This is a genomic window from Campylobacter concisus, from assembly GCF_015229955.1.
GTDB classification, from domain to species: domain Bacteria; phylum Campylobacterota; class Campylobacteria; order Campylobacterales; family Campylobacteraceae; genus Campylobacter_A; species Campylobacter_A concisus_AT.
Window position 1 is genome coordinate 115,343 of the sequence record NZ_JAAKYZ010000003.1, and the last position, 57,671, is coordinate 173,013.

Consider the following 57,671-nt stretch of genomic DNA (forward strand, 5'->3'; position numbering starts at 1 on the left):
CTCCATGCCAACGCTTGCGATGATACCAAAAAGTAGCAGCATGATACCGCCGATGACTGGGGCTGGGATAGTTGAGAGTACAGCTCCTAGCTTGCCAACAAAGGCTAGTACAATGGCAGTGATTGCTGCAAAGGTCATGATTGCTGGATTATAAGCTTTTGTAAGGCTAACTGCGCCTGTGACCTCTGAGTATGTAGTGTTTGGCGGACCACCAAAAAAAGCAGCAAGCGAAGTAGCAAGTCCATCTCCAAGGAGTGTGTTTTTAAGGCCTGGATTTTTTAGAAAATCTTCTTTTGTAACATTTGATATAGCAAGCATATCGCCTATATGCTCGATCGCTGGAGCGATAGCGATAGGTATCATATAAATTATCGCTTCAAACTCAAATTTTGGTGTGGTGAAATTTGGCATTCTAAACCAAGGTGCATTAAAGATAGGTGTAAAATCAACCATGCCAAAGCAGTAAGCTACGATGTATCCGGTGATAATACCAAGCAAAATAGGTATAAGCCTAAACATGCCACGCCCAAGCATCATCACTAAAATAGTAGCCACTAACGAAATGCCAGCGACGATCATCGCCTCATTTTGTGTATAAATTTCAGTAGCTGATGTTGCCATTTTGACGGCATTTGGAGCAAGGATAAGGCCTATTGTCATGATGACAGGTCCAACGACAACTGGAGGCAAAAATTTATGCAAAATTTTCTCTCCGCCAAATCGGACCACGAGGCTTAAAACAACGTAGAAAAATCCAGCAAATATAACGCCCCCCATCGTCACGGCTATGCCCCATTTTTCGATACCGTACTGAAGTGGCGCGATAAAAGCAAAGGAGCTTGCTAAAAAAATAGGGGGAACATTTTTTCTAGTGATTAGCTGAAAAAGTAGCGTGCCAAGACCGGCCGTAAAGAGAGCTACGTTTGCATCTAATCCCGTAAGTATCGGCACTAATACCAGTGCACCAAAAGCAACAAATAAAAACTGAACACCAATTAAGCTTTGTTTGGGATCAAATTTATAACCCTCATACCTTTGCATTTAGCATCCTTTTTGCGTAATTTCTAACTTCTTTATCAACTTCAAAAATTTCATCAATATTTGAAATTTTAATATTTCTAAAATTTTTAACAGAGCTTAAAACGAGCCTTGAGATATCCAAAAATGAGCATTTTCTCTCTAAAAAGCTAAATACTCCAACCTCATTTGCTGCATTTATCACCACACCTAGATCAGGGTTTGCTAGTACTTCATCTTTTAGCGAAAAAATGGGATATTTTTTAAGGCTGATTTTATGAAATTTTATATTTTTTAGATCAAGTAAATTTGCATGCGAAACGATATTTTCATTGATATTTTCAAACATAGCATGAGCGATAGCTAGTTTCATGTCAGGTTGCGAGAGGTGCATCGTGCTTGAGCCGTCTATAAATTCAACTACGGCATGTATCGCAGAAGTTGGCTCTATCACAGCCTCGATCTCCTTGATGCCATAAAGCCAGTAAGCTTCCATCACCTCAAAAAGCTTATTTGCCATCGTCGCACTATCAATCGTAATCTTTGCGCCCATATCCCAGTTTGGATGCTTCAAAGCATCACTTGGTGTGGCGTCTTTTAGAAATTTCATCGGCTTTTTATAAAATGCGCCTCCACTTGCTGTGATAATGAGTCTTTTTGGTGCAGCTTTATTTTCAAGTAGAAATTTAAGCCCAAAATGCTCGCTGTCTATTGGTAAAATTTCTCTAGTTTTTAGAAATTTGCCACCAACAACAAGGCTCTCTTTGTTTGCAAGCGCAAGTCTTTTGCCAAGAGCTTGTGTCTTTAGACTAGGGGCAAGGCCGGCAAATCCAACAAGGGCGTTTATTACCTTTTTTGAGCTTGAAATTTCTAGCATTTGTAGTAGCCCAGCCTCACCAAAAAAGATATTTTTAGTTTCTATATTTTTTACGTTTTTAACTAGCTTTTCATCGCCTAAGCAGATAAATTTTGGCTTAAATTTTAAGATTTGCTCATTTAGCAAATCTACATTTTTAGCGCAGCTTAACGCCTCAACCTCTACGCCAAATTTTTCGCAAAGATTAAGGGCGTTTTTGCCGATTGAACCAGTTGAGCCAAGTATTACCACGAGAGCGACCAAAGTAGGGCTACTACGCCAAATAAATAGCCATCTATCCTATCAAGCATGCCGCCGTGTCCTGGGAATAGCGAACCACTGTCTTTGACGCCGCAAAGTCTTTTTAAGTAGCTCTCAAAGAGATCTCCCCAGACCGCAAACACGCAGACTAAAAAGCTTGAGAATAAAATTTGAAAAAATCCTTCGGTTACAAAATTTCCAACAATGCAGCCAATTACAGTGCCTATCGCCACACCGCCTGCTGCACCTTCGATTGTTTTGTTTGGTGAGCTTGGGCTAAATGGATGTTTGCCAAACATTTTACCAACAAAAAATGCACCACTATCGCTTGCAACGACGCTTAATATAAGCCATGCAAGATAGCCTACGCCATACTCTGAGTAAAGCATCCACATCATAAAGATCGGCGTGGTCGGATATACAAAGGGTGCGACTAGCTTTAAATTTTCACTTTTTATGTGAGCTAGGATCGAAGCAACCAGCATGATAGCAAGGATCGCTATGAAAATTGGATTTGTAAAATATGTAAGCACATAAAAAGCAAGTGCGGCAAAAACTAGCTGTTTGTGATCGATATTATAAAGCTTGAGCGACTCATTAAATGCAAAATAAAGCACAGCGCCGAGCAAGATAAAATTTAAAATATAATTATCAATAAAAAAAACTACTAAAATAGCAACAAACATCAAAACGCCAGTGATTATGCGAGATTGCATATCCTCTCCTTAAAATCGTTATTTCACTGTAATTATAACACTTAAATTTTAGACGGCGTTTAGGTGATAAAATTTTAATAATTAACTTCTGCAGATGTGTGAAATTTGCTTTTTGGTTTATTGGTCTAAGATTTGTTTAAGAAACTTAATAAGTATTTATTGAAATTAAATTATATGTTAATGGCACCTTTTTATAATCTCCGCACGAAAATAAAAAATAAGGAGAAAACATGAGAAATGTTAGCAAGGTTTACAATCCAAAAAGCTCGCACTGGGTGGGTGATGGATTTTTAGTATATCCGCTTTTTACACATATGGATGAAGTTGATAAAGGAACGAATCCTTTTTTGATGCTTGATTATGCAGCACCGCAGTATTTTGAGCTAAATAATGGACAACCTCGTGGCGTTGGCGAGCATCCGCACAAAGGTTTTGAGACGGTAACTATCGCTTATGCTGGTGAGGTCGAGCATAGAGACTCAACAGGTGGTGGTGGCGTCATAAAGCAAGGTGACGTGCAGTGGATGACAGCTGGTGTAGGAGTAACTCATCAAGAATTTCACTCAAAAGAATTTGGTCAAAAAGGTGGGCTTTTTGAGATAGTGCAGCTTTGGGTAAATTTACCAAAAGCACATAAAAATACGCAGCCTAAGTATCAGCACCTACCAAAAGAGCGTATCCCAGTGGTTAGTATAGGAGACGGTGAAGCTAGGATAATAGCTGGTGAGTATGAGAACACAAGGGGTGCTGCAAGTACATTTACGCCGCTAAATGTCTGGGATATAAGCGTAAAAGAAGATGGTAAGATAACGCTAGACTTACCAGTAAGCCACAATCTAAGCTTGGTCGTCTTGCGTGGCAATGTGATAATAAATAACTCACAAAAAGCAAGTGAAACACAACTAGTAAGGTTTGAAAACGCTAGCGGTGCAGTAATCATAAAAGCTATGGGTGGTGAGGCAAAGATACTACTTCTCTCAGGTGAGCCGATAGATGAGCCAGTAGTAGGATATGGACCGTTTGTGATGAATACAAAAGAGGAGATTAATCAAGCAATTGATGATTATCGCAGAGGAGAATTTGGGCAGATACCGGTGGAAAACTAAATAAAACGCACGTGGTTAAGGCCGCGTGCGTATTTTAGAAATTTTGTTATTTTTAGTCTTGATTTATTTATAAAGCTTTGTAAGATAGAGTCTTGCTAAGCTTTACAAAAGTAAAATCTTAAAAATTAAAGTGTTTTTGTATAAATTTAATAATGCCACAAAGCTTGCTTTTACTGTTTTGTTTTAAAATTTAAATAGCAAAAGATAATTTCAAATCAACGCCTTAAAAATTATTTTCCTCAAAAAAGTCGGTGTCGATTTTGCAAATTTCATATATTTGGCTTGTTTGAACGCCGACTTTGTATTTTATCATTAGCTCTGCAAGCTTGTCGCCATCTACCAAAACCACACTAAAATTTTGATTATCTTTGGCGAAATTTTCAGCTTCTTTAGTAAATTTTGCCGTAGTGATAAAGACGCCTTTTTTAATATTTTTATTTGAGATGGCGCCGATAAACTGCTGAATTTCTGGCCTACGGATATTACTGCCGTCTTTGTATCTTTTTGCTTGGATATAAATTTTAGAAAGCCCAAGTTCATCTTCATCTATGATGCCATCTATTCCGCCGTCTGGGCCTTTGTTCGTAAGATTTCCAGCTCCATAATTCATCTTTTCAAGTAGCTTTGTTACAAGGTATTCAAAAAATCTTGGCTCTTTTTCTAAAATGCTAGATAAAATTTCACTTTTTAGCTCTTCTTTTATCTTGCAAAGCGCTTCATCTATATTGTCATCTGGGGTATTTTCCGTGGCTTCTTTTTTCTCTTGCCTTATCTCTTGCTTGTAAATTTCATCGTACCAAGTGAGAAATTTGCTCTTTTTGTCCTTGCTACTTACTAGCTCTTTGCCAAAATTTGTTATAGCAAATAGACTTCTACCAACTTTTTGAAGCGGTACTTTTTCTGGCTTTGATTTTACTTGAGCTGTTGTGGCCAGATAGGATAAGGCCCAATCGGTACGATTTATATAAGTTGGAGTTCCTCTTTTTATTTTTTGCAAAAGATCTTCGTCTTTTAACTTAAAATGCTTAATTATAAATTTAGAAATTTCAGTTCTATTTGCCTCTTTCTTTTGTGCGACAAATTCTAAAATAGGTAGCATCATATCTTTATAGCTTGGTAACATTTTATATCCTTAAATGAAGCAAATTTTTGAAATTATATAAATTTTTTGGCTTAAAAGCTATAATCAAGACATGAGAAGTCTTGGCCTAACAAATTTTCTTTTAGAAAATATTAGCTTATTTGTAAATACCTTTGCTACGATATTTGCGCTAATTTTTTGTTTTGTTTCTGGTGTTGGAATCGTCTTTATACTTATCGTATTTCCACTTGGTTATATAATGGGCGCACTCTTATCAATCCCATTTTTGATATTTTTATTTTTCTTATTTTTATCTATTGATATCTTTTTATGCCTTTTGGCATCTATTTGCAATCTTTTTTAACAAATTTAGAAGTAAATTTGGGGCTTTTACAGCCCCTTTGCTACTTTATAGCAGCCATTTTTCTACGCATATAAGCTATGCGGCTTTGAAGTGGTAAGTGTTTAGGGCAGTTGTCTTCACAGCCTAGTAAAGTCATACAGCCAAACACGCCGTCATCGTCGCCGATAAGCTCGTAAAAGTCCTCGTCGGTTCGTTTATCAAGTGCGTCGATCTTAAATCTTGCTACGCGGTTAAGTCCGACCGCACCGATGAAATCAGGCCTCATGATAGCCGTACCACACGCAGCCACGCAGATACCGCACTCGATGCAGCGATCAAGCTCAAATACTTCCTGCGCTACTTCAGGCTCAACCTTTTCTTCAAGCTTAGAGATATCTGTCTCGTGGTCGGTGTGTATCCAGCTCTCCACACGCCTACTCATCGCATTCATCCAGTTACCCGTATCTACACTTAAGTCTTTTAGTAACTTAAATACTGGCAAAGGCATAAGCTCGATTACTCCGCTTTCAAAATCTTTAGTAAGAGTTCTACACGCTAATCTTGGCTTGCCATTTACAAGCATGCCACAACTTCCACAAATTCCAGCACGACAAACAAAGTCAAAGCTAAGATCTGGATCAAATTTCTCGCGAATCATATTTAACGCGATAAATAATGTCATACCATCAGTCTCTTCTAGCTCGTAGGTCGCAAAATGCGGCTTTGAAATTTTGCTTAACGGATTATATTTAAATGCTTTTATGGTTATTTTTCTACTCATATCCTATTCCTGTTCTTTCGTTTGGTGCTTTGTATTTTGGTTGAAGATCATAGTGCATTAAAGCCTCTTGAATTTCTTGTCTGCTCTTACCTTCAGCTTGCATTTTCTCACGAATTTCATCGACCTCTTTTTGGCGGATGGCACTATCTGGATGCTCAATAATATTACCTTTCGCACCATAGCCTCTAAATGCCGGTGGCATCTCCATTTTCATAATATCAAGTGGCTCATATACGATAGTCGGTAGCGTATCGCCCTCTTTCCAGCTAGTTAGAGTTCTGTTTAGCCAGTTTAGGTCGTCGCGTTTCGGATAGTCCTCGCGGCAGTGAGCGCCACGGCTCTCTGTTCTATCAAGCGCGCCTTTTGCGATACAAAGGGCTAGTTTTAGCATCTTTGGTACGCGGTAGGCCTCCTCAAGCTCAGGGTTGCCAAATAGCGCCTTGTTTGTGACTTTGACGTCTAAAGATTGTTTATAAAGCTCTTCTAGCTCTTTTACCGCTACGGCTAGACCTTCGCCTGTTCTAAAGATCGCTACGTGCTCCCACATGATGTCTTTCATCTTGTTTTTGATCTCAAATACGTTAAATTTGCCCTCTTTTTCGACAAGGCTCTTTAAATAGTCTTCCTCTTTTTTAACGAATTTTTCGATATCCGCGGTATTTATATCTATCTCGTGGCTACCGCAGTAGTCGGCAAAATAGTCCCCAACGATCATGCCCGCGACGACCGTTTCTGAAACGGAGTTGCCGCCTAGACGGTTAAATCCATGCATATCCCAGCACGCAGCCTCACCGGCGCTAAATAGACCCGCTAGCGTCGGACTCTCGCCAGTTGGCTTAGTCTTGATGCCGCCCATAGAGTAGTGCTGCATAGGTAGGATCGGCGCCCAGCCCTTGCCGCGCTGGCGACCGTTTTCGTCGGTATATACTTCGGTGTCAGCAGGATCGATGCCGTTAAAGATTTCGCAAATTTCTTGAACGTCGCGTAAGTTTTTCTCGATATGCTCGCGTCCTAGGATCGAGATATCTAGCCAAACGTGATATCCGTATGGGCTAGGTACGCCTTTACCTGCGCGGATATGCTCCATGATGCGACGACTTACGACGTCGCGGCTAGCTAGTTCTTTTTTCTCAGGCTCGTAGTCGGGCATAAAGCGATATCCGTCTACGTCGCGTAAAATTCCACCGTCGCCGCGGCAACCTTCTGTTAAAAGAATGCCTGATGGAACGATCGGAGTCGGGTGAAACTGAACAGCTTCCATATTTCCTAGCTGAGCTACGCCGGTCTCAAGTGCGATGGCCGCGCCGATACCTTCGCAAACTACGGCGTTTGTAGTATGTTTATAAACCCTTCCGTAGCCGCCCGTAGCTATTAGCGTACCTTTTGCGACGTATGCCGTGATCTCGCCGTTAACTAGATCGCGAACTATCGCGCCGTAACAGCGGTTGTTTGCGTGGATTAGCGCGATAGCTTCTTTTCTATCGTGGATTTCGACGTTATGTTTTAGAGCTTCGTTTGCTACGGCAAAAAGCATAGTGTGACCGGTGGCGTCCGCCGTAAAGCATGTTCTCCATTTTTTAGTTCCGCCAAAGTCGCGAGAGTGTATGAGCCCGTGGACTTCTTCTTTTTCTACGATAGTCGTTTTTTGAGCGTTGATAATAGCGCTTCTTTCGCCTTTTGTTATACGAGTCCAAGGCACGCCCCAAGCCGCTAGCTCGCGGATCGCCTTAGGCGCGGTTTGACAAAACATACGCGCAACTTGCTGATCGCAGCCCCAGTCGCTACCTTTTACCGTGTCGGCAAAGTGTACGTCCTCGTTGTCGCCTTCGCTCATTTTTGAATTTCCCAAAGAGGCTTGCATACCGCCTTGCGCAGCCGCAGAGTGCGAGCGTTTTACAGGTATTAGGCTTAAAACGACGGTGCTTAAGCCCTTTTCTCCAGCAGCCACAGCAGCTCTAAGACCAGCTAGACCACCACCAATTACCAATGCATCATAATATTTTACATTCATCTTCTAGCTCCTTTTTAATGGCTGATCCACACGAAATCGGCGATTAGCGCAATTATAGCAAGTATGCCATAAACGGCAAATACAATTGTTTTTGCCTTATTCCTTTTGGCAAACATTTCGTGCTTATTTGCACCATCAATGCTTATCCATTTGACATACAAGCGGTACATACCGATACTAGCGTGAACGACCATAAAAACAAGTAGTGCGAAGTAGAAAATTTCTAATTGATGAAATGCAGCCGCTGATTTGTCGGCAGTGATATGTCCACCGAAGATTATATCGACTAGGTGCGCGCTGGCTGCAAAAAATAGAGCAAAACCGGTTAAAAACTGAAACCACCAAAGCGTAGTATCAAGGTGCTTCATGCGGTCTTTGTGGCCTCTAAACATTAGATATTGTCTGTAGTTTGCTGGAAATTTTCTCATAGCTAAAAATGCATGAGCGATAAAAATGGCAAATATTACCGCAGCTATGACGTTAGTAATCCACCAAGTAGCTTCTCCAAATAAAAATTTAGCCTCCGCAAATCCTACGACAGCGTTAAATGCGTCTTTACCAAGTAGTATAGTAGAAGTAAAAACCATATGGCACAATATAAAACAGGCTAGAATAAACCCTGTAATACTTTGCCATCTATCCCAAGCGGCTGGAGTGCGACTTTTTTTGTCGTCCGACCGTTTTCCCAAAAAACCTTCTATAAGCCCGGTCATGAGCCCTCCTAAGAAATTTGAAATAAATTATCATTTCTTAATACTAATTTAAATATTAGTATTAATTGATAAAGCTAATGCTATCAGATTTTTACTTTAATATTTTTTAAACACTTATATTAGAGCTTTGAAAATTTTTTATAAAGCATGGCATAAATAAAAATTCCAAAACCACACATGATAAGTGATAATATTTGACCCATTGAAAGATTAAAAATAATAAATCCAAGCCCTGAATCAGGCTCTCTAAAAAATTCACAAATAAATCTTGCAAAAGTGTATAAAATAGCATAAAGCGCGATCAGCTCGCCATTAAATTTCTTAAATTTTCTATATAAAAATAAAATAACAAAAATAACTAAACCTTCTAAGAATGCCTCATAAAGCTGACTAGGATGCCTTGGTTGTCCAAAAACATTTATTGCCCAAGGCACATCTGTAACTCGTCCAAAAAGCTCTTGATTTAAGAAATTTCCAATCCTGCCAAATGTATAGCCAAAAGGTATGCAAACGGCACAAAGATCAAGTAGCTGCCATAAATTTTGTTTATACCTTTTGCAAAATAGATATGTCGCAAGCAAAAAGCCAACTACTGCTCCGTGGTAACTCATGCCACGAATTCCTATAAATTCGCCGTTATGAAATGGATTAAAAATTTGCCAAGGTTGCGCCAAGTAGTAGCTTACTTCGCCTGAATAGACTAAAACCCAGCCAAGCCTAGCGCCTAAAATAACGCCTATTTCAACCCAAAAAAAGTAGTTATCTAAAAGCTGATTTGAGATTGGGATTTTATCTTTTTTAACGAGATATTTTGCCATGGCAAGTGCTAAAACAAGGGCTAAAATATACATAAGCCCATACCAGTGCACGCTAAAGCCAAAGATACTAAAGGCTACTGGGTTAAAGTGGTTATAAATGTCGTTCCAAATTTCCATTTTTACTTTCTTTTTAAAATTTTTGCGATTTTACAATGATTTAGCTTTGATGAGCGAATAAGCTCTTGCCACTAAGCGCAAGGGCTAAAAATTTAAACTCGCTTGCTTCAAATTCTTTGCAAAATTTAAACAGCTCGGCAAACTCAGCTTCATTTAAATTTATGCTCCAGATCGCTCCAAGATCATTAAATTCTCTTTCAAACTCGCTTAAATTTTTAGTGGCAAAATAGTGCTCAAAGCGGCTCATTAATGAAAATGGCGTAAAAAATTTAATCTCATCTTTTATCTCAAATTTCATCACGCCACCATCTTTTATGGCTTCGTTTATAGCTTCATTTACAGCCCCTGAGTAGGCTCTGACTAACCCTCCAGTGCCAAGCTTTATCCCGCCAAAGTAACGAACTATCAAGACCCCAACGTTTATAAGATCAGCGCCCCTTAGCGCATTTAGGCTTGGCTGACCGCTAGTGCCCTTTGGCTCGCCATCATCACTTTGATTTTCAACGATTTGGCCGTATTTGTTTAGCTCTCTTGTCGCCCAAACTACATGAACGGCCTTAAAATGCTCCTCTTTTAGGCTCTCATGCAATCTCTTAAACTCACTTATCGGGCACAAAAATACTAAAAAATTTGACTTTTTTATATCAAGCTGGGCTTTAAAAATCCTATCAATCGTCTGCAAATTTGCTCTTTTTTAAAAATTTTAAAAATCTTATCAATTTGCTAATTAAAGCCTTGTAAATTCAGACAAATTTATATTATTAAGGAAAAGATAGTAGAATTTTGCAATTTTTCACGAAGGACTAAAATGATACAAACTTGCCTATTTCCAGCGGCTGGATATGGAACGAGGTTTTTACCAGCTACAAAATCACTCCCAAAAGAGATGCTACCGATCCTTACAAAACCGCTCATTCACTACGGCGTTGATGAGGCGCTTGAGGCCGGCATGGATAATATGGCCTTTGTCACAGGACGCGGGAAAAGGGCGCTTGAGGACTATTTTGACATCAGCTACGAGCTAGAAAAAGAGATCGCAGGTAGCTCAAAAGAGTCGCTGCTAAGCGAAGTTAGAAATTTAATGAGCTCATGCACATTTTCATTTACTAGGCAAAATGCTATGAAAGGCCTTGGACATGCCATTTATACGGGCAAAACGCTAGTTCGAGATGAAGCATTTGGGGTCATTTTGGCAGATGATCTATGCATAAATGAAAATGGCGAGGGTGTGCTTTCACAGATGGTTAAAATTTATGAAAAGTATCGCTGCAGTGTAGTTGCAGTGATGGAAGTGCCAAAAGAGCAGACCAAGTCTTATGGCGTCGTAAGCGGCAGGTTTATAGAAGATGACCTTATAATGGTCGATGATATGGTTGAAAAGCCTGATCCTGCCGAGGCTCCGACAAATTTAGCGATAATCGGCCGCTACATCCTAACGCCAGATATTTTTAATATCTTAGAGCGAACAAAACCAGGCAAAAACGGCGAAATTCAGATCACAGACGCGCTAAAAATGCAGGCAAAAGATGGCATGGTGCTAGCTTATAAATTTAAGGGCAAGAGATTTGACTGCGGCAGCATCGACGGCTTTGTTGAGGCTACAAATTTCTTTTACGAGCGAAGTAAATGATAGAAACTTCATTTAAATTTAACTTTGCAAGCAGCGAGGTCATCGACTCCTACACCAAACGCATAAATGACGAGTACGAAAGCGGCGAGATAGGCTACTACCACCTGCCGGTCCTTGGGCAAAATTTACTTGGCGAGATCGAGGAGTATGAAAAGGGGCTAGCTCATATCAAAAACGTCGTGCTAGTTGGCATCGGCGGTAGCAGTCTTGGCGTAAAGGCGCTAAAATCAATGCTTGAAGGCTCAAAAGGGATAAAAAGAGAGCTTTTGTTTTTAGATAATGTCGATCCTTGCAGCTACAAAAGCACGCTTAGTGGGCTAAATTTTGACGAGACTCTTTTTATAATAAGCTCAAAATCAGGCAACACGATTGAGACAATAACTATTTTTAAGTGTTTGCTTGATGACTTTAAGGCTCAAAATTTAGGCAAAAATTTCCTCATCATAACTGATCCTGGGACAAATTTAGAAAATTTCGCCAAAGAAAATGGTATCAAATTTTTTAACATTCCAAAAAATGTTGGCGGGAGATTTAGCGTGCTAAGTGCGATCGGTCTTGTGCCACTTGGTATCTGCGGCTACGATATAAAGGCACTTCTGGAGGGCGCACTTGCTTGCAAGAAGCAATACATCGAGCAAAAAGATAGCTCAATAGTCGCCAAAGCCTACCACTACGCCACTAGCAGAAATGCCAGTATAAATGTCATTTTTAGCTATTGCGATAGATTTTTTGAATTTAACGACTGGTACGTGCAGCTTTGGGCGGAGAGCCTTGGCAAAAAAAGAGGCTATAAAAGGGTCGGTCTTACGCCAGTTGGACTTGTCGGTAGCCGCGATCAGCACAGCTTTTTGCAGCTTATAATGGATGGCGTAAAAGATAAGAGTGTGACATTTATAAAGATAAAAGATCACGCAAGCGACAAGACCATCCCAAATTTGAGCCTAAAAGGGCTTGAAGAGTGCGATTTTGTGGCGGGTCTAAGCCTAAATGAGCTCATAAATTTGCAGTGCGATGCGACGGCTATGGCGCTGGTGCAAGAGGGCATAAGTGTCGATACTATCACGCTTGAGAGGCTTGATGAGTTTCATGTTGGCTGGCTCATTTTTTATTACGAGCTACTAACCTCGGCCACTGGTATCATGCTAGGCATCAACACCTACGATCAGCCAGGCGTTGAGATAGGAAAACGTATCCTAAAAACTATGCTTTTAAAGTAGAAAATGAAGAAATCTCTGCTTTTGGCTCTTTTTGCCACGCAAGTTTTTGCCTTTTCGGCGAGCAAATTTGTAAATGACGCTAGGTCGCAGATCGGCGTGACGCTAAGTTACGATCCAAGCTACGAAAGACTTGCCTACCCAATGGGCGACGTGGATATCAAAAAGGGCGTTTGCACCGACGTTGTGGTAAGGGCGCTACGTCATCAAGAGATGGATCTGCAAAGACTCATTTTTGAAGATATGAGTATAAATTTCGTAAGCTATCCTAAAAAATGGGGACTTAAAAAGGCTGATAAAAATATCGATCACAGGCGTGTTTTAAACATCGCTACCTATCTAAAAAGAAAAGGTTTCGAGGTGAGCGATGATAAATTTTTGCCGGGCGATATCGTCACATGGATGCTGCCAAGAAATCTACCTCACATCGGTGTGATCTCAGATAAATTTGAAGGCCAAACACCGCTTGTCATCCATAATATCGGCTCTGGCGTGCAAGAAGAAAATATACTTTATAACTACAAGATCACGGGGCATTTTAGGCTAAAGTAGCAAAATGGCTTTTTAATCAAATTTTAGGCAAAATCGCAAAAAAATAAAGTCAAGGAAAAATAATGTTAGAAGTTAGGGGACTTACCCAGAGATTTGCAAGCAGTTTGCTGTTTGAAGATGTAAATTTAAAGCTAAATCGCCACAACAGATACGGACTAATCGGTGCAAATGGCGCTGGCAAATCGACATTTTTAAAAATTTTAAGCGGAGCTATCGAGCCAACTAGCGGCGAGATCATCATAGAAAATGGACTAAAGGTTGGTGTGCTTGGTCAAGATCAGTTTGCGTTTGAAAATTTCACGCTAAAAGATGCGGTGCTTTATGGTAACAAGCGCCTATATGACGCTGTCAAAGAGAAAGAGAAGCTCTATATGAGCGAGGAATTTACTGATGAGATAAACGAGCGCTTAAGCGAGCTTGAGATGATAAGCGCTGAAGAAGACCCAAGCTATGAGTATGAAACTAGGATAGAGAAAATTTTAAGCTCGCTTGGGCTAAATGAATTTGATAAGCTGATGAGCGAGGTTGAAAACTCCGATAAAGTTAAAGTTTTGCTAGCTCAAGTACTATTTCCAAAGCCAGACATCTTGTTTTTAGACGAGCCGACAAACAACCTTGATATAGACGCGATCGCGTGGCTAGAAAACGAGCTAAACCGCCACGAGGGCACACTTGTGGTTATCAGCCACGACAGACACTTTTTAAATAGAGTTTGCACAAATATTTTGGATGTGGATTTTAAGAAAATTCGCGAGTTTTCAGGCAACTATGACGACTGGTATATGGCTGCAAATTTGATCGCAAAGCAGCATGAAATGGAGCGTGATAAGAAGCTAAAAGAGAAAGAGGAGCTGGAGAAATTTATCGCGAGGTTCTCAGCAAATGCGAGCAAAGCAAGGCAAGCGACCTCTCGTGCAAAACAGCTTGAAAAGCTTGATATTGCCGAGATTGCTGTATCAAGTAGGCGCGATCCTAGCATTCTGTTTCGTGCAAACCGCGAGATAGGCAATGAGCTAATTGAGCTAAAAAATATAAGTAAGAAATTTGATGATAAAGTGATATTTGAAAACTTTAACTTTAAGCTCGAAAAGGGCGACAAGCTAGCTATCATCGGTCATAACGGCGTTGGTAAAAGCACACTTTGTAAGATCATAATGGGCGAGATAAAGCCTGATACGGGCGAGGTGCATATAGGCGCGACCATCGAGCTAGGATATTTTGCGCAAGATACGGTAAATAAGATAGATGGCGAGCTAAAGCTTTATGAATATTTGCAAGATGCCAAAAACAAGGACATAGACGAGATCAGAAAGTGCCTTGGCAGGATGCTCTTTAGCGGTGCTGAGCAAGAAAAAGCAGTAGGCGCGCTAAGCGGTGGCGAAAAACACCGAGTAAGACTAGCTCAGCTCATGCTTCACAGGCCAAATTTACTTGTCATGGATGAGCCAAACAACCACCTCGATCTTGAGGCTATCATCGCACTTGGCGAGGCATTTTATAACTTTAATGGCTCAGTCATCTGCGTAAGCCACGACAGGGAGCTGATAGATGCCTTTGCAAATAGAATTTTACACCTAAAAGGCAATGGCGAAGTCGTTGATTTTAAAGGCACATACGAAGAGTATAGAGCAAATTTGGGGCTTGAGAGCTAAAATTTGTTATTTCTTGCTCCTGATTGTAGGGGCAAGATTAAAATTTATATTTACTACAAAATCTTGCAAGCATTAATCTAGCTATATAAATTAAAAATAGCTTATAAAAATTATTAAAATCCAATAAAAAGACTTTATAAGTAAATAAGAAAATTAATAAGAATTTTCTAAAGTATTAGTAAGATTTGTAAAATAAAATTTATTAAATAATATTTTTATGATGCTTAGTTTAAGGGATTTATTTAAAAATTTAATAAATTTACTTTGCAATATGGTGATATTTACTTAGTTTTTACTTTCTAAGGTAATATTAGAAATAAAATTTAACTTTATTTTTTATATTTTTGGATATAAAAAGTGTGATTTAATATTTATTTTATGTTATTTATCTATATATTTACCTTTTAAGCTTAAAAATTTAAATAAATTTGAGCTAATTATGAGCTTTTTATATAATAAAAAAATGATATTATTATTAAAACAACAATTTATCTAAGCTATATTATTAAATATAGCTTAAAAGCTACTATAAATTTTTCTCCAAAAGTCGTTTTATCTAGGTTAAAAGTCAAAGCTTAAAAAAATAAAGTAGTAATTAATATTTAAAATATTAAATATCTATATAATTTCATTAATACATTTTTTATAAGGAGAATGGTTATGGCAACCAGAAAAGAACACGATTTTATAGGTGAGTTGGAAATCTCTGACGATTTTTATTATGGTATCCAAACATTTAGAGCTACCGAAAATTTTCACATGAGCGGTAGAACTTTAAAAGAGTATCCATACTTTGTAAAAGCATTTGCACAAATCAAAAAAGCAGCTGCACTTGCAAATAAAGAGGTTGGCGTTTTAGACCCTAAGATCGCTGATACTCTAGCAAAAGCCGCTGATAGAGTAATAGCTGGTGAGTTTTTAGATCAATTTGTAGTTGATATGGTCCAAGGTGGTGCTGGAACAAGTACAAACATGAATGCAAATGAGGTTATTACAAACATCGCGCTTGAGAGCATGGGTCATAAAAAAGGTGAGTATCAATACATCCATCCAAACGATCATACAAACCTTGGACAAAGTACAAACGACACTTACCCAAGCTCAATAAAAGTAGCAACTTACGCAAAACTTACTGATTTGCTTGCTGCGATGAATCTGCTAAAAGACGAACTTGATAAAAAAGCAAAAGATTTTAAAGATATCATTAAAATGGGTAGAACTGAGCTTGAAGATGCAGTTCCTACAACACTTGGAAATACATTTAATGCATTTGCAAGCTACATTAAAAGCGATATCGAAAAGATCACAGCTGCACGCGAGTCAATGACATATCTAAATATGGGTGCAACTGCGATTGGTACAGGTATTAACTGCCACCCTGATTATAAAAATGTAGTTGTTAAAAAGTTAAAAGATATCACTGGTGTTGATTTCAAAAAAGCTGATGATTTCATCGCAGCTACACAAGACACTGCAGACTTTGTACACGTAAGTGGTGCGTTAAAAACTGCAGCTGTTAGACTTTCAAAAATCGCAAATGACCTTCGTTTGATGAATTCAGGTCCAAGATGCGGTCTTGGTGAGATAAATTTACCGCAAATGCAACCAGGCAGTTCAATCATGCCAGGCAAAGTAAACCCAGTTATCGCTGAGGTTGTAGGCGAAGCGTGCTATGAAGTAATCGGTAACGACGTAACTATCATGCTTTGCTCAGAAAGAGGCGAATTTGAGCTAAATGCGTTTGAACCAGGCATCGCTTATGCGCTATTTAACTCTATTTTTATCCTTGAAAACGCGATGAAAACACTAGCTGAAAAAGCTGTAAGAAAACTAACAGCAAATCCTGAAGCTTGCTTAAAATCAGTTCTAGGCTCAGTTGGTATCGTAACTGCGTTTAACCCGTACATTGGCTATGAAAAATCTGCAAGTATCGCTAAAGAAGCCCTTCAAACTGGTAAAGCAGTTGGCGATATCTGCCTAGAGAGAGGCTATCTAAGCAAAGAAGAGATCGATAAAATTTTAGAGCCAAAAAATATGCTAAATCCAAGCATGGTTAGGTAGAAATTTAAGCAAAGTATTATTAAAAGCGTGTCAAAATTCTGACACGCTTAAGTAAAAATTTTAGTTATAAAATTTAATAGAGGAGTTTTCAATGGATATTTCATTGATATTACAGTTGATCGTGCTCTTTGGCGCGATATTCTTGGGTGTTAGACTAGGCGGTATGGCTATTGGTTATGCTGGTGGTATTGGCGTCGTAGTTTTAACTTTAGGACTTGGATTAAAAGCAGGTAGTATACCTTGGGATGTTATTTTAATCATTATGTCCGTTATAGCTGCTATTACAGCGATGCAAGTAGCTGGTGGCCTTGATTATTTGGTGCAAATAGCTGAAGGGATACTAAGAAAACATCCAAAATACATAAATTTCTTAGCTCCAGTTGTCACTTACTTGCTAACTGTATTTGCTGGTACTGGACACACAGCATTTTCTATGATTCCAGTTATTACTGAAGTTGCAAAGACGCAAAATATTAAGCCTAGCGCGCCTCTTAGTATAGCTGTTGTTGCTAGTCAGATAGCTATTACAGCAAGCCCAGTTTCAGCAGCGGTTGTATTTATGGCTGGTGAGCATGCCTTGGGCGGACTTGGCATTAGCTATCCATTACTATTAGCTATCTGGATACCTACAACTTTTATCGGTTGTATGCTAACGGCTCTTGTTATAAATATATTTTATAATCTTGATCTAAGTAGCGATAAAGAGTATCAAAGAAGACTCAAAGAAGGACTAATCAAAGATGTTAAAATCGAAGAGAAAAAAGAGCTTCCAAAAGGAGCTAAACTTTCTGTTTTAATATTCCTAGTTGGCGTTATCTCTGTCGTTTTATATGCTACTGCTATTAGTAAAAACGTAGGCTGGATAAAACCAAGCTATGTAACAGGCTATGAAAAAATTTATGAGACCAAAAGTCCAGATAAATTTAATGAACTTGTCGCAAAAGATATAAAAGTCAAAACTGACTCAACTACTAATGTAAAATATGTAGAAGATCCAGATAAGCCTACAAAGGTGTTGGTATTAACTAGAGATAACGCTATTATGAGCTTTATGCTAGTTATCGCTACTTTAATCACACTAACTTGTGGTGTCAAGGTCGATAAGCTATTTAATACAGCTACATTTAAAAGCGGTATGACCGCGTGCGTCTGCGTGTTGGGCGTGGCATGGCTTGGAGATACTTTCGTGGTAAATCACACCGATGCGATCAAAAATTTTGCCGGCGATTTTGTTAAAGACTATCCGTTTATGCTAGCTGTTGCGCTATTTTTTGCTAGTATGCTTCTTTATTCTCAAGCTGCTACCGCAAAGGCTCTTATTCCTACAGTTATAGCCGCACTTGGTTTAACTGCTGCAAATAACGGTGACGCATATATTTTAGTTGCATCATTTGCTGCAGTTTCAGCATTGTTTGTGTTGCCAACATATCCGACACTTCTTGGAGCCGTTCAAATGGATGATACTGGAACAACTAGGATAGGTAAATATATATTTAACCACTCCTTTTTTATTCCAGGCGTTTTAGCTATTGCTTTTTCTGTCGCACTTGGATTTTTGATAGCTCCGATACTTTTATAAGTATTTTAAATCAAACTTAAGCCGAGATCTCTCTCGGCTTTTTAAATCCCTTTAAAATTTTTAATTTCTATTCAAAATCCTTAATCAAAATTTTATATTTAAAATTTTTATAAGATCGCGTTAAAAATTATATTAATTAAAATTATAATTTTTATAATTTTATTCATTTTGATATTAGCATACCAATTTTTTAAAACTAAAAATCTAAATATAAATATTAAGTAAAATTTAATTTTATTTTCAACTTTAAATACTAGAATAACTAAAGGCAAATATCTTTTAAAGGGAGAAAGATGAGCTTAAATAGACGAGAATTTTTAAAATTCGGTGCTGGAGTTAGTATGGTTGCATCATCCTTACCGGGTGGTGCTTTGGAAAATGCTGCAAAGCAAGATGAGAAGTACGTCCGTAGCTTTTGCGAGATGTGCTCTTCAAGATGCCCTATCGAAGCAAAGGTCGTTGATAATAAAATTTGCTTCTTAAGCGGTAATCCAAAAGCTGGCGGTACGGCAACTTCGCTTTGTGCAAGAGGTGGCTCTGGTTTTAGTCAGCTTTATGACGAAAATAGAGTCAAAAAGCCTTTGATCAGGGTTGGTGAGAGAGGCGAAAATAAGTGGCGTGAGGCTAGCTGGGACGAGGCACTTGATCTAGTTGCTTCAAAGATGCTTGAGATCAAGCAAAAGTATGGCCCTGAAAGCTTTGTTTTTACCTGTAAAAGCTCGCAAACGCATAAGCTAATGGTAAATTTTGCCTCATCTTATGGCTCGCCAAACTGCTTTTCACACTTTTCGTGCTGTCCGATCACCTATCAAATGGTCTGCGAGCAGATGTATGGTATAGCTAAACTAAAAAGAGACTTTGCAAATGCAAAATATGTTGTAAATTTTGGTCACAACCTCTTTGAAGGCATAGTTATAGCCGATGCTAAAAAGCTTGCTAAATTTGCAGCCAAAAAAGATACAAAGCTACTTGTGCTTGAGCCAAGATTTAGCGTTGTAGCTTCAAAAGCTGATGAGTGGCTACCAGTTAGACCTGGTACCGATCTAGCTTTTGTGCTAGCTATCATAAATACATGGATACAAAATGGCACTTACGATAAAGAATTTATAGAAAAATTTACAACTGGCTTTGATGAGATCGTTAAAAGCGTAGAGGGCAAAACGCCTGAATGGCAAGAGGCAATCACTGGCATAAAAGCAAGTGATGTTAGACGCATCGCTGATGAAATTTATAAAGCTGCTCCAAGAGTTATTTTTGATTTTGGTCATAAGACAACTACCACAAAAGCTGAATACATGAGGACAAAGGCCATCATGGTGGCAAATGCGATGATGGGTAACTGGGAGGTTAAAGGCGGTCTTTTTGGTGGCAAAAATGCAAAAACCTTTAACAAGCTAGTTGGCGAGGATAAATTTCCAGTTCTTAAAAATCCAGATGAGAAATTTAAAGTGCCAAAAGTCACTAGACTAGACTTCGCTGGTGAGACTGGTAGGCATAAATTTGTAAGTAGAAAACATGGCGTTTTGATGGATATAAATGACGCTATCTTAAACGAAAAGCCTTACGCCATAAAGGGCTGGTTTAACATCCGATTTAATCACCTAATAAACGTCGCTGAGACGATGAAGAGCATAGAGGCGATGAAGAAGCTTGATTTTATCGTGGTAAGTGATGTCTATCTAAACGATATGGCGACCTTTGCTGATGTTATCTTACCTGAGAGTAGCTACCTTGAGCGCGACGAGGGCATAGAGGATAAGTCAGGTCTAAAGCCAGCTTATATGATAAGAAATAAAGTTATTGATCCAGTTGGCGACACGAAGGACGGGGCATTTATCTTTAGGGAGCTAGCACGCCGCATGAAGATAGATGAGCTTTACACTTGGAACGACATACGTGAGTTTAGGATGCAGCAAGCTGGTGGAGATGTAAATTTACTTGCCACACTAGAAAAAGATGGCTTTATCACGTGGGATGAGCCGGGAATTTTGTTTAGAGAAAAAGGTATGATCGATAAATTTGTCGCTAAATATCCAGTCGCATCTAAATTTGTAGGTGAAAATGGTTTGATGGACGATATGGCTAAGCTTAAAACAAAAAGCGGCAAGATAGAGCTATTTTTGCCTGATGTCGAGGCGCAGTTTGAAGGATACGGCGCGCTAAACGATAAAGATATGGATACATTTGACGGACATGATCTTTGTCTAACTTGTGGCAAAACGCCTATTCATACCAATGGCCACACTCAGGCAGTGCCGTCGCTTCATGATCTTATGAGTGATAGCCCTATCTGGATAAATCCAAAAACAGCTCAACGTAAAAATTTACGTGATGGCGATATGGTCGTGGTGAAAAATAAATTTGGCGAGCAAAAGGGCAAGCTCATGGTAACCGAGGGCATTAGAGAAGATACGCTCTTTATCTATCACGGCTTTGGACACATCACCCCAGCTCTTAAAAGCATAGATCACGTGGGGCTTAACACAAGCGTTCTTCTTAATCCAGCCGAAGGCCCAGTGGCTGCAACCATGGTTACAAATGTTGGCGTTAGCATAAGTAAAGCGTAAGGATAGAAAATGAAAAAATATATGATGATACATGATGAAAATTTATGCATCGGCTGTCAAGGCTGCTCGGTAGCTTGCAGAAGTGCAAACAACGTGCCAAGGGGACTTTACCGCTTGCAGGTGCATGCAAAGATGAGTGGGACATTTCCAAATTTAAAGACTGACTTTTTACGTCAAAGCTGTGTTATGTGCGAAGATGCACCTTGTGTTGAGGTTTGCCCAACTGGCGCTAGCTTTAAAACAGCTGATGGCGTGACGCTGCTTGATCACAGAATTTGCGTTAGTTGCAAATACTGCATCCTAGCCTGTCCATACGACGCTCGCTACGTCTTGCCAAATGGTGAGATAGGCAAATGCACATTTTGCTATGAGAGTAGGCTAGAAGAGGGCAAAGAGCCAGCTTGCGTTAGCGTCTGCCCTACAAATGCCCTAACTTTTGGCGACGTAAATGATGAAAACTCTAAAATTTCAAAGAAATTAAAAGAGAGTAAATACTACTTGCCAAAAGCGGAGCTAAACACAAAACCTTCACTTGCGATGATCGCAAATACAAAAGGAGCACACCATGAATAACATGTCAGGAAGCCTAGCTCAATACTCTGAAATTTACTGGGGCTGGCCGATAGCCGTTTATCTATTTTTAGCAGGACTTAGTGCGGGTGCTAGCATCGTTGCTGTGCTCATTTCAAAAAAATATGGCAAAGAGAATTACTACTTTAAAGCAGCCGCTCTTATCGCTCCATTAGCGATCGTTCTTGGACTTGCTCTTTTGGTGCTTGATCTTGGCAAGCCGCTTAGCTTTTACTGGATACTTCTGCTTTACAACTTTGACTCAGTCATGTCAATAGGCGTTGCACTGCTTCTAGTTTATACGCCTCTTAGCGTTATATACGCAGTTGGCGCATTTAAAAACGAGATTGCATTGCTTAAAATTTCTCTTTTTGACGTGGTTGCAAATTTAGCTAGCAAGCTTTCAAGCCTACTTGAAATTTTGCTTTTTATCCTAGGCATTGGCGTTGGTGCATATACAGGCTTTTTGCTAAGTGCAGCTCACAAGATCGCACTTTGGAATACATCAGTCTTGCCGGTATTATTTTTAGTATCAGGCTTGAGCTGTGCTGGTGCATTTACGTTACTTGTTGGCGTGCTAAAAGATAAGGCAAAAAGGCAAAATGATATTGCACACTATTTATTAAAATTTGATTTTTTTGCGATTATTACCGAGTTTTTGCTCATAGTTGCACTTTTTATGGTTGTAAAAGGTGCAAGCACAAGTGGTGCGGAGAGTGTAGCAAACGCACTTAGCGCAAATTCTCTTGGGCTGATGTTTTATATTGGCGTCATTGGTTTTGGTATGGCTTTGCCTATCATTTTAGACTTAAGCGTTTTAAAGGTGCATGATTTTAAACGCGAATTTGCCGTGATCAACGCATTATTCGTAATATGTGGTGTCTTTTTACTAAGGTGTTACATTGTCTATGCGGGGCAAATTTTTATTTAATGCTTAAAAAATAATTTTAATTTTGAATTTACCTATTAAATATTACAATATGGTTAAATCTTAATAAAACTTATTTTTTAGGAGAGAGATTTGAAAATTTTGCTTTTAGAAGATGATTTAGGGTTTCAAGAGAGCGTCTGTGAGTTTTTGCAGACGCTTGGTTATGAAGTTACAGCGGTGAGCGATGGTCAGGAGGCCTGCGATCTGATAGAGAAAAATTTCTATCATCTTTTTATACTTGATATAAAAGTCCCTGGCGTAAATGGGCATGAGGTTATCAAATACATAAGGAGTTTAAATCCAAACGCTCCTATCATGATAACAACATCTTTAGTTGATATAGGCGATATGGCGATTGGCTACGAGCTTGGCTGTAACGAATACCTAAAAAAGCCATTTGAGCTTGCTGAACTTAAATTTAGAGTAGCTGAGCTTATGAGAAAATACTATGGAACTGACGATAAAAACATAGTAAAGATCAATGACGAGTTTAGCTTTAATCTAAACAAGCGTGCGCTATTTAAAAACGGCAAAATGATCGATCTTAGTGCAAAAGAGGTTGCACTTGTTGAGTGCCTAGTTTCGCATCTAAATTCTTACGTCAGCATGGAAGAGCTAAGAGATCTTGTCTGGAATGATAAAGAGATAGAAGGCGCTGATATCAGAATGCACGTTTTAAAGATAAGAAACAAAACAACTAGTGACTTTATCACTTCAAAGAGGCGTATAGGCTACAAGATAGATGCACAAGAGCTTTAAGATCCAGATCATAGCGACATTTGTCATAATGTCGCTTTTTTGTTTTCAAAGCTTTGTGATCTTAAATTTAAGTCAAAAAAACAGCACTTCAAAAGCTCTTTTTGGTGCGATGAAGCATGAAACTATTATCAAAAATTCGTTTTTAAAAAATGAAAATATAACTCCTTTTTTAAAGTATAAATTTGCGATCTATGATGTAAATTTTAACCCAATTATTTCAAATCTTACCAAGCAGCCAAGCAACTTTAAATTTGTAACACTTGAAGAAAATGGCTTCTTGTTTTATAAAAGCTTTTTTATAAAGGATAAAACGCCTTATTATATTGTCGTTGAAAAAGAGCTTGATAATGAAAAAAGTATATTCCTAGCGGCACTTATGCTCCTTGTCATCCTTGTGGCAGTGCTTTTTATCGTCTATTTTTTATATCTAAGTAGCGTTAAGCCTTATAAAGAGTTTCAAAAGTATATGAATAACTTCTTTAATGACGCCATGCACGAGCTAAAGACCCCACTTGGCGTAGCTGGCATGAACCTTGAGATGCTTGGACTTGAAAATAAGTATATAACCCGCATCAAAAACGCCTTAAAACAGATGCAAATAACCTACGAAGATGTCGAGTATTTTATAAAGCGAGGCTACATAAAATTTCCACTTGAGCGCCTAAATTTGGGCGAATACATAATAGAGAGAGTGAAATTTCTCTCAAGTGTGGCTAATGTCAAGCACATCGTGGTAAAGACAAATTTAGAAGGCGATGCATTTACTATGCTAAGCAAGGTCGAAGCTCAGCGCATCATCGATAACACCATCACAAACGCCATAAAATACAGCCCAAAAGAGAGCGAGATAATAGTAAATTTAGAGCTTGAAGCAGACCGCATAAATCTTAGCGTGCAGGACTTTGGCAAGGGGATAAAGGACGTCAAAAAGGTCTGGAAAAGATACGTCAGAGAGGATGAAATCCAAGGCGGCTTTGGCCTTGGGCTAAATATCGTCAGTGAAATTTGCCAAAAACATGGCATTACATACGGCGTTGATAGCATCTACGGCGAGGGTAGCACCTTTTATTATAAATTTAAACGAGCTTAAATTAAGCATAAAAGCGTAAAATGAAGCCTTAAATTTAGAAGGAAAAACTTTGGATAGAATCGTTGAAATCGAAAAAGTAAGCTTTGAAAATGACTTTGAAGTCTCGCTTAGACCGACAAAATTTGAAGACTACATCGGTCAAGAAAAGATAAAACAAAATTTAGATGTCTTTATAAAAGCAGCCAAAAAGCGAAATGAGTGCCTAGATCACGTGCTATTTTACGGCCCTCCAGGACTTGGTAAAACCACCCTTGCTCACATCATCGCAAACGAAATGGGCGTAAGTATCAAAATGACTGCGGCACCGATGATAGAAAAGAGTGGCGACCTGGCGGCGATCCTTACAAATTTACAAGAGGGCGACGTGCTTTTTATCGACGAGATCCACCGTCTAAGCCCAGCCATTGAAGAGGTGCTCTATCCTGCAATGGAGGACTTTAGGCTTGATATCATAATAGGCTCTGGCCCAGCTGCTCAAACTATCAAGATAGATCTGCCAAAATTTACACTTATTGGCGCAACGACGCGTGCTGGCATGATCTCAGCGCCTTTAAGAGACCGCTTTGGGATGGACTTTAGGCTGCAGTTTTATACAAGCAGTGAGCTAAGCCGTATCGTACAGATCGCATCAGCCAAGCTTGGTAAAGAGTGCGACAAAAACGCCTCTTTAGAGATCGCCAAACGCTCACGTGGCACGCCTAGGATCGCTCTTAGGCTACTAAAGCGTATCCGCGACTTTGCCGAGGTAAATGACGAGCAAATCATCAGTCACGAGCGTGCAAAAGAGGGACTTAATGCACTTGGTGTAAATTCGCTTGGATTTGATGAGATGGATATTAGGTATTTAGAAATTTTGATGCAAGCAAGGCGCCGTCCTATGGGGCTTAGCACGATCGCAGCGGCACTTAGTGAGGACGAGGGCACGGTTGAGGATGTCATCGAGCCATATCTGCTTGCAAATGGCTTTATCGAGCGCACCGCAAAGGGTAGGATCGCAAGTGCGAAGTGCTTTGAGACCTTTAATATCAAGATCGATATCGAAAAAGGGCTTTTTGAGTAGCGAAATTTAAATTTGGAGCAAAAATGGGTGAGCCACATCTTTGTCCTAAGTGCGAGCAAAGGACGATTTACTTTGATGGGATCTGCTATGATTGCAGGCAAAAAGAGAAGCTGGAGTTTTACGAGGGTCTAAGCGAGGACGAGATTAAAAAGAGGCAGAAAAATATCCTAGCTCACACAGAGGAGATAGGCAAATATGATGAAATTTATAGTGATCTCACATATATTTTCTACCTGCACGGAATTTGCGACGAGCAGATAATAAGAGAAGTGACCAAAGAGTGTGAATACTACCCATTTGAAATTTATAAAAATGCCACAAGCGACGTGAGAGATGAGCTCATAAATAGTCTAAATGGCGCTGAAAATATCGTAAAAATAAATCACATCCTTTGCGCACTTGCCTGGCAGGGCGATGAGGTGGTAAGGGAGCTATTTTTTAAGCTCTATAATGCGTCAAAGCCTTGGAAGGCGAAGCTTCATGTTGATATGGACGGATATGCGCAGGTTGCTGGCTGGAGCTTTGATGGCAGTGGCAAGAGAAGAAGCCTAGTTTTTGATAAGTGTTTTACATGTGAGCCAAGCCAAAATGCAGATGCAAGCATTAAATTTAAAGCACTAAGCGATGAAAAATGTAAATTTTGTAGCGGCGAGATGCTGGAATTTATCATCAAAAAAGAGAGTCTAAAGCGACTTGGACTAGAGCTAAAAAACGATGCTGTACTTAAATTTTGTCCAACATGCGTTGGCTTGGTGCAGTATTTTTGCCAAAATGATGGCAATAGCGTGCAAACAGAGATAGTAGGCGAGGGTGATAGCGAAGATTATTTAAGAGATGCTGTGGCAACGCTCGATGGGCAAAATTTCGAGCTAGCTAGCGAGGTTTGCGCTCACTACTCATATATGATAGATAGCGAAATTTTGCTTGGTGGATATCCGCAGTGGGAGCAAGATGCTGAGCATTTAAAATGTCCAAAATGTAGCAAAAGCATGAAATATCTAGCACAAATTCCTCTTGGAAGTCTAGTAGATGGCGAGGGAACTATATATGTTCAAATATGTGATGAATGCGAGATCGTCGGGGCAAATTTTCAGTGCACGTAAAAGGCTAAATTTGTAGGAGCTTTTGAGCTAGAAATTTTGCATAAAACTATAAATTTATCTAAATTTACTAAGCGCCAGTAGCATGCTAAAAATGTCAAAAGCCTAGCCGCACTTGCTAGCTTTGCAAGCTTGATGGCAAAGAGATTGAGCAAATTTGGGAAGCGATGAGTAGCTTTAATAAATTTGCTATAATTACCCCATTTTAAGGGAGCGAGATGAACAATAGACTATTTTTTGGAATTTTTGTATTTTGCGCTTTAGCTTTGGTGGTCTATCTTTTTAAACCATATCTGCTTGATATTTTCATCGCAGCACTGCTTGCTGTCGCGGTTTCAAATGTCCAAATCGCATTTTTATCGCTCACTAAAAACCGCAAGACGCTTTCATCGGCTCTTACCACATCTGTGCTTCTTTGCTTATTTATCGCCCCACTTCTTTATGCGGTAGTTGAGATCGCAAAATACGCAGCTGGCTTTGATATAAACAATGTCACAAAGACTATCGAATTTATCAAAAATTATGATTTTAGGATGCCTGAGTCGATAAATTTTTTAGAGCCAAAGATAAAAGAATTTATCGGCGGACTTGATATTAAAATGCTTTTTTCTCAACTTGCGACAAACCTTGCAAGTCTAGGTAAGTTAAGCCTTAAATTTGGCGTTGATATGATTATTATTTTGGTCTTTTTCTTCTTTTGCAATCTTTATGGCAATGAACTAATCAGCTATCTAAAATATGCACTTCCGCTAAAGCAAGATGACACAGAGTCTATTTTAAGTGAGGTTGGCAACGTGATGAGCGTCGTTTTTTATTCAACCATCGCAAATATGATAATCCAAGGCTTTTTATTTGCTATTATCACAAGCTTTTACGGCTATGACGGCGTGCTAACTGGCATCTTTTTTAGCTTTGCTTCGCTTATTCCAGTTGTTGGCGGTATTTTAGCGTGGGGTCCTATTAGTATTTATGAGTTTGCAAATGGCAACATAGCAGCAGCGATAACTATCGCAATTTATACGATCGTAGTGATCTCATTTGCAGCTGATACGCTTTTAAAGCCACTTGTTATTAAATTTATAAACTCAAAGCTGGTTAAAATACCAACAAAGATAAATGAGCTTCTTATATTCTTTGCGATGCTTGCAGGTATCACGACATTTGGGTTTTGGGGCGTGATCCTTGGACCAGCGATCGTGACATTTTTTATCTCGACTATCAAGCTTTATACGCTTTTAAGAGAGAGAAATTTCGTATAAAATAGGAATAAATATGATCTATGAAGATAAATTTATAAAAATCGAGCGTGAAGACAATGAGCTTCCATGGATAAAAATTTTTACCATTAAGCCATTTCGTGAGCTAAGTGATTGCGACGAAGCGAGTAGGGCAAGACTGTTTGAAGCGATGCTTATAAGTGAAAAGGCGATGCTTGAATTTTATAAACCAACTAAGATAAATATTGCTAGTTTTGGTAACTACGTGCCACACGTGCATATTCATGTTATTGCTAGATTTAGTAATGACGCATTTTTCCCAGATAGCGTTTGGGCTAATCCAAAAAGAAAAAGCGAGCTTGCGTTGCCAGAATTTGATAAATTTGCAAAATTTTTAGAAGAAAAGTTAAGGGCTATTTTTGAATAAATATAAAAAATATCTTAATTTCTATATCGTTTTTATCTTTATCGTAGTACTTGGAGGGCTTTTTTACTTCCTTTACAGCTCTTATATGGCTGAAAAGATGCAAAATAATATGCGAGTCTTTTTTGATTACCAGGTAAAACAGCTTAATAAAAGTATAGATGATGAGAAATTTTCATCAATGGCGATCTCTATCTTGCTTGCTCAAAATGAGTCTATACAAATGTGCTTGCTAGGTCAAAGCCGCGATGAATGCATAAAAAATATCGAAAATTTAACCAAAACCCTTGGTGCAGCTTCGATGTATAACAATATTAAGCTTCACATTTATGATAAAGATCTAAAAAGCTATGTAAGGAGCTGGGATCTAAACAGATATGGCGATATGATCGCTAGTAGTAGGTTTTTAGTGCAAGAGTCAAGGCATCAAAACAAGCCCATGGTCGGCATCGAGGCGTGGTATGCTGGAACGCATATAAGGGCTGTCTCAAACGTAATACGTGATGGTAAAATTATTGGCAACATCGAGGTTTTGTTAAATTTTGACTCACTTGGAAATTATTTTAAAAAGCAAGGAATTGATCTATTTGTTCTTTTGGCAAAAGATAAGATGCCTTCACGTAAAAGCATTCCAAGTGATCAAATTTTAAATGATTATTACATCGAAAATTTAAGCAGTGCAAATTTAAATATAGTAGGTTTTTTGCGTGATATTAATTTCAAAGAATATGAATTTTACGTTTATAAAACACACTACTTTTGCGTGGTGCCACTAATAGACGCTAGCAACACGCAGATAGGTTACTACGTGCTTCATGTAAATACCAATGAAAAAGAGCGAAATATTTCACAAAATTATTTCGAGTCAGAAGAGCTTTTTTAATTTAAGCTATTTAATAAAATTTTTATTTGTATTTTAGATAGAAATGGTGGAAGCGAGGGCTACCATATTTAAAATAAATATACCTATAATAGAGGATATTAGAAAGATTTTTTATTTTTAATATCCGTAAAAATATCCGTTTATTTTTTATCGTATAACTTTATAAAATTTAGGAAAATATTATCTACCCTTTTTAATTAAAAAAAGAGGATAACAAATGAACCTATCTCCTGAACTATATCTAAAATTTGCCAAAGATATCGAACCTGAAATTTTTGAAAACAAGACACCTAAATTCCATTTAGAAATAATCCGTTTTATTGACAGCGAAGGTCAGTATAAAGCTATAGCAGTATTTCGTGGTGCTGGTAAGACTACTTTATTAAATAAAATTTACGTATTAAGTCGCCTATATTTTGCTACCGAACCCTTTATTATGATCGTTTCGGCCAACGAGGACAAGGCGACAGCATTTTTGGAGGCGATCAAAGGGAGTATCGACAAGGCAGCTACTAAAGGCTATGCCATAGCTCGTGGTAAAGCTTGGAATAAAGGATTTATTGAGGTTATCGTAAATCAAGGCATGAAAGATGAAGACGGCAAAAGTATAGAGAAAAAATGCTACGTCGTCTCTCTCTCGGCTGGGCAAGATCCTCGTGGTATGAATATCGACAACATGCGTCCAACATTGCTGATTATAGACGACCTGGAGAGTAAGGTCGGCAGATACCCCATCGATTCAAACGCCAACCGCCAAAAGCTTCGCAGTTGGTTTTATGCGGACTTGCTCCCTACTCTGCATCCTACGCGTGGCAAGGCCGTGATACTTGGCACGATATTACATGAAGATAGCATTCTAAACAATATCGTAAACAATACGGAAGAGATGGATGCCAAACAAGACTGGACTTACATAAAAATTCCTATCATCAGAAATGGGACAAGTTCATGGCCGTCTCGCTTTTCGATGGATAAAATCAAAAAAATACAAAGCACCCTAGTCTCAAAAGGGCTAGCAAATGAATTTTATCAAGAGTATATGTGTGCTGCGATAGATCCACAAAAAGCTATCTTTAAGCGTGAGTATTTTAGATATTTTAAGGGTGTCGAATATAGGGCTGACGAACCTTTTACGACCGTTACCGTAACCGACGGTATAAATAAGCAAGAGCTAAAAATCAGGCGAGCAAATAAGATAGAGCTAGAAAATTGGGAGAAAATTTGGCTAAAAGAGTGCCAAATTTATACCGTGGCTGACATATCAAGTGGAAAAGGTAGGGATCAGACCGCCTACGTCACCTTTGCAATAGATAGGCAAAATAGGCTTTTTATCATCGACATCACGAGCGGGTACTTTACACCGTTTGAGCGAAGCCTACGGATAATCGAAATTTACCTTACCTTTAATCCCGCGCGCATCGGCATAGAAAAGGCCGGCATGCAAAACGACTTTTTCTACACGATCGATACTATTCAAAAATTAACGGGCGTAAATTTGCCAATAGATCCGCTTAGTCACGGCGGCAACTCCAAGAATAAACGTATCTCAAATTTAGAGCCCTACTACCGTACAAGACAAATTTATCATAATGCAAATTTAAACGCTACGGATGAACTTGAGGCGCAGCTGCTGGGATTTGACCCAGAGACAGAGAGTAAGAGTGACGACATCATGGATGCGGCCGCATATATCTTGCAATATATCGCTGGGCGATTTTTTGACGAGAGCTATGATGAAATTTATGATGAATATACAGAGGAAGAGAGCTGGGTGTGAAAATAAATATAAACAAAAAAATAGTTTATATCTATGTTATAATTTTATTACGGACAATAAAAAGGTGTATAGATGTTAATAAGCTTTGGTGTATCTGGATATAGATCTATAAATGAGAAGGTAGAGATAAATTTTGATGTTTATAAAAACCAGCGAATAAAAGGGACGAAGTATGAGCCAAATTATTTTTTAGATAGAAAAATAAAACTTGCTAAAAGTGTAGTCCTTTTTGGTGATAATGCAGCAGGCAAAAGTAATGTTTTGAAGGCCATTGGTTCTTTCAAAAGAATAGTAGCTAGAGGCATTAATCTTGATATAGAGACCAAAAATATAAACAATAAATCAGATAAAACATCTTATGAGACAGAATTTTTAATAGATAACGATATATATGAATACAATTTAACTTTAAATAAAAATGGCGTAGTAAGTGAAAAATTGATTAAGAATGATACGATTATATATGATTTTAAAGACAATAAACTAACGTTTGAAAAACATCCAGCTATTGGAGATATATTATCAGTTCAATCAAAGGAGATAATTTTAAAAAAGATAGAGGACAACAAAATACCAGAAATAGATAACTTTTTGCAAGGGTGTGTCGTAGGATCGGCTGAAAGTAAAATTTATAGAACATATAGAGTACTTGGCACAATGCTCAGAAATAGAAGTTATTTTTCTGCTACTATAGTCCCATTTCCTACTTTTGCTAAAGACCAGATAGAGAGTAATCGCGATATTTTTTTAAAAATACTTAAAATTTTAGATAAGAGTATAGAAAATTATATCTTTTCCAAAATAGATGAAAATAGATACTGCATGATTTTAAAAAGAGACAATAGAGATTTTCCTGTTGAAGAAGAGAGCAATGGAATTAAAAAAATCATATCCATATTGCCATCTTTATTGTCTGAAGATAAAAACGATATGATATTTGTTATAGATGAACTTGATAGCTCTATAAGCACAAAAGCCTTAATAAGAATTTTAAATGGGGTTATTAACTCGTCAGAAAATAAAAAAGCGCAATTTATCTTAAGCTCGCACAATCCAATGATATTTGATACATCGTTTCTTAATCCATCTCAGTTATATATAGTATCTAAAGAAAACTGCGATACAAAAGTAACATGTTTAGATCAGTTTGAACCTATAAGTTATAGAAGAAAAGCTTACCTAAACTATCTTAGGGGCGATTATGAGTAGGCGCAAAACTAAACTTTGTAAAAATTTAAGTGCTAGTATTAAAATTATAGTTTTAGTAGAAGGGCAAACAGAAAAGAATTATTTAAAAGAGTTGAAAAATAAATTATTAGATAGTAGTTTTAAGCTAGATATAGAAAATATATGCAATGGCAACTATGCATCTTTTTTAAATAAGATAGCTGAATATAGGGGGATAGATACTCCTATATTAGTAATTGTTGATCTGGATAGAGCAGCGAATAATAAAGTAGAATTAAGTTATCTAGAAGAGTTAATAGATAAGCTTGTAAAGATTAACAAGCAAAACAATATTTTTTTAACATATCCAGAGTTTGAAACATTTTTGTCTGCTCATTTTGATCCATTTTGTAATGACCTTAGGGGTAGACTTGGGTTTATAAATAGTGACGAGATAAAATCTAGACCAGATATCCTTAATAAAATAGAACAACATGGCGGAGATTTTGAAAATACAAAGAAGCATTTTAACAATAATAATCTTTTTTGTTATAAAAAAGATTTCTCGGCTGCCTTAATTGATAAAAATCATATTATGAAAAGGCAATCAACTCTCATAAATTTTATAGATTACTGTAATAAAATTAAAGAGTCTCGTTAAAAATCTCATTAAAATAGTTTTATACGTTTTTTAGGAAAACCATAGATTAGACTACACGTAAAAAACGGAGTAGTCTATGAATGAGGACTTAAATTTAATTAAACAAGCATTTAGTGATCTTGAGCAGCATAAAAATAGATTCCTAGAATGTGAGCGAGCATTTCGTGCTGAGTATGAGGGTGAAGATAACCGCACTACAAAACGAAAAAGCTCTGAGAGAAGCCGTTCTAAACTATACATCCCACTAATAAAAACCACCATTTTTATCATTCATGCAATTTTTAAAACAAGCTTTATGAGTGATCGTTGTCCGATAGAGATCACACGTGTTGGGCGTAGAAGCGATAATGATCTAATCTTGCAAAATGCACTTACTGCTGTATTAAAAAATAGATGGAAGAAAAAAGAGCATCGCGTTGGTTTAAGTAAAGCTGTCATGAGCGCTTTATACCTACCTCTTGGTATAGTAAATTTATTCTATGACAAAGAGCAAGGCGATATCGCTACGCGCTTTATCCCCATCACAGATCTAGCCTTTGACAAATACGCAAGCGACATCAACGATATAGAATACGTCTGCTACAAGTGGCGGCAATCGGTGCGCCAGGTCGAAGAAAAAATCAAAACGAAATTTTATAAAAGCAAAGACAAAGAGCTCATCCTAGGCTCAAAGGCAGAGTGGAGCCAGAGGGTGCAGATGAAGGATATTTACAAAAAAATCTACGTAAACGGCCGACAGATGTGGGAGCTAAAGAGCTTTGCTAATGATTTTTTGGTAAGAGAGACGAAATTTTCGACTCTGCCGTTTCACTTCGGCTACTGTATAGACTCGATGCCTAGCGTCGAGGAGAGCATGCGCGAAAAGGAAAACGCCGTATACGGCTCGTGCGTGCCGGAAATCGTTAAAGAAATCCAAGAAGAATACAACATCAAGCGCAATCAAAAAATCGACATCACCGAGAATCAAATAGATCCGTCGTTTGTAGTGGATAAAACTAGGGGCGCAGTGGCGGTAAGCGACGTGATGGCAAGGAAAAAGGTCATCAGGGTGGAAACGGATATGGGTGCTAGAGTGAGCGACGTGATAATGCCTTTTCCGGTGCCGCCTACGTATCAGTTAAGCGAAGAGATAAATATGCTCGGCAAAGAGTACGAGATAGCTACGGGCGTAAATAGCGTGATGACCGGGCAAACTAGCCCGAGCGATCGTCGTGCTATGGGTGCGCTACAAACGGTGAACGCCGCAAGCTCGATGAGAATAGAGAGCATGATGCAGACCTTGCTAGAAACTATGCTCTCAAGCTATGCGCAGCACTTCGTAGAGCTGCTCTATCGCTTCGTAAGCGACGATGAATTCGTAAAAATCACCGAAGACGAGAGCGTGATAGACGCGATCGGCACGCTTGCGCAAAGAAAGGCGAACCGCTTAGACTTTGACATTTCCGTAAATTTCGGCACGACGATAGCAAATGAAGTAAAAATCAATCAACTAAACGGGCTACTGGGCGTGCTAGCCCAAAATCAAATAAGCTCGCCGCAAATAACGGGCGAAATCGTCAAAGAAGTATTGACTTTAATCCTTGGTGAAAATGCGCCAATAGAGCAAGTTGATCAAGCTATGGCACAGATGATGGCGATGCAAGAAGCTACACAAGCACAAGCTGCAACGCAAGAGGAAGAAGATCAAATAAAAAACGAACCTAGTGAAGAAGATATGGAGATGGCGGCCTTGGCAAACGGTGGAATTTAGTGTTAAAAAGTATAGATTAGGACAACCATCTTGCTTATAGTTTGGCTTTGCTTAGGCAAGGAGTTTTGTATGTTTTTTAGGATACTGGTAAATAAAATAATAAAAATTTTAAAGGAGAAGAAATGGCATATAAGGACAAATACGAGTTTCTTGGTGTTATCGTCGCTTTGGCTACAAACGGACTTAGTGTCTATAAAAAAGGCGAAGAAGAGGGGCAGATTAGCGGTGGAAACATCGGCGATGTTGTGGTTAGGGCTAAGGGCGAGGATGGCTTTGCCACCGTAAGCATTATAGGTGAGCAAGAGTGGGAAGAGATGCCACAAAACGAGGCGGCCGAGACCGAGCTGAAAGAAATCGCATCTAGCGCAAAAAATCTCGCACCAGAGCTAGCTAAAGCTAAAAACGAAATTGAATGCTTGAAAGCTGAAATTTTAGAGGCAAAAGGTGAGGCAGAGCGTTTTAAAGAGGAGTGTGCAAACTTACAAGACCGCGTGAGTGATTTGGCTGGCGAAAATCTAGCTTTATCGCAAAAAATTCAAAAGCTTGAAGCTGAGAATAAAAAACTAAAAGAAGCGACCAAGAAGGAGGACAAGAATAAGACTGATAGCACTCCTAAGACAAATGAGTCGCAAGGTTTAAATTTAGGAGGTAATGAGTAATGGATTTAGATGGGATCTATGATCAAGATTTAGAGGGTGTAGCGGCTGCGGAAGAAACACAGACGCAAGAAGGCCAAACTGCTTTAAAAAACGCAGATAAACCACAGGCACAGGCAGAGACTAAAGCACCAGCTACTCCGCAGCCTGATGACTCAGTAAAACTCAACAAAGAAGAGTATGCGGATTTTCAAAGAATGCGCCAAGCCGCGCAACTTTCGCAGATGGAGACGGATTTTAGGAAGAGTTATCCGGACTTTGATATGCAAAAAGTCACAGACAAAATTTTAGAGATGGATGAGAAAAACCCTGGCACTGGTGATGTACTACTGACTCCAGTAGGGATTGAAAACGTCTATCTAAAATTTTTCCATGGCAAGGCACAAGCACAAGTTGATGATGAATTTGACATAGCACGGGGGACTGGTGGTGGTGTGAGCGTAAAAGAGCTCATCGGTAAGATTAACAAGGGTGAGGCTAACGATAGCGAGAAGCAGGCCTTATATGCAAGATTATTTTAAGGAGTAAAAGAAAATGGCTATAAAAACTGGATTAGTAACTGCTGAAGAGGCTTTTGGCAGTAAGGGTGTAGTACTTGAAAACACTATAAAACAAATAGGATGGCAATCTACGCCTTTTTATAGTGCAATAAGCACAGCCGCACCCGCGGATAGAAGTACGAGCGTGGCGGTAGGACATAAATGGTTTTATGATGAGTTGCCTGATGGTGACGCGGCTAATGCGCATGCAGAAGGTGGAGCTAAAGCAACAGCTAAGTATTTTGTTGGTAATACTCTAAGCAATCATTTTCAAATAGTTAAAAATACATACGGAGTTTCTGGATCACAAGAGCCGGCCAAAGATGTAGCAGGCAGAGGCATTCTAGCTAATCAAGGCGAGATGGCTTCCGTAGAACATAAAAAGTCCATAGAGAAAATTTTGCTTTCTTCTCAGACAGCTGTACAAAGAGTAAATAGTGGTGGTTCTCCTGTAGTCGGAAAATGTGGTGGATTAAAAAGTTTTTCTACCGCAAATAATACAATCGATGCAAACAATACAGACTTAACTATGCAAATGATTAGAGATCTACTAAAAATCGGCTGGAGCAAAGGTAGGCCTTATCAATTCTTAATGGTAAATGATAAGCAAAATGATAGGCTGCTAGATATTCTCGACAAGATAAAACAAGCCAATATCACACAAAAATACCTAGAAGAGGATCTACTTGCCATTAGAACTAGCTACGGCGATGTAAAGGTTATGTTAAATCCATTCTTAGATCAAAATGAGATCATTGCCTTTAGAGCTGATGACATCTTTAAAGTAAATTGGCGTCCAATGATGACTAGAGAGCTTCCAACTAGCAACGATGCTGTAGAAAAAGAGATTATTAGTGAATTTACACTTCGTGTATGTACTCCTGTAGCATTTGGATGGCTTAAAAAGTTAAAGGTGTGAAAAATGAATTATGAGGCGTTTTTGCAGCGTTTGAAGGTATCTATTAGGGGAGATATAAAACTCCCTGATTTTGAAGAATTAAAATCATTAGTGGAAGAGACAGCAGCAGATATATCGCGTGCGGTAACGCCTCTTGAAATGATAGAGATAGATCATAGAAATTTCGACGTCGAATATCATATAGATAAAAGACGTTTCGTGAGGAAATTTAACACGCCTAAAAACGAAAAAGATGTAGTCGATTTTCTTGACGAATCGCTTTTAAAGGCACTCGTTTACGGAGTAGCTAAAAAAAGGGCGCACGCCGAGTTTTATGCAAAATATCATAAATTTTATCTACAAAATTTATGCGAATACGAACTAAACAACTTCGACGAAAGAGCTTATGATTTGACCGAGGCTCTTAGAATAAAGGGCTGGCTAAAGCCTTATAAAATAGATTATGCGCTAGATCCTTACTATTCATGGGATGAGAATTTTATAAAAAGACTTGATTACTACATGGCCAATATAGTCTATGGAGTAAATGACAATTTGCAGCATCCGGAAAAAATTTTAAATAGCGATGAGCTTGGATATAGGAAATTTATATATCAATTTATCGCCTATCAAAGCGAAGCTTCTTTAGAAAACGGCGAGCATGCTGATAGAGAGGATTTAAGAGCGCTTGATAGGCTAATGAGCAAGAAAATTTTAGGGGAGTGAAAAAATGGCGGATAAAGAATTTACGCAAATTTGTAAAGAGATTTTAGGAGTTAGCAAAAAGCTTGAAAAAATAGAGCCTGAAGAGCTGAGAAAAATAAAAACAAATATAGAAAGAATAAGCGAAGCAGTAGCCGCAGATAAAGCAATATTTGATACAAATAAAAAAGATTTTGATGGTAAGTATAATAAAATCGCCGAAATAATAAAAACATTCGATACTTTAAAAGCCCAAATAGAAGAGGTTCTAAAAAGCGGCACAATAAACGATAGTGCAGAGGCTTTGATTTCTACATTCTCATCAAAAAAAATCATGGATCTTTTTAATGAAGCAAAAGGAGTAGTAGATGAAAAATTTAGCACTATACATAAAAATGGCATAACTCCTTGGAACTCTACATTAGAGTATCCTGCTGGTGCCATTAGTGTTTTAAATAGTAAGCTCTATCAGGCAAAAATACAAAATACAAATAAAAACCCTAGTAAAAATAAAGAAATATGGCATGTCATAGCTAATGAAGAGTGGTGCGAGCAGACTTTTTTAAATAAAAATGAAAAGATAGACGCATACACTAAATCTGAGAGTGACAATAAATTTGCTCTAAAAACTGAGCTAACGGATGGCTTGCCAATAGGTGCATACCTAAGTTATCCAAGCCAAAAAACGATCCCTGCTGGGTTCTTAATAGCTGATGGCAGAAGCCTTAAGAAGTCTGAATATGCAGAGCTATTTAACGTATTAGGTTACATATACGGTGGCTCAGGCGAAAACTTTAACTTGCCTAACTTTTCTGACGGCAAGTTTATGCGTTCTATTGGAGGCAGCGCTGCCTCTTTAGGCGTGGTGCAACAAGACGCTATTGATGTAAATGGTTTACAGCTTAGAAGTATAGTACCAGATAACTTAGGTAATAGAAATGTTTATGGCACCTCAGGAAACGATTATAGAGCTGTTCAATATACATATTCTACTACTGGTGATGATATAGCTTACAAAAGTGTTGCAGGTAAGGAAGATAAACCAATATTTGCAACATCTAAACCTGCAAACGAAACTCGCCCCTGCAATATGGCGGTAGTGGTCATCATCAAGGTCAAAAACGTAAATACTCCAATAGCTGGGCAAATCGATAAAACAATACTTGCCACCGAAACAAAAGCAGGCATCACGAAGCTTAAAAATGCCATAACAGCCAAACAAGAGGATGCAGCGGTAACTGAAAAAGCCGTGAGCGATTTATTTTCACAGATAGATTTTAGGTGCGCTGCTAGAGTTATATTTAATGGGCAGGGCAGTGTTAGCATAATAGATAGTAAAAATATATCTAGTATTGTCAAAAACGGTGCAGGCGACTATACAATTAAATTCTTAAAACCAATGGAGGATACAAACTACTATATCTTCACGTCATTGGAGCCATTTAATACTGCTGGACCAAACCACGTAGCTCATCCACAATATCAAGGGATAAAAAGAGATAGTCTGAGAATAATCACTGGATATGGTGCGGCATCATTTTCAGATGAAACTAGGATTCAAGTAATGATTTTTATCAAATCAAAATAAAAAGGTTAAAAGATGAAAAAGATAATCTATGAAGAGAACGGAATAACCAAAATAATTACCCCAACAAAAGAGGCTTTAGATATTTTTAGTATAGAGCAGATAGCAAAAAATGACCTGCCAGAAAACACAGAGTATAAGATACTTGATGAATATGAAGCAAATAAGCTTCTAGCTCCTAAAATAGATGAAAAAGCAAAACAACTAGCCGAGATCGAAGCCGAGATCGCCGAGTGCGAAAACTATATACGCCACGCCCTAATTATTGGTAATAACGCCGTGCTTGAAAACTTAAGGGCGGAGTATAAAGAGTTAATAATTCAAAGAGAGGGGCTGAAATGAGAGTAAGAATAAAAAGGTGCGAAATCTGTGCATCAAGGCTGGACAAAGATGGTAACTGCACTTGGAGCGAGTGTCCAAAGTGCCCAAAATATCAAAGCGAGGTAAAAGATGAAGCTAAACCAAAAGCAAAAACTACAAATTCTTAAAAACATAGCTATTGAGTTACCTATCGAGATACTACACTTTATAGTAGTACCTATCGCTCTGCTAGCTTGCGATGAGAAAAGCGAGAATTTGCCTAAATGGGCGGCGTGGTTTGATGAGAACGACTACGGCATAAACGGAGACGATGGCTGGAAAAACGAGCATTTCCCAAACGGCAAAAATAAAACTTATTGGGCTAGGCTTTGTTGGTTATATCGTAACAGGATAGGAAACTTTAGCGCGAAGTATCTAGGCGTCAGGATTGAAGATATAGATGCAAGCAGTGTTAAAAGCGTAGGCGATACTCTAGCTACAGAAAACAAAGGAGTAAAAAGCACCCAGTGTCTAGTGACTTGCAAGATGAAAGATGGACGTGAGTGTTTTGGTTATTACAAAGAAATAAGATATGGCAAATCTAAGTTTTATTGCAGGATATATCTAGGCTGGAAGCTTATGGATATATGTGGAATGAATGAAGAGAACAAAAGCACATATCTTGAAGCAGATGATAAGAAGGTGCTTAAAAGTGTTTGGTGTGTAAATCCGTTTAAAAGGGTTAAATAGTGAAGCCGTCCATAAAGAATTTGGTGATCATAGTTACCGTCTATTGACGGCTGTATTTTTTGTAAATTTTATAAAACAAAGGAAACACAATGCAAAACTACATAGGAATGAAAGAGATTAAAGCGATGCCAATGAGTCGTGGCTTGCTAGCCAAACAGACGTTCTTGCTACTGACTGGGTACTAGTAGAATGAATTTCTTAATTGCAAATAAACTTTGGCTAATCGTAATTGGAGGGCTAATTGGTGTAATGCTGGGGCTTTTGTCTGAAATTTATAGTCTAAAAGGCAGCATTAAAGACGCTAAGGCTGAGCTAAAAGAAGCACAAAATGAGTTGGCACTAAAAGAGGCAATTAGTGCAGTTGTTAAAGCAAACCTCGAGGCGTGTAACGCAAAGATAGAGTTGCAGAATGCTAAATTTAAAGAGCTTGAAATAAAAAAACCTGATGTAAAAAAGACACAAGAAAAAGCTAAGAGCAAATTTGATGGTATCAAGCCACTGGTTACGCAAAGTTGCGAAGAGAAGTTGGAGCGTTGCGAAAGGATATTTGATGAGCTGGCACGTTAAGATCACGCTTTTTCTTGTTGCTATATTTTCAGGCTGTGCAAGTAAAGAGCCGCAAATCATTAAGCAAACGGAATATCAAGAGGTATATATCACAGTATCTTGCATTGACAAAATGCCACAAAAACCAGAACGAGATAGAAGCGATCCTGACAATCAAAAAAAGATAGCAGAGTATTTTAAAGCCTGCGAAGATCTTCTAAGGCAATGTGTGCATGCAAATGTACCGCAATCTAGTGCATCGGTAGCAAAAATGGGAGAAAAAAATGAGTGAGATTAAGCTACTACCAAAACCAAAAAGCAAAATTAGGCGCTGTTTGGTGCTGTTACTTGGCGGTTTATTTATGGTGGTGTTTAGTGTCGCCCTGTACCGCCTTTACGGCAATATTTTTTACAATGAAGAAATGAAGCTCACAGCTTTGGCCATCACTCAAGGTGTAGTAAATGTTCTTTTGAGTCCGGCAAAGATAGTTAGTATCTTTAGAGCATAGCCGTGGAACTACATTATTTGTTTTATGTATTAATCATAGGTTGTGCAGGATCTATCACCGCTTTTATAAAAAATGGTGGTAGAGGTATAAAAATTTTACTCAAACGGACGTGGGATGGCTGTTTTAGTGCATATGTAGTTTATGAGATAGCTTACTTTTTTGCCAAGGACGAACATGTGAGTTTTGCGATTTGTGGTGTGGGTGCTTGGATGGGAAGTGAGGCACTGATATTTGTTAGAGACTTTGTATCAAGCAAGGCTGGAAGGAGATACGATGGTTATGACGACTACGGCGGAAATTTTAAACACGAGGAATTTGGCGATGACAAGCAGTGAGATATTGCAAGGCATGCAAGCACAGCGCACCAGATGCGCCGTATGGAGTAGAGTTATGGGAGAGTGAGCGCCTTTAGAGGACGACGACGTCGTCAGTGCGCAAGCGAGTGAGCGAAGCATATCGCTTACGCGATGCTAGCGATGGGGTATTTGATGAAAATTTTAACACGTCAAAGCAATGTGTTAAAAAATCTTAAAAAGATTAACACAAGGAGTGAATATGGCAGATTTTAACAACGCTTTTCAAATTTTAATGAGTTTAGAGTTTAGTCGCCCTGAAAAAGCTTTACACAAAAATCCTACCGAGCGTGAGTGGACATTTATGGGGATATATCAAAAGTATCATTCAAGCTGGAAAGGTTGGAATGAGATACTTGCTGCGTTAGCTTATGGTGGTGATATCGAAAAAATATCAAGGGTACTGTTTGATAACAAGGATCTTCGTGATGAAGTTTGGAAATTTTACAAGCAAAAGTATTGGGATAGGATGAGGCTTGGTGAAATTAATAGTCAGCTAAAGGCCAATGAAATGTTTATATTTGGTGTAAATGCCGATACAAAACCTGCCATAAGAGTCGCACAACGAATAGCTGGTGTAGTAGATGACGGCATAATGGGTGAGATAAGCTTGGCTGCTATAAATAAAGTAGATGAAGAGAAATTTGACAAAGAGTTTGATAGAGCGGAGCTTGAACACTACAACATGCTAATTAAACAAAATCCAAAATTGAGAGTCTATGCTAATGGTTGGAGAAGAAGGGCGGAGGCAGTATGACTATTGAAGAATTAGATGAAAAAATAAAAAAACAACAGACTCAAATAGATGATCTAAAAAGTAAGGTTTTATCTTACGAGAGCTCATTTGGTGATATAAATAATGCCATAAATGCGCTATCTAGCAGGATAAGTGATATAGAAAATAATGGTATTAAGACGGCTGTTGGTGGTTTGCAAGAAGAGGTAAATGTACAGAAGTTAAAAATAAATAAATTAGACAGAATAAGAAAGGGATTAGCATGAGTGCGATCAATTATAAAGATAATTTTGTAGAAAATTTTGAAGCAATTTTGGCAAGTAGTACTGGCGAGCGCTCGATATATCAAAAGGCTTTAGCTCATATAAAAAGTGAGTTTGATAACTTTCAAATAACAGATGATGCTAGGGCTAAATTTATAACCTCGCTTATGGCTGAGATGACGATTGCCTTTACAACAAAAGCAATGGATGCAGCCGGCGATGTTGCAACCAAGGCTTTAACGTTAGAAAAAGAGCTTGAAGCTTTGGAGCTCAAAAACCAAGGGCTTAGAGATAGGCTAGAGCTTGATAAACAAAATTTACAGATGCAAATAGAGCTTACAAAGGCTCAAACCGAAAAGACAAAGGCCGAAACTAAGCTAGCTGAAGAGCAACAATTGGCCATAAAAGAGCAGATAAATGACAATAGAATAATAAAGGCTGGCATGATGACTGGTGACTTTATGCAAAATGTTTCTAATGGAAATCTTAGCGTACCTTCTGATATGTTTGAATACCTCTTTAATATAATAGATGAGATTATCAAAAGAGCTGGTATAAATATTAAAAAGGTAAAAAATTTTAATTTACCTAAAATAAAATGAGCAACGCGACTCCAAAGGGGGCATTTCTAAGCGAAGCAAAGCGAGGCTGGTAAAATGAGCCAGTTTATTGCCTTTAATGATGAATTAAACATAACAAACAAAGAACCAGATGATGCATTTAGCTATCTAGCTGGTGGAGAACTTTATGCTAACACCTTTGCTGCTGGTGCTGCTTACGTAATCGGCAGGGCTTCTAATATAAATTACACTTCTATCTTTTTACCTTTTTTTGTAGATAAGATCTCATCTATGATGGAGCTCAATGAGGATTTTGTTGAGTTTGCATTGATGCCTATGCAAATAATCTTTTATAAAACAGCCGATGAAAAGAGACGAGAAAAAGAGATATATGATGAGATAAGTGAAGATACCGACAAGATAGTAAAGCTAGCCAATAGGCTACATGAAAAAAGCGGTGGTAAGATGGGTTTTTCTATGGATGATGAATCTATTAGTAAAAGAACTACCACTGATGGAAATTTCCTTAGAGAGTTGGTGGAGCAAAGGCAAAAGGGCTTTTTTAAACAGACTTTGCAAAATATAGCATATACCAAATTTGGAGTTATTGGTGCGATAGTTGCCGGATGGGCTTATGATGGAAAGGTAAGTGGTGCTGTTGTAGCAGATGTCGTAAGTCAAGTCTCAACTGCAAAAATTGCAGATGTGGCCGCAGGGCTTTTAGGTAAAGCTTTAGGACTGCAAGCTGGATTTGCTACGCTAGGGCTTAGTATGGTACTAGGCTCTGTTTTAGATGAAGCCTTTGAAGTAGCTAGTGGTCTTGATATAAGCTATGGTTTTGGTGGTGATATAGCGGGGTTTAACGAGATAGGTCATGGGATATATGAAGCACCTTTATCTTTTTTGGATGGAGTAAAATCTATGTTTGGTGGTGTACCAACAAAAGATTTGGCATATGATAAAGAGAGCTATCAAAGAACTGGGCAAATAGCTGGCATAAAAACTAAATTTGGAATGTATATAGGTCAAGTTGGCGACAATCTAGTAAGTGGTAAAGAAAAGGGACTAAACAAGAAAGAAAGAGATAGTGCTTTGGGTATGGCTAGGAGTATGGCCAGGGATCTTGATAAAGCTTCAAAGATGAGTCGTAGCGACAAGAGTAGACAAAGGCAAGCTGAGAAACATGGTAGTTCTAGTGGTAGCTCTTCAGGTATGAGTCGTAGTGAAAAAAGTAGACAAAGACAGGCAGAAAAACATGGCAATGCTGGTAGAAATAGCTCGCATGATAGAAACGGCGCTGGTAGAAATAGTGCTAGTGGCGGAGCTATGGGATAGTAAAAATATATGTTTTTTAGGAAATAAGCTAGTAATAATATCACTAAAAAAAGGAGCTTAGTATGTGGGATTTTTTAAAAAATTTAGGAGATAAGGCTAGCCAAAATGCAGATGGACTAAAAGCATTTGGGTCGTTACTTGGTGCTGGTGCTGGGATATGGAGTGCGGTAGAGCAAGGCAGGCAAGCTAAAAAGCAAAATGATCTAGCCATGAAAAACTACAATCTAAATCTGCAAATTTTAAAAGATGAGAAAGCACGCCAAAAGCAGATGCAGCAAAATTTAGAGCAAGGTTGGGCTAGATCAGCAGCTGGCATGAGTGATAAGGAAGAAGAGGAGAAAAAGAAGAATGGGCTACTTTAATATAGAGTTTTTAAGACGTCCAGAATTAAGTCCGCTAAGTCCTAAGGCTGGGTATGCTGCAGCTCTTGGTGCTGTTGCAAATGGTGTAAAGGATATAGCAGATATAGGTCTAAATCGCCAAAAGATAGATGATGAGAACAAAAGGTATCAAGAAGAAAAACTTTTTAGAAATGATGAGCTAAATTTTAGAAAAAATTCACATAATGAAATGATGAAGGCTAGAGGTGATGAGCTAGCGTATCAAAAAGACAAAGACGAAAAAGACCGCATCTTTAATGAGAAAAAGCTAAGTATAGATGAGCTAAGAGCAAATAGAGATAGGGCTGTAGACTGGGCCAGGGTCAATACTCAAGCTAACTACTATAACACGCAAGCACAGGAGCGTACCGATAAAATAGAGCGACAAAAACAAGAAGATGCTGCTAATGTAGCGGCATTTAGACAATTTTTCCCAAATGAGACAAAGGGCAAGAGCGATGCAGAGGTTCTGGCCATAGGAAATATAATGCAGCGTTTTAGTAAAAATAAGGCTGCCACAGGTGATGATGACTGGGTGAAAGTAAACGCGGCTACATATAACGAATATGCACACCTTGGCGTGGCAAGAAATACCAAAGATGGATACTATCTTAATAAAAATTTTGTAGATGAGCTAACAAGGGAATCATCTGCTAGAAGTGAGGCAAAAGGCAATCAGGCTGAATATAAAGATAGACAAAAAGACTTATCAAAGAAAAAGCCACTTATTTTTGGTGATGATGGAGAGATGTAAATGGCTATTACCATACGTGAATATTTGGGCGATGAAAAGATAGCACAATTAGAAAGCATGGGCTTTTTGCCAAGCCTGATCACAGATATGGCTAAACGTCAGTATGCTGCCGATAAGCAAGCCAAACGAAATAAGCTATCTGACGCCGGGCTAGACGGCAAGTTGGTTCAAGGCATCATGCGCGGAGATATCAACGAGGAAGAAGCTAAAAATGCACAAAAATTTGAAGATTTTGGCCCAAAAAAACATGGCTGGACTCTTGGTGCTGCTAAGACGGTTGCAGGTATAGCTAACACTGTTGAGCGAGTTGGTGACTTTATAAATCCATTTTATGAAGGTAAGCGTGATAAAGATGGAAACTATATCTATCAAAATGGCCTAGAAAATTCTCTGCGCCCTAGGATAAAAAATGTTGAGAATATGCGAGATGACTACGAAAAGGCTACTGGCGAGACGTCATGGGGTAGCCGTTTAGCTGAAATAGGCACAGAGATGGTTGGCGATCCTATAAATTTTATAGGTGGAGCTGGACTGCTTAGCAAAGGTAGCAAGTTAGCACAATTTGGTAAAAAGACCTTATTTTTCGCAGGTACTGGTGCAGCAAGCGGTGGTGTAATGGCTCTTGGTGAAGGTAAAAACGATGAAGAGACATTGAAAAATATAGGCTACGGTGCAGCTGGTGGTTTTGTTTTAGGGCACGCAATAGATCAAGGCATCCAAGGCATAAGTAAGCTCATAGCAAAGCGTCAAGCAAGTAGGGTGGCAAATGAGGCTGATGCGATAGACAATGCTCAAAATAGTGAGTTTTTAGACGGCGGCAATAGTGCCAGTGGAGATGGCGTGGGCGCTGAGTTAAAAGAGGCTCAGACAATGACTGCTGGGGAGTTTGCCACAAAAGAGGCTGGGCTTGATGAAGATACGGCCACAAATGTATTAAAAGAGGCTATGCAAGGCAAAGAAAAAAGCGACTGGACGGATGCAGACACTTATGCAGATATAGTTAAATTTAAAAACTTCGAGATCCAAAGAGACTACGCTAAAGCTTATGGTGAGCGGATACAAACCGCACAAGCTAGTATAAATAATGCAAGAGAGCAATCAGCCATAAGATACGCAGATACACAAAAAGCCATTAATGAATATCAAAAACAAGGTATGTCACCAAGTGCGACTAGGGAGCTAATCAATGCTAAATTTAAGCCAAGTGCAGATGAAATAAACTACACTAGAGCCTATAACGACGGAGCAGACGTGGATGCTAGACTTGCTGGACAAGGAATATTTTATGCGCTTGAAAAAGATATTGCAGCACAGGCTTATACTCCAGAAATTTATGCCACAAGGCTAAAACAAAGAGGTTTTAGTGATGAGAGTGTGCAGGCCTTTACACAAGCATACATAAATAAAGATATAAACATTGCCAAAGACTATGCAAATTCAAAAGTGGCCCAGGCGTATGAGAATAAAATTCAAGCACAAATAGCTAACGAGATCAGAGATAGAGATGAATTAGGGGGTGGTTTTGTCAATGAAGAAGCAAAAAATAACGGATTATCAGATAGCGTTTCTGATATCGGCGATAATGCAAGCCGAACAGGAGAACGACAAGGAGACGATGAGGAGATATTACGCAAAGGCGGACGCAATACTTCAAGCACTAGCCAGACAAAGCGGACAGCCCAGAGCGATGAGCAAATGGAGCAGCAACCAGCCTTTAAAACAGATGGCGATACTGATGCCACAGCTGCAAGCAAGCAAATGGTGGAAGAACAAGGAAGCGGCGATAATGAGATAAGAGGACATGTAGGGCAAACGCAAGAAGAGTATAAAAAGCTTGTAAATGAATATGATATTGATAAATTCTTAAGCGATAGAGAAAATGTATTATCTAAAGATGCAAGGCATGGAAAAAGTAGGATAACTGACAGAACCATTGAAAGCAACGACGGAGTTGGCGGCTGGGAGTATAAGCTAACTCCAGCAGGTTATGAAAAAAACTATAAGGCTGATTTTTTAACTACAAAAGCTGACGTCGCAAAGATAAGAGCTGGCAAGATGGATGAGGCTACTTTTAATAAACTAAAATCTGATCTTGAAAGCAGCGAAGCACTCGGCTATGAGTATAAAAAAGGGAGTGAATATGCTGATATGGAAGACTTTGAGCGAGAATTTGGAAGTCTATATAATCCAAAAGGTGGCAGAAATATCAATGCTAACTCTCACATAGCAAGTGGTTTGGTTGCTGGCACACTAAATTCTATCGATGAAGATGGAAGCTTTAATCCAAATAGATTCGCAGCTGGATTTTTAGTGGGGCTTGTTGGTAGCAAAGCTGCGGTTGTAGCACTAAAAAAAGTTGCTCCAAAGTTTTATGACAATCTTATGAATACAGCAAAAGGTTTTTCAAATAAAGGTATAAAGGAAATAAGAAGCGAGATAGAAAAAACAAACGGCATAGTGCCAATCAAGGAATTTGGCGAAAATTATGCGGAGTTTTATCATAATGGTGAAGGTGCTGTGCAAAAACTACTAGCCGAAAAACAAGGGCAAGTAGCAGGTGCTTTTTATAGAAAAGAGTTAGGCGATATAGATCTTGTTTGGGGAAAAGTTTGGCAAGATCAAAAAGGCGCATTGCAAGGATATGGACTGGCTAAAATCAAGGCAAAACATCCCGAGATAACGGCTGAAAATTTAGACGATGTGATAAAAAACGGACAAACAAAAATAAGGCAAAATGAAGCGATTCAAATAGAAAAAGATGGTTATAAAGTCGTATTAAAAAATAATTGGATGGGCGAAAAAACACCAAATAAATGGATAGTAACAGCTTATGAAAAAGAGAGGAAAGTATCAAGTATATCATCTGATACTTTTACAAAAGGAGATAATCATCCTTTAACCTCTAATGAAATTATACCACAACAAATACAAAAGGGAGCGTATCGAGATAGAAGTAATGCAAAGTCGGAAAACGCTAAGTTTGTTCAGTCTAGCGATATTACAAGCAAAGACGTTGAGGCTAACGCAAAGGATAGTTCTGTTCTTTTGCCAACCGACGATCATATTATATCCAAAATCACAGAGACATCAAGTGTATCATCTGATGTCTTTACAAAAAGGGATAATCTCACTTCAGCCGCTTTTGAAAAAGATAGTGCTTTTGCCAGCAGGACAGACTTTGACAAAACTCCTATCAAAGCGGACGTGAAGACTGCCACGCCGAGCGATTCTGTCCAAGGCTCTGTGGTGAAGCCCGTAGAACACTCCTTGGACAATAACGTCCGAAGCTCTGGCGATATAAAATCCTTAGAACACTCTTCAGACGGTAAGGACGTTATACAGCAAAACGAGGAAAAAGTCTATCACAGCCGCAAGATAGAAGAGATAAAAAGCGAGCATCCAAACGTTGAAAAAGAGCTAGACGAGAGTATAGCGGCGATGAAAAAAGAGAGCTTTAACAACTCAAATTTTAAAGATGATCTGATAAGTAAATTTGATAAAAAAGAGATAGCTACTAGAGGGCTTGGTAAAAGCGTAAATTTAAACAATAAACAGCTAACCATCCTAAGAAATGATATAAAAAACGCAGACTTTAAAGTAATCAGCGATAGTAAAATTTACTTTGACAAGATAGGTAAAGATGGAGATAAAAAGAGATTTTTTATAGATATAGCAGAAGATGGAAAGATAAGAATAGATGCATACGCAAAGTCTCAAATAGATAATATACCTATAAAAGAGAATGCGCTTCAGGAGTTAGCTGGCGTAGGAGATAGAGCAAGGCTAAAAAATATGAGCTTTGAAGTAAAGGCAGCATACTTTAATGAGCTAGATCCTATCAAAAAAGAGGCAATACTAAAGACTGCCGAGCTAAATAAGCTAAAAAAGGCAGCTCAGAGTGGATATAAGGTGGCCATAGCTAAATTTGAAGAGTTTAAAGCTAAAAACCTAGACAAAGATGGAAATATAAAAGACGGATTGAGGTTGTGCTAATGAGTGAAAAATGTCCATTAAAAGAGATCCAAGAAAGATCAGGTAAGCTACTAGACCGTTGGGCGCTAAAGGTTGATGATACCTTTGATAAGGCAAGCCTTGGGCTTGATAAAGCTGCAAAGTGGGCTGATGAAAACATACCATTTGCTGGCAAGTTATTAGATATTAGAGAGCATGCTAAAGATATAGACGATCTGCTAGGAGAATATCATAGAACAACAGCTGCTATATATACTCAAGCTGGGCAGTTTAAAGAGTATCTTGGCAAACTAAGCCTAGAAAATAGAAAGGCGATGTTTAAGGCGCTAGATGGTGAAATGGATCCCGGCGAGCTGCCTGAGCACGTAAGGCCGCTATACGAAAAAGTGCGTAAGACTATCGATAACGGCGCGCAGGCTCTAGTGGATGCTGGAGCACTAGAATCAAAAAATGTTATCAAAGACTACGTCAAGCACTACTATAAAAAGCACCTAGACGAGGCTAAAGAAAACGGCCGTATCGCAAAGGCGCTAAGGCAAAGCAAATTTTTTGCTAGAAAACAGATGAGCTGGGAGCAAAAGCAACTAAGGCAGATCGAGGACGATGCGGCCTTCGCGGTCACAAACACGATCCTAGAGCAAAAAAAGCAGCTCCTTAAGGCTCAAACACTAAAGCTGTTTGCGGATAAATTTTCAAAAGATGTGCCACCTGAGGGAGCTGAGGGGCTAAAGTGGGTGAGGATGTCTGATGAGAGTGCAGGCGGTGGTATAAAGAAGTATGGAGCACTAGCTGGTAAATACGTCCCTGAAGACGTCGCTAAAGCCCTAGCTGAGGCTGAGATGCTAGGGCGTGAGATGGCGAAATTTAACAATATGTATTTTAAACTGATTGATCACGTCAAGGTAAATGTGACTGTAAAAAATCCTTTTACACACTTATATAACTTTGGCTCAAATATGGCTCTAGCGTTTTTGCATGGAGATTTTAATGAAGCAATTAAAACTACGGCCGCATGGATGAGAGGGGATAAACAGTTTAAAAAGTGGGAGAATCTCGCTAACTCGCTAGGGCTTGATAGTCATCTAAACGATCTCGAAGGTCTGGTAAAGCCTTTACAAAGCGAGTCAAAAGGCAATATCTTAACCAAGGCATTAAAAGAAGCGTATATGGCCGAGGGTAGCTGGAGTGGCGAGAAAGCTAGATATCTATACTCGATGGAGGATAAGGTATTTAAAATAGCTAGGTTTAAGAAAAATCTTGAAATTATTGCCAAAGACAAGGGCTTTGACGTAAATGACTTTAGCAAATTTAGTGCAGATGAGCTAAAGGCTGCGATGAAAGATGCGCAGTATTCATATGTTGATTATTCTACTCACTTCAATGGCACTCTAAAAATGCTTGATAAAACGGGGGTTCAGCCATTTTTACACTATGCCGTAAAATCAACTCCGATGGTGGTAAAGGCTGCATTAAAGCGTCCGGATAGATTTTTGATGATGCAAGCTATGCTGGCTTATGGTGGCGGCAGTGCGTGGCTGGGCACTGATAATGAGCGAGATAATCTAGCAAAGCCAGAATGGGCAGAGAGTGGTGTACTACCAAACCTTGTGGGTATAAAAAGCTGGATGAGAGTTGGTAATACAAACTGGTATTTTAACTCTGGCCGCTTGGTGCCTGGCTTTAGGTTTGATGGATTTGACAAGCTAGAGTTTAACGGAGGCTTTGTAGGAGGGGCTATAAATATAGCAAGTGGTAAGAGTACGCTAGGCTATAAGATAGAAAGTGATGATGATCCTAATACTGTAAAGATGACAAAAAGGTTGCTTGAGCTAACTAAAAGCTACTTTCCGCCACTCTCGCCTCTTGGCCGCTACGGACAACAGTTAGGAGCGCAGGCGGTGGCCGACATCACTGGAGCAGATATCGCGCCAAAAGACTACAATAAAGATGAGCTAGGCTTTGGCGGTATAATAGCAAGAGGTGCTGGTGTAAGGCGCTTTGACAAGAAAAAAGAGTATGGCAAGGAGCTAAAAAAGGCTCGAAAAGAGTATGAGCAGTTTGTGCCTGTAAAGATACCAAACTCAAAAGATGAAGAGAAGGTGGCAAAGGCAAAAGCTCACAATGAAAGGGTTGCAAAGCTAAGTGTTGCAGATCTGCGCGAGGCTAAGGCGAGGGCGGAGGCTAAATTTAAGCGTATAAAAGACGCTGCGAGTGCCGACGGTGTGAAGCTAGACATAGGGCTTTTGCGTCAAAGTAGGCAAAGTGGCGGTTCTTTTGGAAGCTCTAAGATCAGATTTCCAGAGTAAAGGGAGCTCCTTTACTTTTAATAAGATTTCGGTTATAATTAACCTACAATTCACCGGGGGCGCTTTAAAGCCCTCACTCAAGATATCCTTTTAAATCTTCATTAAAACAGCATAAAATATCATCTATAAAAAGCTTTAAATTTTCAGGGTCTACGCCTACTACTATGCCATCTAAGTTGGTTGATATACGCGGTGTGCCATCGGTGTTTAGCTTATATAGATTTTCCCAATGTAAAGCCCTATTTCTAATGGTCAGAAGTAGCGAATAGCATATCTTTACTTTTTTATAATTTAGCATAGTGCTTTTGCTTTGCCGATTAAATTTAGAGTATTTTGATAAATTTAATCCACGCAGATCAAGTAGATCGTTGTGTATTTTGTTTTGATCTATCACTCTACACCAATAACCAAATGTTTGGCGTGATATGAAAACGCTATCCATGTTTCCTAAAATTTGTGCTATTTTATTTCTTGTAATGATTTCGATGATACCAAGTTTTGGTGCTAGATCGCCAATAAGTAGTAGATTTGCCCTATGCTCATCTTCGCTAGTATATGCTTTTAGTCTATCTCTTGAAAAAAGCTCGTTAAGCTCTTTGGATTGCATGTCTAACCTTTATCTTTTATTATTCTGCAATTTTATCAATTTTTTATTCAAACTGATTCGACCAGTGTTTCGTTTAAGGTTTGTTCGCCTTAACTACCATGTGATTAGCAAAGGGCTATCGTAGGATTATTACAGTAGGCAAGCGGCGGCTAGCGGCGGCGAGGGCGGATTGGCTTTTGCTTAGTAGTGGTGGCGTAAGTTCGAACACCAGTAGCGGCCAAAGCAAGTAATGAGATGGATTGTCGGGGTGGGGTGAGTGTGCGAGTTTTTGAGAGCAATCCCAGCCCATTTTTACATATTTGGCGTGTTTTTGTGTTTTTTGATATGCGGTTGGCGTGGATTTGGCTTGTTTGGTGGCTTTTTGGTGAATGGTCTGGCTTTGTTTTGGTGTATGGCGTCTATTTTGGCCGGACATTTACTGCGTAAAAAATAAAATTTGCACATTGATAGTTGTCTATTTTTTTGCTTTTTGGCAGAAAATGGCTTAAGGTTAGTTTGGCAAAAATGGTCAAAAAATGGTGTGAAAATTTAGTCATGAAAATTATACTTTTCAATACTAAAAATAAAAGAGTGCCTAAAATACGGCTTTTGCGTGTAGTAAAGAGAAGTGATTTAAGGTTAGAGCGAGCAAATTTGGCTAGTTTTTAATGAAAAATGGCGATTTTCTTTAAGGTTAGAGTGGCTTTTTGTAAGGTGGATTAGTTTTATTTTTTAAGCTTTGGTATGGTTTGTGGTAATATTTAATAGCGTGAGCGTGCAAAAACTCAACTGTCAAAATTTCTTTTACAGTTCCGGTTATATGGTTTGATGGCGTAATGATGCGGAATGTTTGGACGCGCTAGCTTTGAGATGAAAACTTGTATGGTTCTTGATCTGGTGCGTCTGAGACGGCAAAGCTTTGAGCGAGCGTTGGGCGAAATGCGTGGGAATTTGTGGATTGTTTATCGCTTGTGGTTAGGATTACGAAAAAATTACGAGGCAATTTAATGTGCCTACTGGTCTTTGCGTGGGTGTGCTGGCTATGTGGGCTTGGCTGGAGTGTGATGCATTGGTTGGTTTGTGCGAGCTGCTTACTAGATCAAAGCTGGCCATAAAATATTTGATAGGGGGGGCTATGAACCCACTTGGCCTGCGCCATACAATACTACAGTCACACTAAAAATTTTAAAATTTTCAAACTTTTTTCATATTGTGAGCGGTTAAAATGGCGACAATATCCCAAAAAAACGCACTTTTATCTAATCTGCTGATAAAAAATAAGTAAAAATTCTTTGGCAAGCCGGCCGCTTGGACGCGCCAGCGTTGGAGCTTGCGATCAATGCAATTGCGCTAAAATAGTATTATCATAACTATGGCCAAAATTGCATTCATGCTCAGTCTTTTATAGAGCTCTAAGCTCTAGATGGTGAAACTACTGAGGCTTCAAGAAATGCCATGATCTCGCTTGTGGAGTAGAGGACATTTTTGCGAGTGATGGCATATTTTTTAAATTTACCATCTCTGACGTAGCGCCACAAGGTTACGGCATTGCACTTTAAAAGCTCGCAAGCCTGCTTAGTCGTGATAGGATCTGTTATAGGTAAAAGTGGAGTCATTTTTTATCCTTTAAATATTTTCAATGTAAAAATACGCTAGGTTTTGGCTGTCCTCGGCTTCCTTGCTGTATTTCGTGTCGTAACTTTTATTTAGAATATACGCTATCTTATCTTTATTGCAAGCGTAAAATTCGGCCAGTATGGGAGCTAGGCGCTGACCTTTGCGGTTGTTTGGTGCAAATTTTAGATAGAGCAGATCACAAGCAAGTTGTGGTGCTGTGGTGCTAAAATCACTTTTGCAAACGCTGGCTTTGTTTTCAAGGGCTGTTATCTGAAGCTCTATACGCTCTTTAAAAGCATAGTAGTGCTGCACAATAGGCGACATAATCTCAATCAACTCATCTATAAATTTGCTCGCCTTTTTATTAATGAAAAGCCCTAGATCTTGCGTGCTATCCATCTTTAAAAACGAATAAGCCATCACAAAGATGGCTGCGTCTTTTAGCTCTGCTGTAGTCATTTATTATCCTATATTTCAATCGCCCCGAACAGCGCGCCCGGGTCGTAAATCGCATAGTCGTTTAGTAAAGCGTGGTTCATCTCCATCAAAATACCTTTTGAGCTTTGAGTGATGTCTGGATCACAAGTTTTTTCACTAGGTATAAATATTGCGCCACAACTATCAAGCTGTTTTAGGCAGATCGCCATAACCTCGCTATAGCTTAAATTCCTATAGGCGGAGTTACTTAGAACTGGGCTAAATAGCTCATACTTCTCATCGCCGTTAAAATACTCGTTGGCTTCTGCTAGCGCCTTGATGGCTACCTCTCTTGCCTTTTTCTTATCGTTCCCAAATACCGAGTAGGGACTACAAACGTAAATTTTAAAAGTTTCCATACTAAAAATCCCTATGATAAATATTGATGGCTTCTAGAAGAGCTTTTGCTACATCTTTGTCTAAATAGTAGGCTAAATCTTTAAGTGAGATCTCATCTAAAGAATCGATAGCTTTTGCAAGATGCACGATCTTTTGCTTTTTTAAATTGCCACTTAGGAGATCTAGAAAATCACCTACTTCACATTCTTCTACATTTATTGAAATTTCCATATCGTCTCCTTAAAATGGTATCTGCTCATCATCTACGTAAAATGTAGTCTCGTCGCTAGGTGGCACGTCTTGTTGCTCGCTTCGTCTAGGAGCGTTCCAAACGACATCATATAGCACGCCATCTTTGGCGTTTTCGCCAGCGTTAAAAAGAGCTATATATACTTTATAGCCTGGCACTGCCGGTGTTTCTATGAAACCGCTTAAATAGTTTTTTGTACCATCTTTGCTCTGTCTATTCCACAGTGTGCCTATGATCTGCCTACCGCCCTCGTAGCCTTTTGGCTTTTGAAGCGCAATGTGAAAGCCTGGAAAGTCTTGATTTTTCTTTCTATCTTCAGCGCTAGTGCTAAGCATAACTACCTCTATGGGTCTTAAAAATGGGATCATGATAGTTCCACCTGTGTAGTAGATCTCTTTGCCATCAGCATTTTTATAGCTCTTGCGTTTAAAATAGCCTACGTTCATCTTCTATCCTTTATAAATTTGCTAAATTTTGAAATATCGCTAAGACAATAACTAGCGTAAAAGCCAGCATAAGCCTAAGAGCTAGCTTTTTCATCTTGCACCTCTGCATCAATGACATCGTCCTCAAACTCAACCTTAACCCCATTTAAACGAGATAAAAGCTGCTGAGCTGAAACAGCCTCTGGCGGCATGATAGCTAGGCGGTCTAGCATCTTGTCGCTTCTACCAGCTGAGAGGGTAGAGATAAATTTCGCTCTCTCAAAGTCCTCTGCGCTAACTGCACCAGTTTCTCTTTGTCTAGCTACGATACGCCTTGCCTCACCTTCCATGATCTCATAGCTAGCAGCTAGCAAGACATTGTTTCGCTCGATATCAACCTTGGTGTTTTTAACCACGGTTTCCAGGCTTGATCTTTGAAGCAAATTTCTAGTCTGCTTGTCTTCACTCATAGCTAGAGTTACTTTGTTTTGCAAGGCTTGCGCCCAATTAAAATCCTTTTTCCAGCGGTTTATAGAGCTGCTCGATCCTTTTAATCCTAGAGCGTCAAGCTTTGAAGCTAGCTGCTCTTCGCTAATAGGCTTATAGTCGCTCTCAAACGTCGCACTTTCAAGATATATCTCAAAAGCCTTTTGCTGCGTTTCGTTCATCTGCTTCATCTATTTTCCTTTTTTGGCTCGCTTGGCTCACAACTCTTGAAAAATTGTGAGACACCCCAAACCTTTAAAATACGTAATCCTATAAATTCTTTGGCTCATAAGTTTAAATAACTTGAGCTAGCATCTAAATACGATATTATCGTTATTTAATAGCTTAAGAATTCTCTTTGGCTCATCATTTTTTATATATATAGTTATGAAAAAAATTTTTAAAAACAAAAAAATAATTTCAGAACAATATAGGGGCAAAAATGGCGAGATTGTGAGCCAACAGCACACCAAGCCCCATAAAAACGGCTTTTTGCTGGCTCAAGAAAAATAAAAATCGTGAGCCAGAAGTGAGCCAATTAGATGTAAAACATCTATCAAACGCCCTAACATAGGACGCTTTGTAGATATTTTTAGTTAAAATCATTGTGAGCCACAAAGAGATGTTAGTTTTCATCAGCTTTTGCTCCGTTTGCTTGGTAGTAACTTATCTGATTTATGATAAGCTCGCCACCGTTTTCTATCCTTACACTATCAAAGTCGAGATTGTCGCTGCTTACCCTAAAACCAAAGAAGCATCTTGGTCTATCGCCCACTCCAATATAGTTTGCTGACATGCGTTTTTGGCCATAAGAGCAACTTATACCAGCAAGGGTTAGCTCATCACGTAGGGCTTGAGCAAAGTTCTTTTGTGTGATAGGCTTACCGCCTTTGTCGTTCATGTATGCTAGATAAACCTTATAAAGTGGTACTGACGGCACAAAATAGTCGGCATCTGCAATAATCGCATCTTTAACAAAGGTACGAAGTGGATTTACGCTATCTTTATACTCTTCAAGCTCAGTTTGCATACGTTTAGAGCGAGTAAATTTGTTTTGTGTAATAAGACGTTTTAGTCCATCAAGAGCTAGATTAAATATACCTCCTAGCTCATCATTAAAACGATCGCTAAGGCCTCTTATTTTCTGGCTATCTTTTACCTCTTTATCAAAAACTATAAGCAGCATTCGTCTAAAAACACCATTATCTATACCGCTTTTTGGTTTTTCGTTACCGGCAAATGCAAGTTTTGGTTTTTCACTAGGAAGCAGTGAATATGGCTCTTCATTTTTTGGGTTTATAGTTATCGCATCTTTTGTACTGACGATAGCTTTTAAGTTCGCTAGTTGTCCTTTGTCAGTGCCGTTTTTGTCGATCTCGGAGCCAATGTTTAATAACTTGTTTGTAAGCGCGCAAAGCTGATGCCCCTCAAATTGTTGAAGCTGGAGAGATGAAACATTATCCTCACCAAAAAAGTTTCTAATAGTGTCTAGGATTACGCTCTTGCCGTTTGCTCCACTTTTGCCGTATAAAAATAAAAAGCTTTCAAACTCATGGCTAGGAATAAAGCAATAGCCAATAAACTCCATAAGTGTTTTTATGTCGTCTTCATCGCTCATAATATCGCGTAAGAATTTATTCCACTTTGGGCACTTAGCCGAAGGATCGTAGTTAAATTTTAAGATGTTTGTAGCTGCATCTTTATAGTCATGCTTTTTCTTAAATGTAATAACGCCATTTTTACTAATAAAAATCGTGCCATTTAATAAATTTATGACACGGCGAGATTCGTGAGATTTTATCTCATCTAGATCTAGTGATAAGCTAGTTAGATCCTCGACTATCTTATTGACGTTTTCACGGCTTTGTTTTTTCTTATCTACA

Annotated in this window: 58 protein-coding genes and 1 pseudogene (2 of these 59 running past the window's edge); 42 read left to right on the plus strand and 17 right to left on the minus strand. The window is 38.7% G+C overall.

The genetic code is table 11. The features are described from left to right. The 3 genes in view from G6W45_RS06145 to G6W45_RS06155 are tightly spaced (each overlapping or abutting the next) and all read right to left on the minus strand, a layout consistent with a single transcriptional unit that may run on beyond the window. Positions 1-1,041: the 5' portion of a uracil-xanthine permease family protein gene (locus G6W45_RS06145; RefSeq protein WP_194167873.1), read on the minus strand. The gene continues 195 nt to the left of window position 1, outside the view; 1,041 of the gene's 1,236 nt are visible here — the first part of the coding sequence; it begins with the start codon at positions 1,039-1,041; its stop codon lies off the left edge, out of view. Continuing rightward, on the minus strand, positions 1,028-2,137 hold the full coding sequence (gene dxr / locus G6W45_RS06150) for a 1-deoxy-D-xylulose-5-phosphate reductoisomerase (protein ID WP_194167874.1): 1,110 nt from the start codon (positions 2,135-2,137) through the stop codon (positions 1,028-1,030). Before dxr ends, G6W45_RS06145 begins: the two co-directional genes overlap by 14 nt. Continuing rightward, positions 2,119-2,850, minus strand: a complete 732-nt coding sequence (locus tag G6W45_RS06155) for a phosphatidate cytidylyltransferase (RefSeq protein ID WP_194167875.1) — start codon at positions 2,848-2,850, stop codon at positions 2,119-2,121. The genes dxr and G6W45_RS06155 overlap by 19 nt, the downstream gene beginning before the upstream one ends. A gap of 230 nt (positions 2,851-3,080) precedes the next feature. On the opposite strand from G6W45_RS06155, the gene G6W45_RS06160 reads away from it, so the two are divergent. Next, the gene (locus G6W45_RS06160) at positions 3,081-3,956 is read left to right on the plus strand and encodes a pirin family protein (protein ID WP_194167876.1); all 876 of its coding nucleotides are present in this window, start codon (positions 3,081-3,083) and stop codon (positions 3,954-3,956) included. Between the two features lie 223 nt (positions 3,957-4,179). Here G6W45_RS06160 and G6W45_RS06165 read toward each other — a convergent pair whose 3' ends face one another. From G6W45_RS06165 to G6W45_RS06190, 6 genes are all read right to left on the minus strand, one after another. Beyond that, positions 4,180-5,079, minus strand: coding sequence for a restriction endonuclease (locus tag G6W45_RS06165; protein WP_194167877.1), 900 nt, complete (start codon positions 5,077-5,079; stop codon positions 4,180-4,182). Positions 5,080-5,441: 362 nt separating this feature from the next. Next, positions 5,442-6,161, minus strand: a complete 720-nt coding sequence (locus G6W45_RS06170) for a fumarate reductase iron-sulfur subunit (RefSeq protein ID WP_021091811.1) — start codon at positions 6,159-6,161, stop codon at positions 5,442-5,444. Continuing rightward, the gene (locus G6W45_RS06175) at positions 6,154-8,172 is read right to left on the minus strand and encodes a fumarate reductase flavoprotein subunit (protein WP_194167878.1); all 2,019 of its coding nucleotides are present in this window, start codon (positions 8,170-8,172) and stop codon (positions 6,154-6,156) included. The genes G6W45_RS06170 and G6W45_RS06175 overlap by 8 nt, the downstream gene beginning before the upstream one ends. Positions 8,173-8,186: 14 nt before the next feature. Then, the gene (locus G6W45_RS06180) at positions 8,187-8,885 is read right to left on the minus strand and encodes a fumarate reductase cytochrome b subunit (protein WP_149716458.1); all 699 of its coding nucleotides are present in this window, start codon (positions 8,883-8,885) and stop codon (positions 8,187-8,189) included. Between the two features lie 119 nt (positions 8,886-9,004). After that, positions 9,005-9,820: a prolipoprotein diacylglyceryl transferase gene (gene lgt, locus G6W45_RS06185; RefSeq protein WP_194167879.1), complete on the minus strand. Its 816-nt coding sequence runs from the start codon at positions 9,818-9,820 to the stop codon at positions 9,005-9,007. 40 nt (positions 9,821-9,860) lie between these two features. Continuing rightward, positions 9,861-10,502 (minus strand): IMPACT family protein, encoded by a 642-nt coding sequence (locus G6W45_RS06190; RefSeq protein WP_194167880.1) that lies wholly within the window; start codon positions 10,500-10,502, stop codon positions 9,861-9,863. A gap of 126 nt (positions 10,503-10,628) precedes the next feature. Between G6W45_RS06190 and galU the strand changes: the two genes are divergently transcribed. The 41 genes and pseudogenes from galU (at position 10,629) to G6W45_RS06395 (ending at position 51,608) form a co-directional block, all read left to right on the plus strand. Beyond that, a complete protein-coding gene (gene galU, locus G6W45_RS06195; protein ID WP_103629492.1) occupies positions 10,629-11,450 on the plus strand; it encodes a UTP--glucose-1-phosphate uridylyltransferase GalU in 822 nt (273 codons plus the stop codon). Next, complete coding sequence (locus G6W45_RS06200) at positions 11,447-12,667, plus strand: glucose-6-phosphate isomerase (protein WP_194167881.1); 1,221 nt, start codon at positions 11,447-11,449, stop codon at positions 12,665-12,667. The genes galU and G6W45_RS06200 overlap by 4 nt, the downstream gene beginning before the upstream one ends. 3 nt (positions 12,668-12,670) lie before the next feature. Continuing rightward, positions 12,671-13,216 carry a DUF1287 domain-containing protein gene (locus G6W45_RS06205; protein ID WP_194167882.1) on the plus strand — a complete coding sequence of 182 codons (546 nt, stop codon included), beginning with the start codon at positions 12,671-12,673 and terminating at the stop codon, positions 13,214-13,216. A gap of 62 nt (positions 13,217-13,278) precedes the next feature. Continuing rightward, complete coding sequence (locus tag G6W45_RS06210; RefSeq protein ID WP_194167883.1) at positions 13,279-14,868, plus strand: ABC-F family ATP-binding cassette domain-containing protein; 1,590 nt, start codon at positions 13,279-13,281, stop codon at positions 14,866-14,868. Between the two features lie 660 nt (positions 14,869-15,528). Next, positions 15,529-16,929, plus strand: coding sequence for an aspartate ammonia-lyase (locus G6W45_RS06215; RefSeq protein WP_072595163.1), 1,401 nt, complete (start codon positions 15,529-15,531; stop codon positions 16,927-16,929). A 91-nt stretch (positions 16,930-17,020) separates the two neighbouring features. Then, entirely contained in the window at positions 17,021-18,508 is a 1,488-nt protein-coding gene (locus tag G6W45_RS06220) for an anaerobic C4-dicarboxylate transporter (RefSeq protein ID WP_054196953.1), read from the plus strand. Between the two features lie 293 nt (positions 18,509-18,801). After that, on the plus strand, positions 18,802-21,075 hold the full coding sequence (gene phsA / locus G6W45_RS06225) for a thiosulfate reductase PhsA (RefSeq protein ID WP_194167884.1): 2,274 nt from the start codon (positions 18,802-18,804) through the stop codon (positions 21,073-21,075). A gap of 9 nt (positions 21,076-21,084) precedes the next feature. Then, positions 21,085-21,648, plus strand: coding sequence for a 4Fe-4S dicluster domain-containing protein (locus G6W45_RS06230; RefSeq protein ID WP_072595164.1), 564 nt, complete (start codon positions 21,085-21,087; stop codon positions 21,646-21,648). Next, positions 21,641-22,576 (plus strand): NrfD/PsrC family molybdoenzyme membrane anchor subunit, encoded by a 936-nt coding sequence (gene nrfD / locus G6W45_RS06235; protein WP_194167885.1) that lies wholly within the window; start codon positions 21,641-21,643, stop codon positions 22,574-22,576. Before G6W45_RS06230 ends, nrfD begins: the two co-directional genes overlap by 8 nt. Positions 22,577-22,666: 90 nt before the next feature. Next, positions 22,667-23,335 (plus strand): response regulator transcription factor, encoded by a 669-nt coding sequence (locus G6W45_RS06240; protein WP_103640933.1) that lies wholly within the window; start codon positions 22,667-22,669, stop codon positions 23,333-23,335. Continuing rightward, a complete protein-coding gene (locus tag G6W45_RS06245; protein WP_194167886.1) occupies positions 23,319-24,425 on the plus strand; it encodes a sensor histidine kinase in 1,107 nt (368 codons plus the stop codon). Before G6W45_RS06240 ends, G6W45_RS06245 begins: the two co-directional genes overlap by 17 nt. A 49-nt stretch (positions 24,426-24,474) precedes the next feature. Continuing rightward, positions 24,475-25,485 carry a Holliday junction branch migration DNA helicase RuvB gene (gene ruvB / locus G6W45_RS06250; protein WP_194167887.1) on the plus strand — a complete coding sequence of 337 codons (1,011 nt, stop codon included), beginning with the start codon at positions 24,475-24,477 and terminating at the stop codon, positions 25,483-25,485. 23 nt (positions 25,486-25,508) lie between these two features. Then, positions 25,509-26,588 carry a cytochrome C gene (locus G6W45_RS06255; RefSeq protein ID WP_194167888.1) on the plus strand — a complete coding sequence of 360 codons (1,080 nt, stop codon included), beginning with the start codon at positions 25,509-25,511 and terminating at the stop codon, positions 26,586-26,588. Positions 26,589-26,803: 215 nt separating this feature from the next. Beyond that, on the plus strand, positions 26,804-27,844 hold the full coding sequence (locus tag G6W45_RS06260) for an AI-2E family transporter (protein ID WP_084042133.1): 1,041 nt from the start codon (positions 26,804-26,806) through the stop codon (positions 27,842-27,844). A gap of 13 nt (positions 27,845-27,857) precedes the next feature. Further along, entirely contained in the window at positions 27,858-28,229 is a 372-nt protein-coding gene (locus tag G6W45_RS06265) for an HIT family protein (RefSeq protein ID WP_194167889.1), read from the plus strand. After that, positions 28,222-29,109 (plus strand): cache domain-containing protein, encoded by an 888-nt coding sequence (locus G6W45_RS06270; RefSeq protein ID WP_194167890.1) that lies wholly within the window; start codon positions 28,222-28,224, stop codon positions 29,107-29,109. Before G6W45_RS06265 ends, G6W45_RS06270 begins: the two co-directional genes overlap by 8 nt. Before the next feature lie 217 nt (positions 29,110-29,326). Continuing rightward, positions 29,327-30,886, plus strand: a complete 1,560-nt coding sequence (locus G6W45_RS06275) for a hypothetical protein (RefSeq protein WP_194167891.1) — start codon at positions 29,327-29,329, stop codon at positions 30,884-30,886. A 72-nt stretch (positions 30,887-30,958) separates the two neighbouring features. Then, the gene (locus tag G6W45_RS06280) at positions 30,959-32,095 is read left to right on the plus strand and encodes an AAA family ATPase (RefSeq protein WP_194167892.1); all 1,137 of its coding nucleotides are present in this window, start codon (positions 30,959-30,961) and stop codon (positions 32,093-32,095) included. Further along, positions 32,088-32,714, plus strand: a complete 627-nt coding sequence (locus tag G6W45_RS06285) for an RloB domain-containing protein (RefSeq protein ID WP_194167893.1) — start codon at positions 32,088-32,090, stop codon at positions 32,712-32,714. The genes G6W45_RS06280 and G6W45_RS06285 overlap by 8 nt, the downstream gene beginning before the upstream one ends. 76 nt (positions 32,715-32,790) lie before the next feature. Continuing rightward, positions 32,791-34,464 (plus strand): portal protein, encoded by a 1,674-nt coding sequence (locus G6W45_RS06290; RefSeq protein WP_194167894.1) that lies wholly within the window; start codon positions 32,791-32,793, stop codon positions 34,462-34,464. A gap of 122 nt (positions 34,465-34,586) precedes the next feature. Beyond that, a complete protein-coding gene (locus G6W45_RS06295) occupies positions 34,587-35,123 on the plus strand; it encodes a hypothetical protein (RefSeq protein ID WP_194167895.1) in 537 nt (178 codons plus the stop codon). Further along, entirely contained in the window at positions 35,123-35,641 is a 519-nt protein-coding gene (locus G6W45_RS06300; RefSeq protein WP_194167896.1) for a hypothetical protein, read from the plus strand. The genes G6W45_RS06295 and G6W45_RS06300 overlap by 1 nt, the downstream gene beginning before the upstream one ends. A gap of 13 nt (positions 35,642-35,654) precedes the next feature. Then, complete coding sequence (locus G6W45_RS06305; RefSeq protein WP_072595176.1) at positions 35,655-36,578, plus strand: SU10 major capsid protein; 924 nt, start codon at positions 35,655-35,657, stop codon at positions 36,576-36,578. A 3-nt stretch (positions 36,579-36,581) separates the two neighbouring features. Beyond that, positions 36,582-37,283: a hypothetical protein gene (locus G6W45_RS06310; RefSeq protein WP_194167897.1), complete on the plus strand. Its 702-nt coding sequence runs from the start codon at positions 36,582-36,584 to the stop codon at positions 37,281-37,283. Between the two features lie 4 nt (positions 37,284-37,287). Next, positions 37,288-38,847 (plus strand): phage tail protein, encoded by a 1,560-nt coding sequence (locus G6W45_RS06315; RefSeq protein ID WP_194167898.1) that lies wholly within the window; start codon positions 37,288-37,290, stop codon positions 38,845-38,847. Between the two features lie 12 nt (positions 38,848-38,859). Then, complete coding sequence (locus tag G6W45_RS06320; RefSeq protein ID WP_194167899.1) at positions 38,860-39,186, plus strand: hypothetical protein; 327 nt, start codon at positions 38,860-38,862, stop codon at positions 39,184-39,186. Then, positions 39,183-39,332, plus strand: coding sequence for a hypothetical protein (locus G6W45_RS06325; RefSeq protein ID WP_194167900.1), 150 nt, complete (start codon positions 39,183-39,185; stop codon positions 39,330-39,332). The genes G6W45_RS06320 and G6W45_RS06325 overlap by 4 nt, the downstream gene beginning before the upstream one ends. Continuing rightward, positions 39,295-39,894, plus strand: a complete 600-nt coding sequence (locus tag G6W45_RS06330; protein WP_194167901.1) for a DUF7338 family protein — start codon at positions 39,295-39,297, stop codon at positions 39,892-39,894. The genes G6W45_RS06325 and G6W45_RS06330 overlap by 38 nt, the downstream gene beginning before the upstream one ends. Before the next feature lie 130 nt (positions 39,895-40,024). Beyond that, positions 40,025-40,087, plus strand: a pseudogene (locus G6W45_RS10105) (Thoeris anti-defense Tad2 family protein); the annotation flags it as partial. Further along, positions 40,084-40,461 (plus strand): hypothetical protein, encoded by a 378-nt coding sequence (locus tag G6W45_RS06340; protein ID WP_194167902.1) that lies wholly within the window; start codon positions 40,084-40,086, stop codon positions 40,459-40,461. The pseudogene G6W45_RS10105 and the gene G6W45_RS06340, both read left to right, overlap by 4 nt. After that, positions 40,445-40,732, plus strand: coding sequence for a hypothetical protein (locus G6W45_RS06345; protein ID WP_194167903.1), 288 nt, complete (start codon positions 40,445-40,447; stop codon positions 40,730-40,732). Before G6W45_RS06340 ends, G6W45_RS06345 begins: the two co-directional genes overlap by 17 nt. Next, positions 40,725-40,949 (plus strand): hypothetical protein, encoded by a 225-nt coding sequence (locus G6W45_RS06350; protein WP_194167904.1) that lies wholly within the window; start codon positions 40,725-40,727, stop codon positions 40,947-40,949. The genes G6W45_RS06345 and G6W45_RS06350 overlap by 8 nt, the downstream gene beginning before the upstream one ends. A gap of 2 nt (positions 40,950-40,951) precedes the next feature. After that, complete coding sequence (locus G6W45_RS06355; RefSeq protein WP_194167905.1) at positions 40,952-41,284, plus strand: hypothetical protein; 333 nt, start codon at positions 40,952-40,954, stop codon at positions 41,282-41,284. Between the two features lie 220 nt (positions 41,285-41,504). Continuing rightward, on the plus strand, positions 41,505-42,059 hold the full coding sequence (locus G6W45_RS06360; RefSeq protein ID WP_194167906.1) for a glycosyl hydrolase 108 family protein: 555 nt from the start codon (positions 41,505-41,507) through the stop codon (positions 42,057-42,059). Beyond that, complete coding sequence (locus G6W45_RS06365) at positions 42,056-42,304, plus strand: hypothetical protein (RefSeq protein WP_194167907.1); 249 nt, start codon at positions 42,056-42,058, stop codon at positions 42,302-42,304. Before G6W45_RS06360 ends, G6W45_RS06365 begins: the two co-directional genes overlap by 4 nt. Next, positions 42,301-42,903 carry a hypothetical protein gene (locus G6W45_RS06370; RefSeq protein WP_194167908.1) on the plus strand — a complete coding sequence of 201 codons (603 nt, stop codon included), beginning with the start codon at positions 42,301-42,303 and terminating at the stop codon, positions 42,901-42,903. Before G6W45_RS06365 ends, G6W45_RS06370 begins: the two co-directional genes overlap by 4 nt. A 54-nt stretch (positions 42,904-42,957) precedes the next feature. Next, entirely contained in the window at positions 42,958-44,196 is a 1,239-nt protein-coding gene (locus G6W45_RS06375) for a hypothetical protein (RefSeq protein ID WP_194167909.1), read from the plus strand. A gap of 62 nt (positions 44,197-44,258) precedes the next feature. Next, a complete protein-coding gene (locus G6W45_RS06380; protein WP_072595426.1) occupies positions 44,259-44,558 on the plus strand; it encodes a hypothetical protein in 300 nt (99 codons plus the stop codon). After that, positions 44,545-45,330 carry a hypothetical protein gene (locus G6W45_RS06385; protein WP_194167910.1) on the plus strand — a complete coding sequence of 262 codons (786 nt, stop codon included), beginning with the start codon at positions 44,545-44,547 and terminating at the stop codon, positions 45,328-45,330. The genes G6W45_RS06380 and G6W45_RS06385 overlap by 14 nt, the downstream gene beginning before the upstream one ends. Beyond that, positions 45,331-49,323, plus strand: coding sequence for a putative barnase/colicin E5 family endoribonuclease (locus G6W45_RS06390; RefSeq protein ID WP_194167911.1), 3,993 nt, complete (start codon positions 45,331-45,333; stop codon positions 49,321-49,323). It abuts the gene before it with no gap. Further along, the gene (locus tag G6W45_RS06395) at positions 49,323-51,608 is read left to right on the plus strand and encodes a hypothetical protein (protein ID WP_194167912.1); all 2,286 of its coding nucleotides are present in this window, start codon (positions 49,323-49,325) and stop codon (positions 51,606-51,608) included. The genes G6W45_RS06390 and G6W45_RS06395 overlap by 1 nt, the downstream gene beginning before the upstream one ends. A 73-nt stretch (positions 51,609-51,681) precedes the next feature. On the opposite strand, the gene G6W45_RS06400 is transcribed toward G6W45_RS06395, so the two are convergent. The 8 genes from G6W45_RS06400 to G6W45_RS06435 form a co-directional block, all read right to left on the minus strand. Further along, positions 51,682-52,215 carry an ATPase gene (locus G6W45_RS06400; protein ID WP_194167913.1) on the minus strand — a complete coding sequence of 178 codons (534 nt, stop codon included), beginning with the start codon at positions 52,213-52,215 and terminating at the stop codon, positions 51,682-51,684. A gap of 1,391 nt (positions 52,216-53,606) precedes the next feature. Further along, a complete protein-coding gene (locus tag G6W45_RS06405) occupies positions 53,607-53,810 on the minus strand; it encodes a helix-turn-helix domain-containing protein (protein WP_081370945.1) in 204 nt (67 codons plus the stop codon). 10 nt (positions 53,811-53,820) lie between these two features. Beyond that, positions 53,821-54,270, minus strand: coding sequence for a hypothetical protein (locus tag G6W45_RS06410; RefSeq protein ID WP_194167914.1), 450 nt, complete (start codon positions 54,268-54,270; stop codon positions 53,821-53,823). An 8-nt stretch (positions 54,271-54,278) separates the two neighbouring features. Beyond that, on the minus strand, positions 54,279-54,647 hold the full coding sequence (locus G6W45_RS06415; RefSeq protein ID WP_158333404.1) for a hypothetical protein: 369 nt from the start codon (positions 54,645-54,647) through the stop codon (positions 54,279-54,281). A gap of 1 nt (position 54,648) precedes the next feature. Then, the gene (locus G6W45_RS06420) at positions 54,649-54,858 is read right to left on the minus strand and encodes a hypothetical protein (RefSeq protein ID WP_194167915.1); all 210 of its coding nucleotides are present in this window, start codon (positions 54,856-54,858) and stop codon (positions 54,649-54,651) included. A gap of 9 nt (positions 54,859-54,867) precedes the next feature. Beyond that, the gene (locus G6W45_RS06425; RefSeq protein ID WP_194167916.1) at positions 54,868-55,323 is read right to left on the minus strand and encodes a DUF736 family protein; all 456 of its coding nucleotides are present in this window, start codon (positions 55,321-55,323) and stop codon (positions 54,868-54,870) included. Positions 55,324-55,397: 74 nt separating this feature from the next. Continuing rightward, complete coding sequence (locus tag G6W45_RS06430) at positions 55,398-55,979, minus strand: hypothetical protein (RefSeq protein WP_194167917.1); 582 nt, start codon at positions 55,977-55,979, stop codon at positions 55,398-55,400. A gap of 434 nt (positions 55,980-56,413) precedes the next feature. After that, positions 56,414-57,671: the 3' end of a phage/plasmid primase, P4 family gene (locus G6W45_RS06435; protein ID WP_194167918.1), read on the minus strand. The gene runs 1,658 nt beyond the window's last position; the window shows 1,258 of its 2,916 coding nt (coding positions 1,659-2,916); the start codon falls outside the window, past its right edge; it ends in the stop codon at positions 56,414-56,416.

Coding starts and splice junctions, on each gene's coding strand:
- G6W45_RS06230 (WP_072595164.1), top strand. CDS start 21,085: ATGAAAAAATATATGATGATACATGATGAAAATTTATGCATCGGCTGT.
- G6W45_RS06380 (WP_072595426.1), top strand. CDS start 44,259: ATGTGGGATTTTTTAAAAAATTTAGGAGATAAGGCTAGCCAAAATGCA.
- G6W45_RS06305 (WP_072595176.1), top strand. CDS start 35,655: ATGGCTATAAAAACTGGATTAGTAACTGCTGAAGAGGCTTTTGGCAGT.
- G6W45_RS06245 (WP_194167886.1), top strand. CDS start 23,319: ATGCACAAGAGCTTTAAGATCCAGATCATAGCGACATTTGTCATAATG.
- G6W45_RS06395 (WP_194167912.1), top strand. CDS start 49,323: ATGAGTGAAAAATGTCCATTAAAAGAGATCCAAGAAAGATCAGGTAAG.
- G6W45_RS06175 (WP_194167878.1), bottom strand. CDS start 8,172: ATGAATGTAAAATATTATGATGCATTGGTAATTGGTGGTGGTCTAGCT.
- G6W45_RS06360 (WP_194167906.1), top strand. CDS start 41,505: ATGGCAGATTTTAACAACGCTTTTCAAATTTTAATGAGTTTAGAGTTT.
- G6W45_RS06290 (WP_194167894.1), top strand. CDS start 32,791: ATGAATGAGGACTTAAATTTAATTAAACAAGCATTTAGTGATCTTGAG.
- G6W45_RS06430 (WP_194167917.1), bottom strand. CDS start 55,979: ATGAAGCAGATGAACGAAACGCAGCAAAAGGCTTTTGAGATATATCTT.
- G6W45_RS06415 (WP_158333404.1), bottom strand. CDS start 54,647: ATGGAAACTTTTAAAATTTACGTTTGTAGTCCCTACTCGGTATTTGGG.
- G6W45_RS06405 (WP_081370945.1), bottom strand. CDS start 53,810: ATGACTCCACTTTTACCTATAACAGATCCTATCACGACTAAGCAGGCT.
- phsA (WP_194167884.1), top strand. CDS start 18,802: ATGAGCTTAAATAGACGAGAATTTTTAAAATTCGGTGCTGGAGTTAGT.
- G6W45_RS06160 (WP_194167876.1), top strand. CDS start 3,081: ATGAGAAATGTTAGCAAGGTTTACAATCCAAAAAGCTCGCACTGGGTG.
- G6W45_RS06365 (WP_194167907.1), top strand. CDS start 42,056: ATGACTATTGAAGAATTAGATGAAAAAATAAAAAAACAACAGACTCAA.
- nrfD (WP_194167885.1), top strand. CDS start 21,641: ATGAATAACATGTCAGGAAGCCTAGCTCAATACTCTGAAATTTACTGG.
- G6W45_RS06340 (WP_194167902.1), top strand. CDS start 40,084: ATGAATTTCTTAATTGCAAATAAACTTTGGCTAATCGTAATTGGAGGG.
- G6W45_RS06255 (WP_194167888.1), top strand. CDS start 25,509: ATGGGTGAGCCACATCTTTGTCCTAAGTGCGAGCAAAGGACGATTTAC.
- G6W45_RS06285 (WP_194167893.1), top strand. CDS start 32,088: ATGAGTAGGCGCAAAACTAAACTTTGTAAAAATTTAAGTGCTAGTATT.
- G6W45_RS06350 (WP_194167904.1), top strand. CDS start 40,725: ATGAGTGAGATTAAGCTACTACCAAAACCAAAAAGCAAAATTAGGCGC.
- G6W45_RS06200 (WP_194167881.1), top strand. CDS start 11,447: ATGATAGAAACTTCATTTAAATTTAACTTTGCAAGCAGCGAGGTCATC.
- G6W45_RS06205 (WP_194167882.1), top strand. CDS start 12,671: ATGAAGAAATCTCTGCTTTTGGCTCTTTTTGCCACGCAAGTTTTTGCC.
- G6W45_RS06420 (WP_194167915.1), bottom strand. CDS start 54,858: ATGGAAATTTCAATAAATGTAGAAGAATGTGAAGTAGGTGATTTTCTA.
- G6W45_RS06260 (WP_084042133.1), top strand. CDS start 26,804: ATGAACAATAGACTATTTTTTGGAATTTTTGTATTTTGCGCTTTAGCT.
- G6W45_RS06320 (WP_194167899.1), top strand. CDS start 38,860: ATGAAAAAGATAATCTATGAAGAGAACGGAATAACCAAAATAATTACC.
- G6W45_RS06295 (WP_194167895.1), top strand. CDS start 34,587: ATGGCATATAAGGACAAATACGAGTTTCTTGGTGTTATCGTCGCTTTG.
- G6W45_RS06345 (WP_194167903.1), top strand. CDS start 40,445: ATGAGCTGGCACGTTAAGATCACGCTTTTTCTTGTTGCTATATTTTCA.
- G6W45_RS06275 (WP_194167891.1), top strand. CDS start 29,327: ATGAACCTATCTCCTGAACTATATCTAAAATTTGCCAAAGATATCGAA.
- G6W45_RS06370 (WP_194167908.1), top strand. CDS start 42,301: ATGAGTGCGATCAATTATAAAGATAATTTTGTAGAAAATTTTGAAGCA.
- G6W45_RS06390 (WP_194167911.1), top strand. CDS start 45,331: ATGGCTATTACCATACGTGAATATTTGGGCGATGAAAAGATAGCACAA.
- G6W45_RS06170 (WP_021091811.1), bottom strand. CDS start 6,161: ATGAGTAGAAAAATAACCATAAAAGCATTTAAATATAATCCGTTAAGC.
- G6W45_RS06300 (WP_194167896.1), top strand. CDS start 35,123: ATGGATTTAGATGGGATCTATGATCAAGATTTAGAGGGTGTAGCGGCT.
- G6W45_RS06210 (WP_194167883.1), top strand. CDS start 13,279: ATGTTAGAAGTTAGGGGACTTACCCAGAGATTTGCAAGCAGTTTGCTG.
- G6W45_RS06315 (WP_194167898.1), top strand. CDS start 37,288: ATGGCGGATAAAGAATTTACGCAAATTTGTAAAGAGATTTTAGGAGTT.
- G6W45_RS06410 (WP_194167914.1), bottom strand. CDS start 54,270: ATGACTACAGCAGAGCTAAAAGACGCAGCCATCTTTGTGATGGCTTAT.
- G6W45_RS06165 (WP_194167877.1), bottom strand. CDS start 5,079: ATGTTACCAAGCTATAAAGATATGATGCTACCTATTTTAGAATTTGTC.
- lgt (WP_194167879.1), bottom strand. CDS start 9,820: ATGGAAATTTGGAACGACATTTATAACCACTTTAACCCAGTAGCCTTT.
- G6W45_RS06375 (WP_194167909.1), top strand. CDS start 42,958: ATGAGCCAGTTTATTGCCTTTAATGATGAATTAAACATAACAAACAAA.
- G6W45_RS06280 (WP_194167892.1), top strand. CDS start 30,959: ATGTTAATAAGCTTTGGTGTATCTGGATATAGATCTATAAATGAGAAG.
- G6W45_RS06385 (WP_194167910.1), top strand. CDS start 44,545: ATGGGCTACTTTAATATAGAGTTTTTAAGACGTCCAGAATTAAGTCCG.
- G6W45_RS06325 (WP_194167900.1), top strand. CDS start 39,183: ATGAGAGTAAGAATAAAAAGGTGCGAAATCTGTGCATCAAGGCTGGAC.
- G6W45_RS06310 (WP_194167897.1), top strand. CDS start 36,582: ATGAATTATGAGGCGTTTTTGCAGCGTTTGAAGGTATCTATTAGGGGA.
- G6W45_RS06425 (WP_194167916.1), bottom strand. CDS start 55,323: ATGAACGTAGGCTATTTTAAACGCAAGAGCTATAAAAATGCTGATGGC.
- galU (WP_103629492.1), top strand. CDS start 10,629: ATGATACAAACTTGCCTATTTCCAGCGGCTGGATATGGAACGAGGTTT.
- G6W45_RS06215 (WP_072595163.1), top strand. CDS start 15,529: ATGGCAACCAGAAAAGAACACGATTTTATAGGTGAGTTGGAAATCTCT.
- G6W45_RS06400 (WP_194167913.1), bottom strand. CDS start 52,215: ATGCAATCCAAAGAGCTTAACGAGCTTTTTTCAAGAGATAGACTAAAA.
- G6W45_RS06180 (WP_149716458.1), bottom strand. CDS start 8,885: ATGACCGGGCTTATAGAAGGTTTTTTGGGAAAACGGTCGGACGACAAA.
- G6W45_RS06155 (WP_194167875.1), bottom strand. CDS start 2,850: ATGCAATCTCGCATAATCACTGGCGTTTTGATGTTTGTTGCTATTTTA.
- G6W45_RS06265 (WP_194167889.1), top strand. CDS start 27,858: ATGATCTATGAAGATAAATTTATAAAAATCGAGCGTGAAGACAATGAG.
- G6W45_RS06220 (WP_054196953.1), top strand. CDS start 17,021: ATGGATATTTCATTGATATTACAGTTGATCGTGCTCTTTGGCGCGATA.
- G6W45_RS06330 (WP_194167901.1), top strand. CDS start 39,295: ATGAAGCTAAACCAAAAGCAAAAACTACAAATTCTTAAAAACATAGCT.